We start from the raw sequence: 57671 nt of genomic DNA, 5'->3' as shown, positions 1-57671 counted from the left end.
AATCGGTGAGAACATCAACGTACGCCGTGCAGCAGTAGTTGAAGGCGCTGTAATTGGTTCTTACGTGCACTCTGGCCGTATCGGTGTATTAGCCGTGCTGGACGGCGGTAACGAAGACATCGCTAAAGATGTTGCTATGCACATTGCTGCTAACAATCCAGGCTTCTTAACACCAGACGACGTACCGGCTGATGTTGTTGAGCGTGAGCGTGTTATTCAAATCGATATCGCGGTTAACTCTGGTAAGCCACAGGAAATCGCTGAGAAAATGGTTGCAGGCCGTATGAGCAAGTTCACTGGTGAAGTGAGCTTAACCGGTCAGCCATTCGTGAAAGACCCATCAGTTTCTGTTGGCGATTTCCTGAAGCAAAACAGTGCCAAGGCAGTTTCTTTCATTCGCTTAGAAGTAGGCGAAGGTATCGAGAAGAAAGAAGAAGACTTCGCAGCTGAAGTTGCAGCCCAAATCGCGGCGGCCAAGAAGTAATTTATTCTTCTGCAAACTGGCAAAACCCGCTAGAATAACCGCGACTTTGAGTCTGACAAGGCTTGAATCGCGGTTTTTTTTACCCGCAATAATCCTAATTAACCACGCATTATGGGGATCTCATGAGCACGAATCCAAAACCAACTTACCGCAGGATTTTATTAAAACTCAGTGGCGAAGCCCTGATGGGTGACGAGGGCTTTGGTATTGATCCCAAAGTGCTGGACCGGATGGCGCAGGAAATCAAAGAACTGGTTGAATTGGGTGTACAGGTAGGTATTGTGATCGGCGGTGGTAATATCTTCCGTGGTGAAGGCCTGGCCAAAGCCGGCATGAACCGGGTGGTGGGTGACCATATGGGTATGCTGGCTACGGTGATGAATGGCCTGGCCATGCGCGATGCGCTGCATCGTGCCTATGTCAATGCCCGCATGATGAGTGCTATTCCGCTGAACGGCGTGTGTGACAATTACAGCTGGGCTGAGGCCATCAGCTTGCTAAAATCAGGCCGGGTAGTGATTTTCTCTGCCGGTACCGGTAACCCGTTTTTCACCACTGATTCTGCTGCCTGTTTACGCGGCATTGAAATTGAAGCTGATGCGGTATTAAAAGCCACCAAAGTTGATGGAGTATTTTCTGCCGATCCGGTAAAAGATCCTACCGCTACGCTATATAGCCAGCTGACTTATAATGAAGTGCTGGATAAAGAACTTAAAGTGATGGATTTAGCTGCCTTTACGCTGGCGCGGGATCATAATCTGCAAATTCGTGTGTTTAATATGAACACTGCAGGCGCGTTAAAGCGGGTAATTATGGGCGAGCCGGAAGGCACAGTCATCGACCACGCCGAAAATTTACAGTAAACTAGCGCCTTTAGAGCCGCTGTGTTGAAGACAGGCAATGAATAAAAAGGATACCGATCGTGATTAACGACATTATTACAGACAGCAAAGTACGGATGGAAAAAAGCGTTGATGCGCTTAAAGTGCAATTAACCAAAGTGCGCACCGGTCGTGCGCACCCAAGCTTATTAGATGGTATTTCCGTATCTTACTATGGCACCGATACACCACTGCGCCAGGTTGCCAACGTCTCTATCGATGACGCTCGTACACTGGCGATTACTGTGTTTGATAAAAGTATGACGGCTGCCGTAGAAAAAGCCATTATGGCATCTGATCTGGGTTTAAACCCAATGTCTGCCGGTACTATTATTCGTGTGCCGCTGCCAGCTTTAACTGAAGAGCGCCGCAAAAGCCTGGTTAAGCTGGTGCGTGGTGAGGCCGAAAACGGCCGTATTGCGGTACGTAATATTCGCCGTGATGCCAACGCTGATTTAAAAACGCTGCAAAAAGATAAAGAAATCAGTGAAGATGATGAGCGCCGTGCAGCTGAAGAAATTCAGAAAATTACCGATCTTTTCGTCAAGAAAATTGACGAAGTATTAGCTGATAAAGAAAAGGAATTAATGGAAGTCTGATTCAGCCTTCTGTTAACATTACAGCGTCGTGACGCTTGGGCATTACGGCGCTTTTTTCTATTTGGCCGATTTTTTCGTCACAATATAATTCAGTAAATCAGCAGCAGACTGGTTATCACAACGTTTAAGGACAGGTCGCACTGTATGACTGCAGAGTCGCAGCTCAAACCGCACAGCTTACCTCAGCATGTGGCAATTATTATGGATGGCAATGGCCGTTGGGCCGAGCGCCAGGGTAAGCCGCGGGTGTGGGGCCATAAAAGAGGTGTAGAAGCAGTACGGCGTAGTGTAAGTTTTTGCCGTGAGCTGGGTATTAAATCGTTAACGTTGTTCGCTTTTAGCAGTGAAAACTGGCGCCGGCCGGAGGATGAAGTCTCCACCTTGATGCAGCTGTTTCTGATGGTGCTGCAAAGCGAGGTGAAAACCTTGCACAAGCATAATGTCCGGCTGAAGATAGTTGGAGATTTATCTGCCTTTAGTGACAAGCTAAGAGCCAGCATTGATAAAGCTGAGCAATTGACAGCAGCGAACACTGCTTTAACACTGAATATCGCCGCCAATTATGGCGGGCGCTGGGATATAGTAAATGCTACCCGGGCGCTGGCAACACAAGTACAGCAAGGTACACTTGCTGTAGATCAGATTAACGAGCAGGTATTTGCTCAGCAGGTGCAGATGCACGAACAGCCAGAGCTGGATTTACTCATCCGCACTGGCGGCGATTTACGCATCAGCAATTTTTTATTATGGCAGGCCGCTTACGCTGAATTCTGGTTTACTGAAACACTCTGGCCAGATTTTGATCAGCAGGTTTTTTCAGAAGCGATAGCTGCCTTTGTCAACCGAGAGCGTCGCTTTGGCTGTACCGGAGAACAAGTCCGGCAGTTGGCGATGCTGGGTAAAGGATAACGATATTGTTTAAACAACGGGTTATTACTGCGCTGATATTGGCGCCATTAGCGTTGATGGCAGTATTTTTTCTGCCTCTGTCTGGCTTTGCAGCATTTATTTCTGCGGCATTTTTACTGGGTGCCTGGGAGTGGAGTGGTTTTTGTGGTTTGCCATCGAAGGCAATGCGTTGGGTGTATGTGGGTTTAACAGCAACGATTCTGGCGCTATTGTATTGGCAATTGCCGGTACAAATTAACTGGCCGGTAGAAGCCAATACCTTGTTAGTCAGCTTACTGCTTGCCGGTAATGTCTGGTGGTTGCTGGCGATTGTATTAGTGCTTAGCTATCCGCGTAGCCAGAAATTATGGGCTCAGAGTGACTGGGGTAAAGCATTAATGGGGTGGCTAACATTAATACCAGCCTGGGCTGCTGTAATGTTTATCCGTTCTACCGATTATGCTGCTTCAACGTTTACCGGTGCCTGGCTGATTTGTTGTTTACTATTATTGGTTTGGGCGGCAGATATTGGTGGCTATATTGTAGGCAAACCTTTTGGTAAACATAAGTTGTTGCCTAAAGTAAGCCCTGGTAAAACTATCGAAGGTATGCTGGGCGGGTTAGCATTAGTAGCCATTGTCGTTACCGTTGTGGCGCACTTACAGGACTGGCCGCCTCAGGTAGGTATTTGGTATATCGCTGCGTTTTTACTAACAATTCTCTCGGTATTTGGTGATTTAACTGAAAGCATGTTTAAACGCGTCGCCGGTAAAAAAGACAGTGGCGCGTTTTTGCCAGGCCACGGCGGTATTTTAGATCGTATTGACAGCTTAACTGCCACAGCACCCCTGTTTGCCATTATTGTGGCCATTTACGGCGGTTTTTATTAATGCGTAATGTGGTGATCCTTGGTTCGACCGGCTCTATTGGTATCAGCACCTTGTCTGTGCTGGCGGCTCATCCAGAGGATTATCAGGTACTGGCTCTTACGGCAGCCAGTCAAACCGACAAGCTGTTAGAGCAATGTCTGGCAGTAAAGCCTCGTTATGCCGCTATGCTCGACAATAATGCTGCCAGTGCGCTGGCAACAGAATTAAAACTGGCTGGCAGCCATACAGAAGTACTAAGTGGCATTGATGCATTATGCCAGTTGGCGGCGCACCCAGACGCCGATATCGTTATGGCAGCTATCGTGGGCTCAGCCGGGTTGCTGCCAACTCTGGCTGCAGTGGAGCAGGGGAAAACAGTACTGCTTGCCAATAAAGAAGCTCTGGTAATGAGCGGTGAGCTGTTTATCAGTAAAGTGAAACACCATGGCGCTACGTTGTTACCGATAGACAGCGAACACAATGCAATATTTCAATGTTTACCTGCGCCGTTACAACAGCATACTCATGATCAGCAAATTGCTGATTTTGGTATCAACAAGCTATTACTAACCGGTAGTGGCGGGCCTTTTCTGACGACACCTTTGGCTGAGTTTGACAGTATTACCCCAGCACAGGCCGTAGCGCACCCAAACTGGAGCATGGGGCACAAGATTTCTGTTGACAGTGCTACCATGATGAATAAAGGCCTGGAGTTTATTGAAGCGCGCTGGCTATTTAATTGCCAGGCAGCAGATATCGATGTTGTTATTCATCCGCAAAGTATTATTCATTCTATGGTGCAATACACAGATGGCTCAGTGCTGGCACAATTAGGCCAACCCGATATGCGCACGCCGATAGCCCATGCACTGGCGTTTCCAAAACGTATTGCCAGCCCGGTGACGCCGCTTAGTTTTAAGCAGATGCGTGATTTTACCTTTACCGAACCTGATAAAGCACGCTACCCGAATTTGTATCTGGCTATAACTGCCTGCAGTTGTGGGCAAGGCGCAACAACAGCGCTTAACGCCACAAATGAGCTGGCAGTAGCAGCTTTTTTAGCGCAAAAAATTCGTTTTACCGATATAGCGCGTGTTAACGCGCAAGGGCTGGAACATTTTGCTGACTTTCGTGTCAGTACGCTGGATGATATATTGGCACTGGACAATGAAGCTCGCCATTATGCGCAGGCACTATTGAGGAAGCTAACGTGATGTCGGGTGCGATTTGGAATTTGCTGTCGTTTATCGTCGCGCTGGGCGTATTAATTACCGTACATGAGTTTGGCCACTTCTGGGTGGCGCGTAAAAATGGCGTACTGGTTAAACGTTTTTCCATCGGCTTTGGCAAAGCCTTGTTAAGCTGGCGTGATAAGCAGGGCACAGAATTTGTTATCGCGGCTATTCCACTAGGTGGTTATGTACGCATGCTGGACGAGCGGGTCGATCCGGTGTTGCCGCAGTTTAAAGATTTGGCGTTTAATCATAAAACCGTGTGGCAGCGTATGGCTATTATTGCCGCCGGTCCTGCTGCTAATTTTATCTTCGCTATATTTGCGCTGTGGCTGATGTATTTGCTTGGTGTGCAAACGATGCGCCCGTTGATAGCCAGTGTGGCGCCGCAATCTATCGCAGCCCAGGCAGGTATTACACCGCAGCAACAAATTATTTCAGTTAACCAGCATACTGCAACTGATGCCAGTAGCGTGAATTTGCTGTTAGTAGAGCAAATTGGCAGCCGCAGCATTACACTGGGATTGCAGGATGTTGTCAGTAAACAGCAGCGCTCGGTAACACTTAATACGACCGACTGGCAGTTCGATCCGGAAAAGCAAAGCGTTTTTGACAGCCTTGGGCTGAATTTAGCCCGGCCGCAGGTTTTGACAGAAATTGCCCTGATAGCCCCAGGCTCGGCAGCAGAGCAGGCAGGCTTGCAGGTAAACGATAAGATTATCCGGATTGATAGCACTGAGATTACACAATGGACGCAGCTACAAACGTTAATTAGCAACGCGGCTGAACAATCATTGGCTGTTGAAGTAGAGCGCGGTGGCACAGTACTTAGCATAGAAGTTACACCGACACTTGTTATTACTGCTGATGGTTTTTCTCAGGGGGTGCTGGGCATTACACCCAAAGTAAGCGATTGGCCGGAAGGTGTGCTTTATACCCGGCAGTATGGTGTTATTGACGCCTTTAGCGCCGGTGCGGCCCATACCTGGCAATTTATCCGCCTGAGCGTATCGATGATTGGCAAGCTGCTGACAGGCGATGTTTCTGTTAAACACTTAAGCGGCCCTATCTCTATTGCACAAGGCGCAGGTACAACGGCAAGCCTCGGTTTGGTAGCATTTTTATCGTTTTTAGCCCTGATAAGTGTTAACTTAGGCGTTATCAATTTGCTGCCATTGCCGGTGCTGGATGGTGGCCACTTAATGTATATGCTGGTGGAACTAATACGAGGCAAACCTGTCTCTGAAAAGACGCAGGAAACAGGTTTCCGGTTCGGAGCGCTGATCCTGCTAATGTTGATGGGAATTGCGCTGCTCAACGATATTTCTCGTTTGTAAATAACTAATCATAAGTAGTTCAAATAATGACAATTAAACGATTAGTAGCTGCGATGTTTCTTGCTTCGGCAAGCAACTCGGTGCTCGCTGAAGAATCATTTACGGTTCAGGATATTCAAGTTGAAGGTTTGCAACGTGTAGCGCTTGGCGCTGCGTTGAATAATCTGCCTTTTAACGTTGGCGATACTGTGACAGAGTATAATTTGTCACGCAGTATCCGCACACTGTACAGCGCCGGGCATTTCGATGATATTCAGGTGCTGCGCGATGGTAATACGGTCATTTATCGTTTGCGCGAGCGGCCAACCATTAATGCGATAGAGTTTGATGGCAATAAAGACATTAAAGAAGACCAACTGAACGAGAGCCTGGCCGGTAACCGTATTGAAGTCGGTGAGCCACTTGATAAAACAATTCTGAAGAACATTGAGAATGGTCTTACTGAGTTTTATCACGGTGTAGGTAAATACCAGGCTACTGTTGAAATTGAAGTCACTTACTTACCGCGTAACCGGGTTAATCTGAAGATTAAGTTTGATGAGGGTGACGCCGCCTCTATCCGTCAAATTAATGTGGTGGGTAATAAACTGTTCTCTGATGAAGAATTGCTCAGCAATATTGAATCAAAGCAGGATCTCCCCTGGTGGCGTTTTTTATCGTCAGATCGTTACCAAAAGCAAACCCTGCAGGGCGATATAGAAAAGATTAACAGCTATTACCTTGATCGCGGTTATCTGCGCTTTAATATTGATTCTTCACAGGTATCGGTTAGCCCGGATAAAGAATCCGTGTATGTAACGCTGAATGTCACCGAAGGTGAAAAATACACCATTAGTGGTGTGAGGTTTGTCGGCGACTTAATTGGCCAGGATGAATTTATCCGTCAGATCATGCCGTTAAAACAAGGCCAGCTGTATAACGGTGCTCTGGTAACATACACCGAAGAAAGCATTGCTAAGCTGCTGGCGCGTTTTGGCTATGCAAATTCTAAAGTCCGTACTATTCCGGATATCAACGAAGACACCAAAGAAGTTGAATTAACTATCAGTGTTGATCCTGGCAAGCGTGTGTATGTACGCCGTATCAATATGTCAGGCAACAGCAGCACTAAAGATGAAGTACTGCGCCGTGAGCTGCGGCAAATGGAGGGTGCCTGGTTATCCAATGATGCGCTTGAACTGTCCAAGCAACGTATTCAGCGTTTGCCGTATATTGAATCTGTTGATTTTGCTACAGCACCGGTAGCGGGTATTGATGATCAGGTTGATATTGGCTTTACCATTAAAGAGCAGCCATCAGGTAGTTTTAATGCCGGTATCTCTTATGGCAACTATATGGGTATGTCATTTCAGATTGGCGTGCAGCAGGAAAACTTCTTCGGTAGTGGTAATAGTGCCGGTATCAGCTTAAGTACCAATAAGTACCAGAAATCAATCAGCACAACCTACACTAACCCGTACTTTACGCTGGATGGTGTGAGCCTGGGCGGGCAGGTGTTTTATTCTGATACCGACTACAGCAGTGCGTCATCTAACCTTGAGGCCTACAACCAACAGCGCTACGGTTTTGGCGCTAATATTGGTTACCCGATTAACGAATATAACCGGTTAAATTTTGGCGCCAACTATGTGGTGAATAAGATTAACTCTATTAATGAGTATGATCAGTTACGCCATTTCCGCGGTGTATTATTAGATGCGCAAAACCCGGATGGTGGTTATAAGTTTACTAACTATGAGTTGTCGGCAGGTTGGGTAAGAAGCACGCTTAACCGCGGTTTATTCCCGACTGCCGGGCTATATTTGGGCGCCACAATACGGGCAACTACGCCTAACTCCGATCTGACCTACTATAAAGTGATGTTTGAAGCGCGTAACTATATTCCACTGAGTAATGATCACGCCTGGTCGTTCCTAAGCAAGCTGGAAACCGGTTATGGTAATGGTTATGGCTCGAAAAACGGTTATGACTATACCTTGCCGTTTACAGAAAACTTCTATGCTGGCGGCGATAATATGCGTGGCTTTGAAAGCCGTATTATAGGCCCGCACGCTATCTTCCGTTATGCCCAAACCGTACCGGGGTTGCCGGATCCTAACTATGGCTCTGGTGGCTTCCCAAGTGGCCCGGAGAATGACAGTTATCAGGTGTCTCAGCGCTCTATTGGCGGTAACGCCAAAGCGGTGGCAACACTGGAACTGATTACTCCAACACCGTTTTTAAGTGATGACTATCGTAATTCAGTGCGTACCAGTATATTTGTCGATGCCGGTAACGTCTGGGATACCGAGTTTGATATTAACCGCTATGCCGGTTTAACAAAGGTGGTGACCAGCCAAAATCAACCTGAACTGATCGATTACTCAGATGCCAGTTTGATTCGGGCAACAGCTGGTGTATCTTTACAGTGGATTTCGCCGATGGGACCATTAACGTTCAGTCTGGCAAAAATCATCAAAAAATATGATGGTGACCTACAAGAAAACTTTAGTTTTAATATTGGTACAACTTTCTAGATTAGAATAATAGGGAATATAAGATGTTTAACCGTAAAATTGTAAAATCTGCTGTGTTACTGCTTGCTGGTTTAGTACTGGTGGGTAATGTGGCTGCAAAAGAAATGAAAATTGCTTTTGTTGACGTACAAGCTGTTGCTGCACAAATTCCTCAGTCAGCTGCAATGCAGGAAACCATCAAAAACGAGTTTGCCAAACGTATTGAAGCGGTTGGAAAGTTGGAAAAAGATATTAATTTCAACATTGAAAAGCTGCGCCGTGATGGCCCTACCATGAGCGAGAAGCAGCAAGAAGAGTTGAAAACAGCATTAACCAATCAGCGTCAGCAATATGAGCAACTGGCCCGGCCGCTGGATGAAGAGATCCGTAACCGTCAGGCTGAAGAGCGCAATAAAGTGTTGGCATTGATCAAAGCCGCTATTGATGTAGTAGCAGAGCGTGAAAAGTTTGATATGGTGCTGAATTCAGGTGCAGCGGTGTATGCCAAACCAGAATATGACATCTCTGAAGCTGTTGTTGCTCAGGCAAGTAAAGCAAAATAATGGCAGGTTATACCTTAACGGAACTGGCTGAGCAGCTAGGTGCTCAGCTGATTGGCGATGCTGCTTGCAGCATCGTTTCAATTGCAACGCTGGAAAATGCTGGCAGCGGCCAGATAAGCTTCCTGTCTAACAGCAAATACCGCAAATTCTTAACCGAAACATCCGCCTCTGCGGTACTTATCACGGCAGATGATGCACCGTTTCTTGCGCCGGGTGTTAATGCTTTACTGGTTAAAGACCCCTACGTTGCTTTTGCCCGGGTGGCCCAACTGCTGGATTCAACGCCGGTTGCTGCAGATGGGATTCATCCTACAGCAGTGGTAGATACCAGTGCGGTATTAGGCGCAGGTGTATCGGTTGGCGCCAATGCCATTATTGCTGCTGGTGCGGTTATTGGTAATGCTGTGCAGATTGGTGCCGGCTGTTTTATCGGTGAACAGGCAATTATTGCCGATGATAGCCGGTTATGGGCTAATGTTACCGTGTATCACCGGGTTAATATTGGTAAACGTTGTATAGTGCACAGCGGTGCAGTATTAGGGGCAGACGGTTTTGGTTTTGCTAATGAACGTGGTAATTGGGTTAAAATACCACAAACCGGTACGGTGATTATCGGCGACGATTGTGAGATAGGCGCCAATGCCACTATAGATCGTGGTGCGATAGAAGATACTGTTATCGGCAATAACGTTATTATCGATAATCAGTGCCAGATTGCACACAATGTCCGAATTGGCGATCATACGGCAATAGCCGGTTGTACTGTAGTTGCCGGTAGCACTAAGATTGGCCGTTACTGCATTATCGGCGGTGCAGCGGTGCTTAATGGCCATATTGAGATTTGTGACGGTGCCCATATTTCTGGTATGGCAATGGTAATGAAGCCGATCACAGAGAAAGGCGTATATACTTCAGGTATTCCGGCAACAACCAATGCTGAATGGCGGAAAAACACCGTTAAACTGCGGCAAATAGACCAACTTTATCAGCGGGTAAAGCAACTGGAAAACCAGCTTGCTACTGTGCAAAAAGCACAGGATGCTGACCACTAGACAGAGGAATAGCTTTGGCTAACCAACTTAATAGCCTGCAAATTCAGGAAATTATGGCATTATTGCCACATCGTTACCCGTTTCTGCTAATTGATCGTGTACTGGATTTTACGCCGGGTGAAAGCCTGACGGCGCTTAAAAATGTCACTATTAATGAGCCTATTTTTACCGGTCATTTTCCGGGAATGCCTATTTTTCCTGGTGTGCTGATCCTTGAAGCGCTGGCTCAGGCTACAGGTATCCTGGGTTTTAAAACTGTTACTGAGCGTGCAGAAAATGAACTTTACCTGTTTGCCGCTATAGATGAAGCACGTTTTAAAAAGCCGGTATTACCAGGTGACACCATGATACTGGAAGTAAAATTTTTAAAAGAACGCCGCAACATGTGGAAGTTTTACGGCGAAGCTAAAGTTGAAGGCCAGATTGTCTGCTCGGCTGAGCTGATGTGTGCCAGAAGAGAGTTATAACGTGATCCATCCAACTGCTGTAATTGAAGCCAGTGCTAAGCTTGGTAATAACGTTAAAGTTGGCCCATTTTGCTATATCGGCCACAACGTTGTGCTTGGGGATGACTGCATACTCGAATCGCATGTGGCGATTAAAGGCCCAAGTACGATAGGTAAAGGTAATCACTTTTTCCAGTTTGCCAGTATTGGCGAAGCGTGTCAGGACAAAAAGTATAAAGGCGAAGCCACAGAACTGATTGTTGGTGACTACAATGTATTTCGTGAAGGCTGCTCCGTACACCGTGGCACGGTGCAGGATCAGGGTAAAACCATTATTGGTAACCATAATCTGTTTATGAACACCACACATATTGCCCACGACTGCGTGATAGGTAATCACACCATTTTTGCCAGCGGCGCTCAGGCGGCTGGCCACGTGCATGTTGGCGACTGGGCTATTTTAGGCGGAATGACCGGTGTGCACCAGTTTGTACACATTGGCGCGCACAGTTTTTGCGGTGGCGGTTCTATTGTATTAAAAGATGTACCACCATACCTGATGGTACACGGTGCACCTTGTGTGCCTGGTGGTATTAATACTGAAGGTTTAAAACGCCGTGGCTACAGCAGCGAAGCATTGCTGGAAATACGCCGTGCCTACAAAGAAGTGTACCGCAAAGGCCAGACAGTAGCGGAGGCCCTGGCAGCACTGCAGGATAAAGCCGCACAAGTGCCGGAGTTAAAACTATTTACCGACTTTATCGCTAACGCCAGCCGGGGCATAGTACGCTGATGCTGGTTGCTGATAATCCGTTAAAAATCGCCATTATCGCCGGGGAACACTCCGGCGATATTTTAGGTGCCGATCTGATCAGTGCGCTTAAAGCTACACACCCTGATGCAGTGTTTTACGGTATTGGCGGGCCGCGCATGCAGGCTCTGGGTTTTAACGCCCTGTTTGATATGGAAGAGCTGGCAGTAATGGGCATTGTTGAGGTGCTCGGCCGTTTACCGCGCTTACTAAAGGTTAAACGCGACATTCTTGCAGCTTTGCTGGCTGACAAACCCGATGTATTTGTTGGTATCGACGCGCCCGACTTTAATTTGCCGGTTGAGCTTAAGCTGAAACAGGCCGGTATTAAAACAGTGCATTATGTTAGCCCATCAGTGTGGGCGTGGCGGCATAAACGTATTTTTAAAATTGCGGCTGCTACCAATATGGTGCTATCTCTGCTGCCATTTGAAAAAACGTTTTACGATAAATATCAGGTACCCTGTACTTTTGTTGGCCATACTATGGCCGACACGATGCCGTTGGAAGTTGATAAAGCCGCCGCAAAAGCTGAACTGGGGCTACAGCCCGATAAGCTGGTACTGGCGATTATGCCAGGCAGCCGTACCAACGAAATTAAACTGCTGGCGGGTGATTTTCTGCAAGCCGCGCTGCTGCTGCAGCAACAGTTCCCGGATATACAGTTCGTTACCAATATGGTTACGCCGGCAAAGGCTGCTCAATTCAACGCTATCAAACAGCAGATAGCGCCAGAGCTTAAAATCACTGAATTTAACGGCAAGGCCCGCCAGGTATTGCTGGCGTCTGATGCAACTTTTATTACTTCGGGTACCGCCACGCTTGAAGCTATGTTAGCTAAGTGCCTGATGGTGGTGTCGTACCGTGCTAACTGGCTTACTTATCAGCTTGGTAAGCGGCTGGTGAAACTGTCTCATTTCAGTTTGCCAAATTTGCTGGCTGGCCGTGGTATGGTCACGGAACTATTGCAGCATCAGGTTACGCCGCAGGCTTTGGTTAATGCCATGGTACCTTTGCTAAGCTCAGAGCGCTCAGCCTTGCTACAACAATACCGGGTTATTCATCAAAGCATCAAATGTAATGCCAGCGTCAAAGCGGCAGAAGCCATTTTACAGGTAGCAGATAATGTTGTACCAACGACCTGACGTACAACTTATTTGCGGTGTGGATGAAGTTGGCCGCGGCCCGTTAATTGGTGCTGTGGTAACTGCTGCAGTGATGTTAGATCCCAACAAACCCATAGCCGGGCTTACCGATTCAAAAAAATTATCTGAAAAGCGCCGTATAGAACTGGCTGCACTCATTAAGCAAAATGCTTTGTGCTGGGCGCTTGGCCGGGCTGAGCCTGCTGAAATTGATCAGCTGAATATATTGCACGCTACTATGCTGGCAATGCGCCGTGCCGTGGCTGCGCTAAGTATCAAACCTGAATGGGTGCTGGTAGATGGCAACCGCACCACAGATTTTGGCGTACCCGCCAGTGCAGTAGTTAAAGGTGACTTACTGGTGCCGGAGATCAGCGCTGCTTCTATTTTAGCCAAAGTGGCGCGTGATACTGAAATGCACACTTTACACCAGGCTTACCCACATTACGGTTTTGACGCCCACAAAGGTTACCCCACTGCGGCTCATCTGGCCGCCATTAGTGCGCATGGAGTATTAAGCGAGCATCGGCGTAGTTTTAAACCGGTGCAGCTGGTTCTGGAGCAACAGGGGTTATGAGTTCTCCGGCATTTGTCCATCTGCGTGTACACAGCGATTTTTCGATGATCGACGGTGTTGCCAAAGTTAAACCCATCGTTAAAGCGGCACAAAAGCTGGCAATGCCGGCGCTGGCGCTGACAGATCAAATGAACTTTTGTGGTCAGGTGCGGTTTTACAGTACAGCACATGAAGCGGGCATTAAACCTATTATTGGTGTTGATTGCTGGGTTCAGCATCCGTTATTTGGCAGTGAAAGCAGCCGTATGTTACTGCTGGCAGCAGACAACGCTGGTTATCAGAACCTCAGCCAATTAATTTCCAAAGCCTACCTGCGCGGCCATATTGATGGTAAACCACAAATTGAACATGACTGGCTGACTGAATTTGCCCAGGGTGTCATTATTTTATCCGGTGCTAAAGATGGCCTGGTAGGCAAAGCCCTGTTAAAGGAAAATGGCCAAAGCCTGACCCAGCTACTGCAGTTTTATCAGCAGTATTTTCCGCAGCGGTTTTATCTGGAAATTACCCGCACCGGCCGGGCGGATGAAGAGTTATATATTCAAAAAGCCGTGACCTTAGCAGAGCAACACGATTTACCACTGGTTGCCACCAATGAAGTAGTGTTTTTGCAACCGGAGGATTTTGCCGCTCACGAGATCCGGGTTGCTATTCACGATGGCTTTACGCTGGACGACAAACGCCGGCCTAAACTGTATTCAGAGCAGCAATACCTGAAGTCTGAGCAGGAAATGCAGCAACTGTTTGCTGATTTACCGGAAGCGCTGCAAAACTCTGTTGAGATTGCCAAACGTTGTAATGTCACCATCCGGCTGGGGGAATATTTCCTGCCGGCGTTTCCTACCGGTGGTATGACAGACGCTGATTTTCTGGTAATGAAATCGCGCGAAGGTCTGGAAGAGCGTTTGCTGCAGTTATTCCCCGACGCCGGTGAGCGGTCGCAAAAGCGTGCCGAATACGATGAGCGTTTGCAAATAGAGCTGGACGTTATTAACCAGATGGGCTTTCCGGGATACTTCCTGGTGGTAATGGAGTTTATCCAGTGGAGTAAAGACAACGATATTCCGGTAGGGCCCGGGCGGGGTTCAGGTGCCGGTTCATTAGTAGCTTATGCACTTAAAATTACAGATTTAGACCCGCTGGAATTCGATCTGCTATTTGAGCGTTTTTTAAACCCCGAGCGGGTGTCAATGCCTGACTTCGACGTCGACTTTTGCATGGACAGGCGTGACGAAGTTATTGAGCACGTAGCCGATATGTATGGCCGCGAAGCGGTATCGCAAATTATTACCTTTGGTACTATGGCAGCCAAAGCAGTAATACGTGATGTTGGCCGGGTGCTGGGCCACCCTTATGGTTTTGTTGATCGCATTTCTAAGCTTATTCCGCCTACGCCCGGTATGACACTGGAACAGGCGTTTAAAGAAGAACCGCGCTTACCGGAGCTGTACGAGCAGGATCAGGAGGTTAAAGACCTGATTGATATGGCGCGACAGCTTGAAGGTGTAACCCGTAATGCTGGTAAACACGCCGGTGGTGTGGTTATAGCACCAACTAAAATTACCGATTTTTCCCCGCTGTACTGTGACGATGAAGGTAATAACCCGGTTACCCAGTTTGATAAAAACGATGTTGAATATGCCGGCCTGGTAAAATTCGACTTCTTAGGTCTGCGTACGCTTACCATTTTGCAGTGGGCCGTGAATATGGCTAACGCGCGGTTAAAGCAGGAAGGCCGTGATGCAATAGACATCAATACTATTCCGCTGGTAGATAAACGAAGTTTTGATCTACTGCAAAAAGCCGACACTACGGCGGTATTCCAGCTTGAATCGCGCGGCATGAAAGACTTAATCCGCCGCCTGCAGCCCGACTGCTTTGAAGATATGATTGCTCTGGTAGCATTGTTCCGGCCGGGGCCGTTGCAATCAGGCATGGTAGATAACTTTATCGACCGTAAGCGGGGCCGCGAAGCAATATCTTACCCTGATGCAACCTGGCAGCATGAATCATTAAAACCTATTCTGGAGCCAACCTATGGCATTATCCTGTATCAGGAACAGGTAATGCAGATAGCTCAGGTATTGTCGGGTTACTCGCTCGGTGGCGCCGACTTATTACGCCGGGCTATGGGTAAGAAAAAGCCCGAAGAGATGGCCAAACAGCGCGATACCTTTCAGGAAGGTGCAGCAAAAAATGGTATTGATCCGGATCTGGCAATTAAGATTTTCGATCTGGTAGAGAAATTCGCCGGTTACGGTTTTAACAAATCACACTCAGCTGCTTATGCGCTGGTATCATACCAAACGCTGTGGATGAAAGCGCACTATCCGGCCGAGTTTATGGCGGCGGTAATGTCGGCCGATATGGACAACACCGACAAAATAGTGACGCTGGTAGATGAATGCGAGCGCATGAAATTAAAGCTTATTCCACCCGATGTTAACACCGGGGTATATAAGTTTACCGTTAATGAGCAAGGCCATATTGTTTATGGTATAGGTGCTATTAAAGGCGTGGGTGAGGGCCCGATAGAAGCGATTCTGGAAGCGCGTAACAAGCATGGCAGCTTTAGCGACTTGTTTGATTTTTGCGCCAAGGTCGATCTGAAAAAGCTAAACCGCCGCGTTATAGAAAAGCTGATTTTATCCGGTGCTATGGACCGTTTAGGCCCGCACCGTGCTGCGTTGTCTGCCACGCTGGAAGAAGCGATGAAAGCTGCCGAGCAGCACGCCAAAGCGCAAGCGGTAGGGCAGGACGATTTATTTGGTTTGTTAAGCCCTGAACCGGAACACGCTGCCGCGGCGTTTAAACAGGTTGAGCCCTGGGCAGATGAAGTTTGGCTGGAAGGTGAGCGTGAAACCTTAGGCTTATATTTAACCGGCCATCCGATAAACCGTTATCTGGACGAAATTCCGCGCTATATTAATTGCCGGTTGGTGGAACTGCAGCCCACCAGGAAAGATCAAAGTGCTACTGTTGCCGGCTTAGTCGTATCAGTGCGGGTGATGATTAACAAAAAAGGCCGGCGCTGGGCCATTGTCACACTGGATGATAAATCAGCCAGGCTTGATGTACGGTTTTTCCCTGATTTATTGGAAAACTTCGAACAACAGCTACAAAAAGACCGGATCCTGATAATAACGGGACAGGTCAGCTTTGATGATTTTAACGGTGGCCTTACAATGGCCGGCCGCGATGTCAGCGAGATCACTCAGGTAAGGGAAAAATCTCTGAGATCGTTGAATATCACTGTACAATCGGCACAAATAGACCACAATTACCTGCAAAGATTGCAGCAGGTACTGGGTGAATTTAAAGCAGGTACAGTGCCGGTTAAACTCCGCTATCAACGCCAGGAAGGCGAGGTGATGTTACAGCTTGGAACACAATGGTGGATAACGCCAGCCGACGCTTTGTTGCACCAGTTAAAGCAATTGGCGACAATAGAACTGGAATTTAATTAATTAGGTAGTGACAGTCGATGATGCTGAATTATTTAGAGTTTGAGCAACCTATTGCTGAACTTGAAGCAAAAATAGACGAATTACGTAACGTCAGCCGCAATGGTGACTACGATTTGGGTTTAGAAGAAGAGATCAACAAACTAAAAGAAAAAAGCCAGGGGCTGACGAAAAAGATCTTTTCCGAGCTGGGTGCATGGCAGGTTGCGCAATTAGCGCGTCATCCGATGCGGCCTTATACACTGGATTATATTCAGCATATTTTTACCGATTTTGATGATTTAGCCGGCGACCGTACTTTTGCCAATGATCAGGCTATTGTTGGCGGTACTGCGCGCCTTGTCGATATTCCGGTGATGGTTATTGGCCATCAGAAGGGCCGTGATACCCGCGAGAAGATCAAACGCAATTTTGGTATGCCGCGCCCTGAAGGTTACCGTAAAGCACTGCGCTTAATGGAAATGGCAGAGCGGTTCAAAATGCCGATTGTTACTTTTATTGATACGCCGGGCGCGTATCCCGGGATTGGTGCTGAAGAGCGCGGTCAGTCTGAAGCCATCGCCCGTAATTTAAAGGTAATGGCAGGGCTTAAAGTACCGGTAATTTGCACCGTGATCGGCGAGGGCGGCTCTGGTGGTGCCTTAGCAATTGGTGTGGGTGATAAAGTGAATATGTTGCAGTACAGCACTTATTCGGTTATTTCGCCGGAAGGCTGTGCCTCAATATTGTGGAAAAGTGCTGAAAAAGCACCACTGGCTGCTGATGCTATGGGTATTACCGCCGAGCGGATTAAAGAGCTGAAGCTGATTGACGAAGTGCTACCTGAACCTTTAGGTGGTGCACACCGTGCGCCGGATCAGATGGCACAAACTTTAAAACAGGCGTTGCTGCGCGATTTACAGAAACTGCAGCAAATGAGCAGCAAAGAATTGTTAGACGTGCGCTATAAACGCCTGATGTCTTATGGTTACTGCTAGACAGTAATTTGTAGCTGATAAGCCAGTGCCTCTGCACTGGCTTTTTGTTTTGTGTTAGCCTTAGCCTCTTTTATGTAACCGGTTATTGTTGCCGATGTCAGCTCTTAGCCCCGATAGTTTACTTCAGACCTTGCAACTGCAGCCGGACAGCCATCTGGTACTGGCACTCAGTGGCGGGCTTGATTCTATGGTGTTGCTGGATTTATTAGCCAAAGCCCGGCAACTACAGCCATTTGCACTGCAGGCAGTTTATATTAATCATGGCATAAGTGCTTTTGCCTCTCAGTGGGGAGATTTTTGTACCAGGCAGTGCGCTGAGCGGGGTGTAGCATTTACGCAGCGCAGTGTTGTATTAACCGGCCTCGACAATCTTGAATTAAAAGCCCGTACAGCACGTTATCAGGCACTGGCCGGGTTTATCTGTTCAGATAAACACCTGTTGTTAACGGCGCATCATGGTGATGATCAACTGGAAAGCCTGATATTAGCCTTAAAGCGCGGCTCAGGAGCTGCTGGCTTAAGCGGCATAGCCGCACGGTCTGATTTTGCTGGCGGAACATTGTGCCGGCCTTTATTGCCGTTTAGCCGTACCGAACTTACGGCTTATGCCACACAACAGCAACTGAGCTGGGTTAATGATGACAGCAATAACGATACCCGCTTTGAGCGTAACTTTATCCGCCGGCATATAACACCGGTACTGTTGCAGCGCTGGCCGCAATTTAATGCTACTGCACGGCGTAGCATGCAGCATCTGGCAGATTTGCAGCAACTGGCTGATTACTACACCTTACAGGCAGCAGAGCGTTGTGTGAGCAGCAATACCTTGCTTCTTGCAGAACTGGCAAAACTGATACCATTGCAGCAGGATTTAGTGATCCGCCATTGGCTAAAAAGTTATGCGCTAAACCCGGAAACCCAGTGGCTTAGCACACTAAAACAGCAGGTTATTGCTGCGCGTAGCGATGCGACCCCCGTGTTGGTATGTGGTAACTATCAATTACGCCGCTTTAGCGGCAAGCTTTATTTGCTGACGGATGCACAGGTCGCGGTGCCGGAGCAAAGTGTAAACTGGCAGGGCGAGCCAAAACTGCAGTTATCCTGTGGTAGTAAGTTGTATTTTACCGCGCAGCCACAGGCTGACGCATTGCCGCTGGCAGCAATGTCAGCAGAGATTGTATTTGGCAAGTTAAGCTTGCGTTTCAAACCTGCCGGCAGTGCTGTCAGCAAGCCGTTAAAACAGTGGTTTAAGTTATGGCAGGTGCCGCCCTGGCAGCGGCTGCAGGTGCCGCTGCTGTTGGTTAACGGGGAACTGGTTGTCGTAGCAGGTTTTTCTGCCAGCGCTGAGCCGCAGCAGGCAAAGTGCTGGGCAAGCTGGCAAAAGCAGGATTAAGCCACCCGTACCGTGCTTTTACCAGCCTCTTTGGCTGAATACAGGGCGCTGTCAGCAGCAGCAAACAATTCTTTGCTGCTTTGCTCTGGTGCGCTAAGTAGAGCCAGCCCGGCGCTGGCACTGACCTCATAGTGTTTGCATAAATGATGCTGATTTATTGCACGTAGTAGCCTGCGGGCAACCAGCTCGGCGCAGTTGGCATCCGGTGCGGATAAAATTACTGCAAATTCATCTCCGCCAAAACGGAACAGGCTGTCTGTTGCGCGCAAAGTATCACGCAGACAATCTGCCACAGCCAACAATACGTCGTCACCTGCGCTATGGCCGGCAAGGTCATTAACCTGTTTAAAGTTATCTAAATCCAGTAACAATAAAGCGCAAGGCTCATCATGGCGCTTAGCCAGTTGTACGGCTTTATCAAAACTGTCATCAAAAAAGCGCCGGTTGCCAAGACCGGTTAAGGTGTCTTTTAACGCCATTTGCTGCAACCGGCACACAACCAGCGCATTTCGCAGTGCAAACAGCCATTCGCTTTCAAGCAGTAGCAGCTCGCGTTGGATCATAGGGGTAAACGCATGCTCACTCTGGTAAATCAGTTCGGCCAGGCATTGCTGGTTTAATACCAGTACACTGCGATGCTCAATATCAGCAGGCCGTGAACCTATGGCTTCAAAATCACCAACAGCGGTTTTCAGTTTTAATGCTGATAGCGGCAAAACTTTGCCTACTGCCATAGCAATAATATTCAGCTGCTGCTGAATATCCAGTGTGGTTTGCAGTTGGCTGATCAGGCTTTGTTCAGCGCATTCTGCCAGTTCAGGCCAGTGCTGCAATTTGGTCATAGCTGCGTAGCTGGGGGCGTTACTTAGCGCAACCTCGTGTACTAACAGGTATTCCATTTTGGGATCCGTTGATGCTTTTTTTCTAATAAAGCAAATAACAGGCCAGAATTATTATAGTAATAATTATCAGTATGATAGCAAAGTTGCTAAACAAGGTTGTGGTACAAATGCCAAAGCTTTGACAGTTAATTAGCCGTTGTCATCAGCAAGAAACTGCAAAATAGTGTCCATTTGTGCTGTGGCATCTTCATAGCCCAGAGTAATGAGCCGGCGGGTATAATGCTGTTCAAACAGTAAATAGCTGGCCAGACTGGAGTCTGAATGCTGGCGAATGCCGGTCATACGTAAAATGGTTCGTACCGCCATCGGCAACGATAAAAAATGCTCGCTGGCAATCTGGCTAAAGTTCTGGCTGGGGTTGATAAACAGGCTTTGTACCGGCTTAAGATCGGTTTTTATACCGTGCTGTTGCATGGTCTGAATAGTGCTATTAACCCGCTGCATACGTTCAAGATCGGAGTTTAAACTGTCGGTAAACACAGTATCAAGCAAATGCCCGGCAATGGTTGCCAACCCTGGATGATGCATCATCCGCTGGTTATGATCATTTTTACGCGGATCGGCCACGCCGATAATCAGTATTTTATCTGCGCCAAGGTGGATAGGGGCGCTAAGCGGTGCCAGCTGATTTACCGAACCATCACCAAAATACTGCTGATGAATACGTACTGACGGAAATACCAGCGGAATTGCCGCCGATGCCATTAAATGATGTATACCAAGCAGAGTACGCTGGCCACAGCGCTTAGCACGGCGCCATTCCTGCGCCTGATCTGACTGAAAAAACGTGATGGAGTCGCCGTTGTTATAACATGACGCGGTAACGGAAACACTGGACAGATAACCGCCCATAATGTTGCGGTCAATCCGTTTTAAATCCAGCACTTTGGTCAGCATTTGCCGTAGTGGTTTGCTGTCAAACAGACTCACTGCAGTTTTATTGGCATAGTCGGCCTGAAATGCGCTGAAAATACCGCGTAGTATTTGCCGGAATACTCTGGGGTAGTCAGAGTAATACACCTGATCAGTATGAAAGTTACGCCAAATCCATTCCAGTTTTTTCACACCAAGATGAAAGCACGAGGCGTAACAAGCCATGGCGGCACCATTCATAGCCCCGGCCGACGTGCCACTGATAATTTGAAACGGCAATTTACTGCTACGCGGGTACTGCTGTGATATCGCTTTTAGCACCCCGACCTGATAAGCCGCCCGGGCACCGCCGCCGGTTAATAATAATGCCGTCTTTTTTGCGGCTTTTACATTATGTTCAGACATAACAGAAGTTGAACTTTTTCCAGACAACAGGCTCATTGCTTAGTATATTGCTGGAATCGTTAAAGAATGCAACGCTTAATCGCGTTACACCGTCAGATCGCTACCGAGGTTGTTATGGCAGAACAAAAACCGAACAATAATCAGCAGTTATATTACGCAGGCATAGCCGCTATTATCATAGTGGTATTGATTGCCCTATGGATGTTGCTGGCCAAAGATGATAAGCCGGAACCGGCAATTAATTTATTGCCGCCTGCAATTATCGAACCGGTACCGCCGGTGTCTGAAGCAGAGCCAGAGCAGGGTACATCAGAACCCGACGTGGCTGAACCCACATCCGAGCCGTTAACTGAGCCTGAAATTACAGAACCTGTAGCAGAGCCTGAGCCTATGCTGCCAACGCTGGATGAGTCGGATACTGAGGTTAAACAACGTTTACTGGCATTAAACTGGCGCTCTGGCCTGGCGGGCCTTTTTGTTACCGAAGAGATGTTACGTAATTTTGTTGTGCAAACCGATAATGTCGCGCAAGGGCAGCTTGCTGCCGGACATCCGCTATTACGGCCGCTGGAGCAAAAGTTTGCCCTCGGCGAAGAGAGCGCCATGCAACTGGATGAAAGCAGTTTTGCCCGTTACCAGCCATATATTCAATTAATTGAAAGCGTACCTGCTGAGCAGGTGCAGGCCCTGTTTAATCGCTACGAGCCGCTATTACAGCAAGCTTATGCTGAGCTGGGATACCCCGACGAGTTATTTAAAAACAAGCTGATAGCGGCTATTGATGTACTGCTGGCAACCCCAGAGGTAAGTTACCCGCTAACACTGGAGCGGCCGTCAGTTGTCTATGTGTTTGCTGATCCGGCAATAGAGCAATTGCCAGCTGCGCAAAAACAAATGCTGCGGTTGGGGCCAGATAACCAGCAACGCTTTAAAGCGGTATTACAGCGCTACAAACAATTGCTGCAGTAGCCAATTTTGCCAAAAGCAGGCTTGCAACAACGCCTGCTTTTGCGCATAATGCGCGCCTGTTGAGGATTCAGCAGTTCAATGGTAACCCCATTGGTCCTCTCGCAATACTAGTAAGCGAACCTGGTCAGGTCCGGAAGGAAGCAGCCACAGTTTATGACGTATGTGCCGGGATGTGGCTGGTGGGGTTGCCACCCAAATCCCGCTTTTGCTCAAAATCTTTTTTCACTATTTCTAAGGCTAAAAGCGCGGTACTGGCGTCTATCTGATGTTGCTCCAGCAACATAATTAAATCCACCGCCAGTTGCACATGTGCCGGTGCCTGATCCAGCATAGTACTCACGCATTATTGTCCAAAAACTGTCGTGCTCTGGCAACGGCTTCTTTTACCTTCATCCGCATTTCAAAACGCTCGCTTTGTGGCAGGTAAAACGCCATATCTACTTCGTAACGGATATAACGCGGCGGCAGCAGGTTTAACGAAATACAACATAAATCGGCCAGATACTCAGTATCTTTCTGCTGATCCAGCCCCAACTCAACAATATGATCCAGTGTTAGTTTTTCATAATAGTTGTGAATATCGTCGTCCAGTTTCATACTTGCCTCAGTCTTGTTTACAATCAGCTCAAGCATAATCAGCTTTGTGGTAAAAGACCACTGAAAGATTGAGTTAGCGCGCTTGGCTGCTACAATGCGCGACAGGACCATGACAGAAGAACTGCAATGCAAAAAAATACCATACCCTGCTACTACGGCGATTACCTGCAACTGGACAAAATACTGACAGCCCAGGCACCTGAGAGCGCTAAGTACGCCGCTGAGGCTCACGATGAGACGTTATTTATTATTGTGCATCAGGTTTACGAACTGTGGTTTAAGCAAATTTTGCATGAACTAAAGGCCGTGATGGATGTATTTGCCGGCGAAGAAGTTAAAGATGAACAGCTTACCGGCATAGTGCACAAGTTAAAACGGGTGATCACCATTCAGCAACTGCTAAACCAGCAGATTGGTGTGATTGAAACAATGACACCGCAGGATTTTATGTCATTTCGTGATTATCTTGTGCCGGCCTCCGGGTTTCAAAGCATTCAGTTTAAAATGTTGGAAATTGGCCTGGGCCTGAAAAGCGATTTTCGTATCGACTTTGACAAAAACTCGTTTTACAGCCGGTTAAATGAGAAAGACCGTACCTTTTTACAGCAACTTGAACATGAGCCCAGCTTGTTTGAGCGCATAGAAAAATGGCTGGAGCGGATGCCGTTTCTTGAACTGGAAAACTTCAGCTTCTGGCAGATGTATCAGCAAGCCACCGACGCTATGCTGGCAGAAGATAAAAGCACCGTGCAGGCAATTGAACAGATTGCCGAACATGAACGCGAATTGCAGCTGGCCGAAATTGCCCGTACGGCTGAAAAATTTGCAGCTCTGCTGAATAAAGATAAGTATGAACAATTACAGCAATCCGGCGCTTTCCGGTTAAGCCAGCGGGCGATGTTGTCGGCACTGTTTATCAGCCTGTATCAGGAAGAGCCGGTTTTTAATCTGCCGTTTCAGTTGCTAACCTGCTTAACGGAAATAGACGAGCTGTTGACAATATGGCGCTACAAACACGCCATGATGGTACAGCGAATGCTGGGTACCAAAATTGGCACCGGTGGCTCGTCGGGGCATGATTATTTAAAACGGACCACAGAGAAAAACCGTATTTTTACCGATCTGTTTAATATGGCCACCTTTCTGTTGCCCAAATCAGATTTACCGGTGTTGCCTGCTCAGGTAAAACGGCGTTTAGGTTTTTATTTTGCCGGCGAAATCTGAGCCACACAGCGTAAAAGCTGCTTTGAACAGTTGCAGATGTAACTGCACCAGCGCATCAATATTGCGCTGGTAGCCGCCACCAATTACGGCGGCAACCGGTATATTCTGTTCAACACAGCTTTGCAGTACCAGCAAATCGCGTTGATATAAAGCGCCGGTGGAAAGATTCAGCAAGCCCAGTTCATCCTGCTGGTGAATATCCACGCCAGCATCGTAGACAACCAAATCTGGCCGGTGCCAGTTAAGCAAGGTTTGCAGGCTTTGCTGTACTGCCTGCAAATAGTCAGTGTCGGAGCAATCTTTTGCCAGCCCTATATCCCAGTCTGAATGTTGTTTACGGGATGGGAAGTTTTTTTCACAGTGCACAGAACAACTGATAATACGCGGCTCGTCGGCAAGCAGCAGCGCACTGCCATCGCCCTGATGCACATCTAAATCTACAATCAGTATTTTATCCAGCCCCTGATGTAACAGCGTTTTAGCCGCAAATACCAGATCGTTAAACAAACAAAACCCCGAGCCTTCTGCATAAAAGGCATGGTGATAGCCGCCACTTAAATGTAGCGCTATACCACTGTTAAGCGCCGCCTGAGCTGTTTGCAGCGTGCCGCCTAATGAATACAACGAGCGCTGAAAAAGCTGTTCTGACCATGGAAAGCCTATGCGGCGCATAGCTTTGGCAGCAATAGTGCCATCAGCCAGGCTTTGAATATAAGCCGGGCAATGCACCTCTGCCAATTGCTCTGCAGTTACAGGCACTGACCGGGTAAAGGCGTTCTCGGGCAGCCCTATATTCAACAGGTATTGGTACAAAGTGCGGTATTTTGTAATGGGATAGCGGTGCTTGTCAGGCAGGTTAAGCTCACTGTAACACGGGTGATATAGCATGGCTGGGAGTGCACTTAGCATGGGTTTGGCAACTAACATCAGATCAGCTCCGCCGTTCCAAATCCTGAATTTGCCGCTCTATATCTGATAATGCTTTGCGGCAGCGGCCTAAGCGGGCATGTAAAGCCAAAGTGCGCTGTATGGCTTCTGCTGAGTTTTCCCGGCTGGCCAGGCTTATCATATCCTGTAAGCGGCGCTCAAACTCCTGGGTATCACTCAGTTGCTGGTACAACTGCTGGCTGCTGGCGTTTATTTGTTGCACCACTGCTTTTAATTTGTTTTTAGTGGTGGGCTTGCGCCGGGTATCTACATTACGAAAAGCTCTGGTCAATGCTGAGGTTTGTTCGCTCAATCGTTGAACCAGGCGTTGCTTAGCCATATTGCTAAGATTGCTTTCCTGTAAGTGGCGTAAATTGCGCAGGGCTTCAGCAACATAGTCTGTTAGCTGTGGTGAGTGGCAACTGAACAGTGCACTATCAAACCAGTTTTGCGGCCGGCCAGCTACCTGTTGCTGATCAATCGCTTCAGCTTGTTGTCGTAGTTGTTGCAACTGATGATTCAAAGTGGCCAGTAAATCCATTTAGCTACTCCAGGCCTGCCAGGCCAGGCGTAAAGCAATCGCGATCACAACACAGATAAATACCGGCCGGATAAAGCGGCTGCCAAATTTTATGGCAGAATGCGCACCCAGCCAGGCACCAAGCATTAGACACAAGCCCATAGCAATGCCAAGGGTAAAATTAACATGGCCCAGTGCAATAAAAGCCACCAGCGAAAAACCATTGCTGATAAAGTTCATGGTACGGGCGACACCGCAGGTTAGCAGCAGGTTGATTTTGTACAGCGCCATAGTAGACACCATCCAGAATGCCCCTGCACCCGGGCCGGCAATACCGTCATAAAAACCCAGAGTCAGGCCCTGAGCCCGCTGTTGCCAGAATAATTTTGCGTTTTGTGGCGGCAGCTTTAAAGCATCGTCCGGTTGCATACGGTTAAACAGGGTATAAATGGCCGCCAGCAAAATAAGCAGCGGCAGTATTTTTTCCAGTGCCTCTTTGCTAATCATGTCTACAACCAGTGTACCCAACACTGCACCTATAGCGGTATAAAGCAAACTGCGGTGCCAATACCGCGGGCTAAACAGTTTTTTACGATAATAGGTAACGGATGCAGTAAAAGAGCCAAAGGTTGCCGCCAACTTATTGGTGCCCAGTACCACATGCGGCGGCAAGCCTGCAGTAAGCAAGGCCGGTACTGTCAGCAAACCACCACCGCCGGCAATAGCGTCAATAAAGCCAGCACTAAATGCCACGGCACAGAGGATCAGTAACACAGAAGAGTCTATAGCTAATTCAGCGAACAAGGCAGGTTCCTGTTAATACTCAATTTGACGACGAAACGGCGGCAGGGCGTTTAACATGGCACTGCCGTAAGCTTTAGTTACCAGGCGCCGGTCCAGGATCACTATCTGGCCTTCGTCTTGCTCCTGGCGTAGCAGTCTACCACAGGCTTGCACCAGTTTCTTTGAGGTAGCAGGAATAGTCAGCTGTAAAAATGCATTACCGCCTTTTTTGGTTATCGCCTCAGCTAAGGCTTCTTCCAGAGGCGAGGTAGGTACAGCAAAAGGCAGTTTGGTAATAACCAGATTGATTAGCAATTTGCCGGGCAAATCCAGCCCTTCAGAAAAGCTTTGTGTGCCGAATAAAATACTGGTGCGGTTATGTTTGCAGTTTTCGCCATGTAACTGCAGTAATGCCTGGCGTGAAGCTTCGCCTTGCACCAGCAGTGAAAATTTCTGTTTACGCAGCGCCTCGGCAACTTGCTGCATTTGCCAGTAAGAAGCAAACAGCACCAGGCTGGCCTGACCGTCGGGCAAGTAAGCCGGCAGTAGTGTTGCCAACTCGTCGGTATAAGTTTGCTCTGTTGGTTCTGTCTGCATTTTCGGAATAATAATCCGGCCCTTTTCTGCGTAGGCAAAAGGCGATGCAACCTGCAATGTTTGTACACCTTCAAATTGTGTTAAGCCCAGATCGTACTTAATGTATTGAAATGAATTTAACGCAGTGAGGGTGGCAGAGCAGAGGATAACCGCGAAGGCATCAGTAAATAGCAACTGCTCCAGCTTATTTGCAACGCCAAGTGGGCAGGCGTGGCCAATAACGTACTGGCTTTGATTTTGCTGTTCAACCCAGCGTGCCTGATAAACATTTTTTTCCTGCTCTGAAGCATATAATTGCCACAGTGCTTGCTGCTGCTCAATTTTTTGGCGCAGGTAAGCTAACTCCTGCAACAGGCTCAGGCTTTGCTTCAGCGGTAATTGCTGCTCAGTGATATTTTCCTGCAAGTGTTGCTGGATTTTTTCCAGTTGTGTCAGGGCTTTCTGGCTAACCTGTGCCAGTTGCTCTGCCTGCTGCTGAAACAGCTTAGGCAGAGCAGCGTCTGTAAAGCGAAACTCTGTTTTCTCAGCAAACCAACGTGGCTTAAAATCTGTCACGCTGCGTTCTATCGGTTTTAGTAAGCTATTGAGTTCACTGCAGCTGTCATCGAAGCGCAGTAACTCTTTCATGACGGTGGCGGGTAAAAGGGTAATTAACTGTTGAATGGTTTTAGCAGCTTTTTCCAGCCAAAGGCTGTTGTGGGTAAGCTGGGCCTGGGCAGCAAAAAACTCCCGTGCACTATCGGGCAAATGGTGGGCTTCGTCTATTACATAAAGTGTTTCTTCGGGAGGTGGTAATATACTGTTACCACTGGATAAATCTGCCAGCAACAACGCATGGTTTACCACCAGCACATCGGCGTTACTTACCTCAGCACGGGCAAGATGGAACGGGCAATTCATATGACGACGGTCTGTTTTACTACAATGCAGCGGATCAGCCACAATACGCTGCCACAAATCTTCAGCTAAAGGGGTAGTCAGCGTATCCCTGTCGCCCAGCCATTTACGCTGCTGCCAGTTATCCAGTAACTGCTGCCAGTCAAAAGCTGCATCGTTAGCCGTGGCAAATAACTCAGGATGTTTTTGCTGCTGGCGTACGCGTTCAATGCAAGCATAGCGCTGTCGCCCTTTTACCAGGCTGAACTCAAATAACAGCTTACTGTGTTGCTGAAAAAACGGCAGGTCTTTGTTTACCAATTGCTCCTGCAGTGCCACCGTCGCCGTGGCGATCACTACTTTTTTCTTCTGCGCTAATGCATAAGGGATCACTGCCAGCATATAAGCCAGCGATTTACCGGTACCGGTGCCAGCTTCAATTAAACCAATACGTTCACGCCGGTGATAAGTGCCTGAGACGATTTTAGCCATTTCAGCAACTAATTGGTTCTGCCCCTGCCTGGGTTGGTAATTAGGCAGGGTAGTTTTAATGCGCGTATGTATAGCGCGGATCTGGCTTTTTAGCTGGTCACTTAACATGTTTGATGTGTATTTATATACAGTTGTTTGATTGTATACGTAATAGGGCAGGCAAGCAAAACATTCGTGGCTCAATAAATCTAGAAAAATTAGCTCAGGTATTTACGAGTACAGCTTGGTGAATACCATTAATTTTTGTAATTAAAAGTTTACATTGTCGACTTTGCAAGGCCGATATTTAATACTTCAGTGTAAATAATAGCCAAAGCCTGATTTTGTATAAATCATTGATCGTACTATTTTAAATGTGGTGAATTAAAGGTGGTGGAGTAACTGATTGCGAAGAATAACACCGTTTTGGTGTATTCGCCGCTGACCGTGACAATGTAAATTACAAATTGTTCCTTAAAAGCTGTTGACCCTGCTGAAAAATTACGTTTATTATCACATGGCGATAAATCGGAGGTTATCCGAGATAAGCGGAGTGCCAAGCGCCTTAAAAGAGATTGGTACAGTAAAAATAGAATCACTAAAATAGTGATCCAGGGAGAAATACATGTATATAAATAATAAAATAAGCAAGGCTGTACGTATTGCACTTGCTTTTGGTGCCGCTTCAACTACAGCGTTTACTTTTTCTGCAAGCGCTGCCGAAGAAGATGCTACAGCAAAAGTAGAGAGAATTGAAGTTACTGGTTCACGTATCAAACGCACAGATATGGAAGGCGCTAGCCCGGTATCAGTGTTTAGTTTTAGTGATATCCAGAACACTGGCGCAGTAACTATCGCTGAGTTTTTGCGTACTAACGCTGCAGTTAGTGGCTTCAACGAATCTCAGGGGCTTAGCCAAGCTGGTGGTGCCTCTTCAGTTGGTACCAAGAATCTTAGTCCAGAATATACTTTGATTTTGTTAAATGGCCGCCGGGTGCCAAAAAACTCTGCCGGGGGCATCTTTACTGACGTAAACCAGTTGCCTATGGCGGCTGTTGATCGCATTGAAATTTTAGGTGATGGTGCATCTGCAATTTACGGTTCTGACGCCGTTGCCGGTGTTATTAACGTTATCACCAAAAAGAACTACGAAGGTGTTCAGGTAAGTTTTCAGACTGGCATGGGTGTAGAGCACCACGACGGTAAGGAAAATAAGCTGTCTATTGTTGCTGGTGTACAGTCTGGTAAAACAAATATTTTGTTTGCAGCTGAACATTTTACCCGTGATGCAACATCATTTACAAATCGTAATCTTGGCAAAACTGCAGTGCTTAGAGATTCGGAAGGTAACGTTATTCCTGGTGGCGAAGGCCGCAGTCCTTCAGGTACGCCTGGTTATACAGCCTTAGGCTTTGTAGGTGCAACAAATAATAGCGGCCTGCCTACATCAGCTCTGGGTAATAGAGCATGGGCCGATTGCCCTGAGGAGCAAATTAACTCTGCTGGCCAATGTTTGTATGATACTGGTCCACTTTATTTTTCCCAGCCTAAAGGTGACCGTCAGTCGTTATTTACACAAATTACACATGACTGGAGTGATGCGTTGCAACTGGATGCACAGTTCCGTTATAACCGCGTTTATACGCTAAACTCTAATGGTGCTGCACCAGGTGGCGTAGTTGTTGCAGGTGGCAGTGGAAGAGTTGCTCCTTCTGAATTTGTAAAAGATCATTTATTAAATGATCGGTTCGGTGGTGATGAGGCGTTATATCAGCAGGCTTTGGATGCATTCGCGGCTGGTACTGCATCATTACAGGTAGTACGCCGTTATTTAGAGTTTGGTAACCGTGAAAAAGATGTCACCAACCAGACTTATGAAGCAATTGGTGGTTTTGATTGGCAGATTAACGATGATTTTAGCTTAACTGGTGATATTGGTTTTTCGCGTTTAACTAACCAGCAAGTTGGTGTTAGCGGCAATCTGTTGTCAACACCTACTGCTAACGCGTTTATCTCTGGTGCTTTAAATCCATTTGTAATAAATGATTGTGCTTCTGAAGAGCTAAAAGCTGTTTGCAACTCGTTAAATGCAGCTATTCACAGAACTAGTAACTATGAAGTCGGTTTCGGCTCGTTAGTGTTTGGTGGTATGTTACCAGTAGAGTTACCTGGCGGACAGATTGGCATGGCACTGGGTGTTGACGTTCGGAATGAGACTTATCGCGACGTTTCAGATCCAGCGACTGTACAAGGACAGGTTCTTGGTGGTGCAGGTTCAAATGGTGGCGGTTCTTTCAGTAACGAAGCAGCCTTTATTGAGCTTGCTCTTCCGGTATTTGATCAGTTAGAAATTACCTTAGCGGCCCGCCATGATAAAGCGGACTGGGATTTAGCCGATGATTCGCAAACTACTTACTCTGGTAAGTTCGCTTATCGCCCAACAGATACACTGTTACTTCGTGGTTCTTTAGGCACAGGCTTTAAGGCACCAAACTTAAGCAATCTGTTCTTGGCGACGTCTCAAGGTGTGACACGAGCTATTGATACGAAATTATGTAATGCGGCTGTAGCGGCTGGTGGTGATCCTGCAACTCATGCAGATTGTTTAACAAAAGAGTTGAACTCCAGAGGTGGTGGTAACCCAGAGCTGACTTCTGAGAAATCTAAGTCTGCATCATTAGGCGTGGTTTTTGAGCCTATCGAGAATCTTTCATTCTCTTTGGATTACTGGAAACTGGATATCGATAACATTGTTGGTTCTTTAGCTATTCAGGAGATCTTGAATGAAGAAGCGGAAGGCCGTTTAACTGAATTGGTAATACGTGCTCCAAACGGTACAGTGAACGATGCTCTTCGTGAAGGTTATGTAAGAACTAACTTACAGAACCTTAATGAGCGTAAGCTTGAAGGTTTGTTACTGGATGTATCAGACAGATCTGATTTAGGTTTTGGTGTGCTGCGTTCAACTCTGAAGGCAGAATATCGGCTTAAAGATATGAATCAAACATCCAGAACTCAACCGTTATGTGACAGTTCAAAAAATGGCGCCAGAAATTGGAATGCTAACGCTACATTTACTTTAGATGTTCAGGATTTCTCTACGTCATTGTCAATTCGTTACCTGCCTGGTTATGATGTATGGCAATCTCGTAATACAGCACAGAATAGTTGTGAGCTGATTGGCTATTTTGATGTTGTAAGAGATGGCAGTACTATTGTTGATTTTGGTAAGCCATTGTCAGTTAGTTCTTACACAGAGATGAATCTGGCAACGACTTACAATGTTACACAGGATACCTCTGTAACATTAGGTATGCGTAACTTGTTTGATCGTGATCCGCCATTCTCAACACCTAATGCATGGCCATTCTATAATCAGGAAATGTATTCTAATATGGGACGGTTTGTGTACGTTGGCTTTGATACTAAGTTCTAATAGTTAAAGAGCTAAAGCTGTAGTTTATAATTAAGCCCCTCCATTAATGGAGGGGCTTTTTGTTACAATTTTATAATTATTTTTAATATATATTCTGGCCTAATAGCGAAGGTGGAAGATTTTCTACCTTGAATAGCTATCATATTTTATTGGCTTTAATAAAATTAAAAATTAATAGGGGGACAGATGCTAAAGTATACATTAATGCTGTGCTTGCTTTTTGCTGTAAAGACCGGAGCTGCAGTTACTGAGTGGATTGATTTTAAAATGGAAAATGGAGCAATCTTATTTCCTATAAAAATTAACGGTCAAAATACCCATGCTGTCTTAGACACCAAAGCAAAAGTTAACTTTATTGCTGAGAGTTTTATCGATCAGCATAGAGATAATTTGCGCAGAACTGGCGTAATTTTATTTAAAGATAATGACGGTGAAAGGAATGCTGAAGTTTATCAGGATATTAAAGTTAATATATTCGATGTTGAGCTAACTTTCTCTGATTTAATTGCTGTGCAGAATGTTGCTGGAGAACTCGTACTTGGTATTCCTTTTCTACGCCAGCATATTATTCAACTTGACTTTCCGAACAAACGAATGCGTTTAATTGGCCATAATCAGCTTGACATGACAAAGTTAGCTAATGTGCTTATGCAACCACAAGTTGATTTAGCTGTGGCAAGTACTCCGGGTAGTCAATCTATTAAGAAAAATGATCAGTCAGCCCGTGCTCTGCGAGTTTCTGTGCATGGTAAAGATATGTGGCTTACTTTTGATACTGCGATTGCTGAGGGCGTGGCGTTGAATCGTGATGCTGCTCAAAAAGAGGGGCTGTTAACTCGTGCTTTTGCTGCTGATGCAGCTGAATTAAACTTAGCGACGTCAGTAAACAGAGAAGTCTTCATACTGAACAGCGTGAAGATTGGGCCATACGAATTAGAAAATGTATCTTTAGGGGTTGAAGTCGAAGGCGGTAAGCGACTCATTCCATTTGTTCCACGTAAAGTAAGAACCGGTACCAATATTAGCAGAGATGTGCAGGCCACGGGCAGTTTAGGGCTAGATGCAATGCAGCATTTTGTGGTGACGTTTGATTACTTAAATAGTTTGGTTCGGTTTGATGTCCAATAGCTGGATAAATTCCTCAAATGATGTAGTGGTCAAATAACATTGACCACTCTCATTGCTGACAGGCAACAGCTTTATCAATTTTTCCCGATGGCACGCGTCATTGAGAGCTAGTACAGCTAAGGCCTTAAATCGCTGCTCAGCATACATTTTTTTAATTAAGTGTTTCCCGCTTCTGACTCTTTTAGCCGAATATCTTTGGCGCGTTTACATCGCGAAATTTATCTCGCCATTTATATAGAGTGACTGAAATCATACTCTGATCCTGACAAACTTTAGGCTACCGCTAAATCTTGATGCTCTCCGGAAGAATTTCCTGTATGTGTATTGCGAAAAATTCTACTCTTTACATCCGCTATTTGACCTTTACCCAGAAATTTCCTCCTGACAACGGTAAGTGTAAATTGTTCCGCAAAACTGTTGACCCTGCGGAAAGTATGATCTTATTATCTGTTGTGACACACTGGTGTTTTTCAGGTGTGAATGGTATGCCATTGGTTGTGGGTGGTTGGTGGCTGATAAAAAAATAGAATCACTAGATAGTGGTCCAGGGAGAAATACATGTATACAAATAGTAAATTAAGCAAAGCCGTGCGGTTAGCCATAGCATTTGGCGCAGCTTCTACCACTGCATTTACTGCTTCAGTAAATGCACAGGAAGAAGGCGTAGCGAAAGTTGAGCGAATTGAGGTTACCGGTTCACGTATCAAACGTACGGATATGGAAACATCTAGCCCTATTCAGGTAACGACTGCAGATGAAATAAAAGCGGGTGGTTTTACCCGTATTGAAGATATGCTGAACAGTCTTCCACAGGTGGAAGCTGCCGACACTGCTTTTAGTGTGAACGGTGCAACTGGTACGGCGTCATTAGATTTGCGGGGCATTGGCGCTAACCGTACTTTAGTACTACTTAACGGCCGCCGTTTACAGCCTGGTGGTTTATATTCATCTGCATCAGACGTAAACCAGATACCTGCTGCACTTGTGGATAGGGTTGAAATCTTAACAGGTGGCGGCTCAGCAACTTATGGCGCAGATGCCGTAGCGGGTGTTGTTAACTTCGTAATGAAGAAAGATTTTGAAGGCGTTGAAATTAACGCAGGTTACTCTGGTTATCAACATGATAACGATAACAAATTTATCCAAGAGAAAATGGACCAGCGTGGTTATGATTACAAAACCGGTAACTCGGGTTTAAATGGTAAAACCATTACACTGGACCTGACTCTGGGTGGCGCTTTTGCCGACGGTAAAGGCCATGCAACCGCTTTTGCTTCTTATCGTAACGTAGATGAAATGCTACAGGGTGAGCGTGACTATGCTTCCTGTGCCATCAACCCCGGAACTTTAGCTTGCGGTGGCTCAGACACGGCAGATATTCCAAACTTTGATATTTACCCCTATGTTGATGGCGAAGTAGATTTTGATCAAAATGCTTATTGGTCAATTATAGACAATGGTGGTACCACTGAATTTACAGACGTGACGAATGTTTATAACTTTGCACCGGTGAACCATTTTATGCGTCCGGATAAACGTTTTACGTTAGGTTCGTTCGTAAATTATGAAGTTAATCAACATGCGAATGTATATACCGAAATAAATTATATGCAAAACCGCACAACGGGGCAGATTGCAGAGTCAGGTATTTTCTTCCAGAATTTTACATTCGATGTTAACAGCCCGATTTTCAGCGCTGCGCAACAGGCGCAATTCGCCGAAGCCTTTCCGGGAGCAGAACAATTAGAAATTTACATCGGTAAACGAAATGTCGAAGGGGGCGGTCGTCAGGCTAATCTGGAGCACAACTCTTTCCGAATCGTTACCGGTGTTGAAGGTATGATTAACGATAGCTGGAGCTATGATGTTTCATATCAGTATGGTTCAGTCAGTTCATCAGATGCATATAAAAACGACTTTTACGTTAACTATATGGCTCAACGCTTAGGCGCTGTGGGAGCGCCCGCTTGTACCGGTGATTGTATTCCATATGAAGTGTTCACTTTTGGTGGTGTAACGACTGAAGCTGCCCGGCAGTTACAAGGAGCTGCTATCGCAACGGGTTTCAGTACGCAAAAAATACTAAATGCTTTCGTGACGGGAGAAACCGGATTCACAGTGCCAGGGCATTCTATGCCGGTTGCTGCGGTTCTGGGAGTGGAAAAGCGTGACATTTTCTTTAGTCGTACAGTTGACACTATATATGCGGAAGGTGCATTAGCAGGTCAGGGTGGTCCGACTAGTGATCTGGACGGTGGCTACAAAGTTGATGAAGTATTTGCCGAGCTGAGTATTCCGTTACTTGATAATACGGCAATTGCCGATAATCTGGTGTTGGAGTTAGGTGCTCGTTATTCTGATTATTCAACGTCTGGTGGCGAGAATACCTATAAAGTTGCTGTTGACTGGTCAATAAATGCCGATTGGAAAGCTCGTGCCAGCTACAATAAAGCTGTACGTGCGCCGAATGTTGGAGAATTATTTAGTACACAAAGCATTGGCTTATGGGCGGGCAGTGATCCTTGTGCTGGTGCTAATCCGGTACTTACAGCTGCTCAGTGTGCTAATACTGGTGTAACAGCCGCACAATACGGCAATATCAACCCGAACAATGCTAACCAATACAATGGTTTCTTTGGCGGTAACCCTGATTTGCAACCTGAGAAAGGTGAAACTATTACTGTTGGTATCGTGGGTAATCCATTTGAGAATTTTAACTTCAGTATTGACTATTGGAATATTGAGTTAACAAATGTTATTTCTGCATTGGATCCTGAAGAAACAATTACCCAGTGTGGTTTAACAGGTTTAGCTTCATACTGTGATCTGATTAATCGTGCTGCAAACGGCAGTTTATGGTTAGGTCAGGCAGGTTATGTAACCTCCACAAACTTAAACTTGGGTGAAGAACAGTACCGCGGTATTGACGTTAGTGCGAATTACTCGATCGCGTTGGGGGATGGTACACTGAAGGCGTCTATCATTGGTAGTCGCAATTTGAAAAAATACTATAATCCATTGCCAGGCGTTGCGGATACAGATTACGACTGTTCAGGCTTAATTTCTGGTAAGTGTTTCGCGCAGCCAGAGTGGCGTCATACCATGTCAGTTGATTACAGCTCAGGTAGTTTCTGGGATTTGGGAGCCAAATGGCGGTACTTTGGCGAGGTTGAGTATGATGGTGCAGAGAATAACCTAATCGGTAATAAAATATCTGGCCAGAGCTATATCGACCTTGTTGGGCGTTTCTATGTCAATGATGCCGTTACCGTACAGTTAGGTGTTAACAACATTTTTGATAAAGAGCCACCTTTGGTTGGTAGCGTGTTGGCGAATACCAACACTATTGGGGGGTTCTGGGATCTGCTAGGCCGTTATGTTCACTTAAATGTAACGACCAGGTTCTAAACGCTCGACATTAAAAGCCGGTCAATATTGACCGGCTTTTTTTATTTAAATTTTTGGCTGATAGAAATGGTGGTAGTGGCGATGCAGAATCTTAAAGTCATATTTTCTGAGGCAATAAGGTTATTTGAAAAAAGTGATTTGACCAGCTGCGCACGGATATGTAGTGAAATTTTAAACCAAGGGTTTGTGCATGCAGAAGTGCTCCATCTTTATGCTTTGTGCTTAAAAGATGCTGATGCGTTGCAAGCTAATGATTACTTCGAAAGAGCTTTAGCGTTGTCGCCGGATAATTTTACACTAGTACTTAATTACGCTAATTGTTTGCTTTCAACCAATAATTTAAGTCAGGCAAAAGATTTATTTGAACGCTGCACCGCTGCAATGCCGGATAACTTTGATGTCTTATATGGTCTTGCATATATATATAACAAGCAGAAGCAGTTTGAAAAATCATCCTTCTACATTGAAAAAGCCATATCTAAACATGCGCGACAGGCCAGATTTTTTGTTTTGCAGGCTAGAATGTTGTTAGAGCAACATCAACTGGATGATGCATTACAGACAATTTTAGCAGCGGAAAAAATTACCCATAATTACAACATCGTCGTTACAAAGGGGCTGATTTTAAGGCGGTTACGGCAGACTTCAGCTGCGATGATGTGTTTGGACAGTTTGCCGGACACAGCCGAAGTTTGTTTTATGAAAGGTTGTGTCTACTATGATGCTGCTGACTACGAAAAGGCAGAGTTTTTTTTGCTAAAAGCTATAGAGTCTGATGAAAATTATATTGACGCTCATGAGTCTCTTAACAAAATGTATTGGGAGAGCGATTTAAATGCTAAATTTTTAAAATCCTATTCCAATATTTTTGAAAAGAAAAAATTTCCATCTATCGGCATGTATTTAAGTTACGCAAAGAATTTATTTATGTCAGGTGATGTAGTTTCTGCTGAAAATGTTATTCAAAGAGGTTTGGACAATTTCGGTCGGCAGCATAGCCTGTTGCATGCACAGGGTGGCATAGCATTGAGTGAAAAAAATTATGAAAAAGCCTTTCTGCTGTACAAGGAATCACTAAGCCAAAACAGTAATGTCAGATATATCTTAGACTTTGCAAGTACCTCTATTAGAGTTGGCAAGCTATTGTTAGCTCAACAATGGCTCGATAAAGCGCTGGCCTTAGAGCCAAATAATCAAGAAGTTATTGCGTATCGAGGCTTATGTTTTCGTTTAACAGGGGATATTCAGCATTATAATTGGTTAAATAACTATGATGACTATGTCAGCGTTGAAAAACTGCAAACTCCTGCGGGTTATGCCAGCTTTTCTGAGTTTTGGTCTGAGTTGAAATTAGCCATAACTCGTCTACATAAAACCACACGGCAGCCGCTTGATCAAAGTGTAAGGAATGGAACGCAAACCGTTGGTTATCTTTTTTCCAGTCCAGACCCAATTATTCAGACTTATAAAGCACTAATTGAACCTCATGTTCAGAATTATCTTAATAAGTTGCCGTTGGATAACCATCACCCTTTGCTGCAGCGAAATACAGGACGTTTTCGTTTTTCCGGGGCTTGGTCTGTAAAGTTAGGTAACGCTGGATTTCATACTAACCATGTTCATCCTGAGGGATGGTTATCTTTATGTACTTATTTAGATGTTCCACCGAGCATAAACAAAGATGATCCGACCCAGGCTGGATGGCTAAAGTTGGGTCAAACCACTCTGTCTGTTGATAACGCTGAAAAACCTGACAGAACGATCTGTCCCGAAGAGGGGCTTTGTGTCATTTTCCCAAGCTTTATCTGGCACGGAACGATACCATTTTCTGCAGAAGGTGGACATCGAATGACCTTGCCTTGCGACATAGTTCCGGTGTAAATAATTTAGCAGATCCAATATAGTGGTTGGGGCCTGAAATAAATCTTTAGTTCAGCAGGTCTTATACTAAGCAACTAACAACAACAGGTGAAAACAATGAAACAATCAAATGTCGCTATGACGGTAGGTGCTTTAGTCTTTAGCTCACTGGCTACGGTAACTACTACGGCAAATGCTAACCCTTTTACTGCGATAGAGCTGGCCTCGGGCTATGAGATGGTGGCTGGTGAAGGTAAATGCGGTGAAGATAAAGCAAAAAAAGCCAAGGATAAGGTGAAAGAAGCCAAGTGCGGTGAGGGTAAATGCGGCGAAGATAAAATGAAGGCCAAAGCCAGTAAAGCTAAAGAGGGCAAATGTGGCGAAGGCAAGTGTGGTGAAGCAAAATGCGGTGCTGATAAAGCCAAAGAAGCAAAAGACAAGGCCAAAGAAGGCAAGTGTGGCGAGGGGAAATGCGGCGAAGGCAAATGCGGCGGTAGTGTTTAATTAAGCCCGTTAAGGCCTGCATAGTTGTACAGCTTCGTTGTATAGTGCAGGCTTTTATTTTACTGGAGCCTGATATATGCACACAATGACACAGCCCCCTGTATCAGGAGCAGGGCTTGGCTTACGCCGTGAAATGCTGGATGAACTGATAACGGCTAAACCACCTGAGATTGATTTTTTTGAGGTGGCGCCGGAAAACTGGCTCCCGTTTGGTGGCAAGCTGCAAAAGAAGTTTAAGCAGCTCACGGAGCAGTATCGCTTTATTTGTCATGGTTTATCCTTGTCGATTGGTAGCCCTGCACTGCTGGACGTGGTTTTTGTTAAGCAGGTAAAGCAGTTTTTACGTCAATACAATATCAGCCTGTACAGTGAGCACCTGAGCTATTGCTCCGGCGATGGTCACCTGTATGATTTAATGCCTATACCCTTTACTGATGAAGCTGTGCGCTATGTGGCCAGGCGTGTACGGCAGGTACAGGATATTCTGGAGCAGCCGTTAATTCTGGAAAACGTATCTTACTATGCGGCACCCGGCCAGCAGATGCCTGAAGCAGACTTTATCAGGGCAGTATTGCAGGAAGCTGACTGTCAGTTATTGCTGGATGTAAATAATATTTATGTTAATTCAGTTAATCATAATTATAACGCCAGCGAGTTTTTGCAGGCTATGCCATCTGAGCGTATAGCTTACTATCATATAGCCGGCCATTTTAAAGAGGCGGAGGATTTACTGGTCGATACTCATGGCTCGGCAGTTGTAGACCCCGTTTGGCAATTATTGCAGCAGGCCTATCAGTATCATGGTGTTAAACCGACATTGCTGGAGCGTGATTTTAATATTCCGCAGCTAAGTGTGTTAAGTGAAGAGCTTCAGCAAATTAAAGCGTTACAGCAACTCGCTTTGGCCCAAAGCCAGATATTGAGGGCGTAACAGATGCAGTTTCAGCAAATTCAGCAGGCCTTTATTGCTCATATTAAAGATCCTGAGCATCAGAGTGCCCCGGAGGGTATTGAAGATCGGCGTATGGCGATATACCGTGAGCTGTTTTTTAATAATGTGGAAGGTTTTATCGCCAATGCATTCCCTGTGCTGAAATCACTATATAAAGACACGGCCTGGCACGCCCTGGTGAGGCAATTTTTTATACAGTATCAGTGCTCCAGCCCTTATTTTTTGCATATTGCAGAGCATTTTCTACATTATTTGCAGCAAAATTATGTTGCTACTGAGCACGATCCGGTGTTTATGCTGGAGCTGGCGCATTATGAGTGGGCTGAACTTTATCTGGCAACAAAGCAGTTGCCGCAAGCTGAAACGTTGTTGAACGCAGAGCAAATCGTAGATGCGCCGCTGTATTTATCATCGCTTGCCATGGTATTGGCTTACCCTTATGAGGTGCACCAAATCAGTTCTGCTTATCAGCCTGAGGCACCAGGCGAAGTAAAGTATTATCTGTTGTACCGGAATACTGCGGACGATATAAAGTTTGTGCTTATTAATCAGCTTACTGCAGCGTTGCTGCAAACGTTACAGCAATCAGGCGGCAGTACTTTGTCAGCTTTAGTACAACAGTTGCTGCCGCTACTGCCGCAGTTTAGCGAGCAGCAGCTAATGCAGGGAGCCACAGCTTTATTGCAGGACTTTGCCGCAAAAGGTGTGTTGGTGTCTTTTCAAGCAGAACAAAATTCATTACCATAACTGCCCTTAAATTCGCTGATTACAGAAGAGTAGTGCAATGGCAGACGAAAAGTTTAAAGAGTCGTTTAACCTGTGGCAGTTTCTTGCCCTGGTTGCAGTGTTTGTGTCTTTACTGTGTTTGGCGCCTATAGTGCGTTGGTTCCAGATTCTGGCATAATGCATCAGCATAATAGAAGGCCGCCTGAGGGCGGCTTTTTTGTCCCGGCAGGGGCGCTTAATAAAAGGTTTTCTAACATGGACAAACAGGCATTAGAGCTTGAATTAAAACAGGTTATTAAAACGGTTGTTGATTATCCAAAGCCGGGCATAGTATTTCGTGATGTAACCAGCCTGATGCAGGATGGCCCGAGTTTTAAAAAAGTGATCGACGCTTTTTGTTATTTTTATGCTGATAAAGGCATTACCAAAATTGTCGGTACTGAGTCACGCGGCTTTATTTTTGGTGCGCCACTGGCTTATGCCATGGGTATTTCTTTTGTGCCGGTACGTAAACCGGGCAAGCTGCCACGTCAGCGTATTTCACAAAGTTATCAGCTGGAATATGGTGAAGATGCGTTAGAGCTGCATGCTGACGCTATAGCTGCGGGTGATAAAGTATTGCTGGTTGACGATTTACTGGCTACCGGCGGTACTATTGATGCGACAGCTAAGTTGGTACGCCAGCTTGGTGGTATTGTCGATGACGCGGCTTTTGTTATTGCATTGCCCGAACTGGGCGGTGTTAAACGTTTGCAGCAAGCCGGATTAAATATCCTCAGTCTGGTTGAGTATAGTGGCGAATAAGTTTAGTCTGTCAAAGATCCCAATTATTACAAGATATCAGCAGCCGTTATGAGTTATCAGGTATTAGCACGCAAGTGGCGCCCGCAACATTTTGCCCAGTTAGTCGGGCAGGAGCATGTTAAAAGCGCACTGGGCAATGCCCTGAATACCAACCGGTTGCATCATGCTTATTTATTTACCGGCACCCGTGGTGTCGGTAAAACCACCATAGCGCGTATTTTTGCTAAAAGTTTAAACTGTGAACAGGGTATTACTGCTACACCCTGTGGCCAGTGTTCTGCTTGCCAGGAAATTGATGCCGGTAACTTTGTTGATTTGCTGGAAATAGATGCTGCATCACGTACCAAAGTAGAAGATACCCGCGATTTACTCGACAACGTACAGTATGCACCCAGCCGTGGCCGTTTTAAGGTTTATCTGATAGATGAAGTGCATATGCTGTCAAAGCACAGCTTTAATGCACTGCTAAAAACGCTGGAAGAGCCGCCACCGCATGTTAAATTTTTACTGGCAACCACTGATCCGCAAAAACTGCCGGTTACTGTTTTATCGCGTTGTCTGCAATTTAATTTGCTGGCATTAAGCCCGCTGCAAATTGAGCAGCATCTGGCGTTTGTGCTGGGTGAAGAGCAGATCCCCTTTGAACAAAGCGCATTAACACTGCTGGCCCGTGCTGCAAAAGGCAGTTTGCGTGATTCGTTAAGCCTTACTGATCAGGCTATTGCGCAAAGTAACGCTAATATAACACTTGATATCGTGCGCACTATGCTGGGTTTTCTGGATCAAAGCTGGGCGCAACAGCTGCTACAGGCAATTCTGGCGCAGGATGTCGCGCAGTTGCAAATACAATTGGCCGCGTTGGTGCAACAGCAAAGCAACTTCAGCCAGGTATTGGACGATATGTTGTCTATACTGCACCTTACTGCGCTTAGCCAATTCAGTCAGAACGCAGCTGGCTTTTCGGCGCAGCAAGCTTTTGTACAACAACTAGCCGATACCTTAGCGCCTGCCCAGGTACAGCTTTATTACCAGTTACTTATTAGCGGTAAAAAAGAGCTGCCATATGCCCCTGATGCATTAACCGGGCTGGAAATGGCACTGTTACGTGCGATGGCTTTTGTGCCTGAGACACAAAGCAAAAGTATCGCACCGGTTAAAACTGCTGCTGTAATGCCGGTTGTGGCTGCAGAGCCAACAGCACAGAAGCCTGAGCCGCAGCCTGCAGCAGAAGCCGTAAAAGACACGGCCGACTATTCTGCTACAGCATCAGAAACACTAACACCAGCGCAAGCGGTGGCCCCGTCAGGGCAAAATGCAGTTGCTGATGTAACAGGCGGCATTGACCCTGTTACTGCCCGTATTATGGCGCGCCGTGGGGTAGCAGTAACTGCAGCGCCAGAAGCAAAAAAGTCTGAGCGCCAGCAGGCGCCCTTGCAAAAAGCGCCTGAAGCAGTAAAAGCGGCAGTAGCCCAGTCGCCTGAACCGGTAAACGTCAGCCCCCCGATAATAACTTCGGCGCCTGAACAACCTGCTGCGGTTATCACCCGGGAAGCTTATCCGCCTGTTGATAATAGCCACTATGATGAACGTGACGATGCAGATATGCCACAGTATGATGCGGCCGCCACAGATGCGCTATGGCAACAGTATGAACAGGATGTACAACAAAACGGCCAACAGCCTGACACAACACCCGCGTCACCAATACTGGAGAATTTTGATGGTAGTATCAACGAGCAAAATTTTTCTGTTCGCTTTGCTGCTCAGGTAGATGCATGGGCGGCACGGGTTGAAACACTGGATACCGGCGGCTTAAGCAGGCTGTTTTTACTCAATGCTGCTATGCAGTTAGATGGCGATAAGCTTATTTTAACGGTGGCACAAAGCCAGCAACATCTGGACAGCCCGGGCTTTCGCACTAAGCTGCAGCAGGTACTACAACAAAGTTTTAACCAGCCGCTGGAAATTGACATCAGCTATCAGGCTGAAGTGGCAGCGAGCCCTTTAGCCATCCAGCAGAAGATTGTGCAGGAGCGGTTTGGTTACGTTAGCCGCCTGTTGCATGAGGATGACAAGGTGCAACAACTACAACAGCTGTTTGATGCACAATTGCTACCCGATACTATAGTGGTCAACTAGCGGTTTAACCAGGGCGCCAAGCGCTTACAACTTGTAATTCGGTGGCGAAGTTATTATCTTGTCGCCGGTAAAGGTCAGTGCCTGATGCACTGCTAACTCAATTTAATTTTACAGCAGGTACAACATTATGTTTAAAGGCGGTATGGGCAACATCATGAAGCAGGCGCAAGCCATGCAGGAAAAAATGCAGAAAATGCAGGCTGAAGTTGCGGCAATGGAAGTAACCGGTGAAGCCGGTGCTGGCCTGGTTAAAGTAACCATGCTGGGCAACCATAATGTGCGCCGTGTCAGTATTGATGACAGCCTGATGCAGGATGACAAAGACATGCTGGAAGATTTAATTGCTGCAGCAATTAACGATGCTGTGCGCCGCGTTGAGGAAACCAGTAAAGAAAAAATGGCTGCTGTTACCGGTGGCCTGCAGTTACCGCCTGGCATGAAAATGCCATTCTGATGAGCCGCTATACCCCGCTGGTACAGCAGCTGATTGATGCACTGCGCATTTTGCCCGGAGTAGGGCCTAAATCTGCGCAGCGCATGGCATTTTCGTTGCTGGAGCGCAACCGTGAAGCGGGTTTACAGTTAGGTACTGCATTAAGTGCCGCCATGACAAAGGTAGGGCATTGCCAGCAATGCCGTACGTTTTGTGAAACAGCGCTATGCCACATATGCACTGATCCGGCCCGTGCGCTGGATGGTATTATCTGTGTTGTCGGTTCTGCGGCTGACCAACTGGCAATAGAGCAAACCGGCCAGTTTAAAGGCCGCTATTTTGTGTTGCAGGGTTATTTATCACCTTTGGATGGCATAGGGCCACAGGATCTGGGATTGGATAAACTTAGCACATTGTTAGCTGCCGGAGGTATTACCGAGCTTATTCTGGCGACAAACCCCACCGTAGAAGGCGATGCCACAGCGTTTTATATCGCTGAGCTGTGTCACAAACATCAGGTAAGCGTGTCACGCATTGCCCAGGGTATTCCGGTGGGCGGTGAGCTGGAGTTTGTCGACGGTACTACGCTGTCACACGCTTTTAGCGGCCGTAAAGTATTTTAATCTGCTATAACCCTGCTTGAAATCCGGTTAATTCTCCCCATATTAGTTGTCAGTGTCTGGCTGCCGGTGCAGCCTGCGTTATAACTGTCAAAATGTGATGTTCGAGGATAACCACAATGAGTGATACTACAGCCACTTCAACCGGCCAAAAGCAAACCCACGGCTTTCAGGCAGAAGTGAAACAGCTATTACAGCTGATGATCCATTCACTGTATTCCAATAAGGAAATTTTTCTGCGTGAGCTGGTGTCAAACGCCTCTGACGCAGCCGATAAACTGCGTTTTCTGGCATTGTCAGATGGCAGCCTGTACGGTGATGATGGCGAGCTACGTGTTCGCATCAGCTTAGACGAAAAAGCCCGTACCTTAACTGTTAGTGATAATGGTATAGGTATGACCCAGGATGAAGTAATAAGCCACCTGGGTACTATTGCCAAATCCGGTACCAAAGAATTTTTCTCACAATTATCCGGCGATCAGGGTAAAGACTCCAAGCTAATCGGCCAATTTGGTGTGGGCTTTTATTCTGCGTTTATAGTAGCGGATAAAGTTACTGTGCGTACCCGTAAAGCCGGTGCTGCCGCCACTGAAGCCATTGAATGGGAATCAGCTGGCGAGGGTGATTACAGTATTACGCCGATCAGTAAAGAAACGCGCGGTACTGATATTGTGCTGCACCTGCGTGAAGGCGAAGATGAGTTTTTAAGTCGCTGGAAAGTTGAGAGTATCGTTACCAAATATTCTGACCATATTAGCATTCCGGTTGAATTATGGCAGGAAGAACAACCAGAACGTGATGGTGCTGAAGGCGAGAAAATTGCTGCAGTGCCAGGCCACTGGCAGGCTGTCAACAAAGCTACTGCTTTGTGGACGCGTGATAAATCCGATATTAAAGACGAAGAGTACCAGGAGTTTTACAAGCATATTTCGCACGACTGGAACGAGCCGTTAAGCTGGAGCCACAATAAGGTTGAAGGTAATAATAATTACACCAGCCTGTTATATGTGCCGAAAAAAGCGCCGTTTGATATGTGGAACCGCGATGCACAACACGGCCTGAAACTGTATGTACAGCGCGTGTTTATTATGGATGACGCTGAGCAGTTTATGCCAAGTTATCTGCGCTTTATCAAAGGTGTACTGGATTCAAGTGACTTACCACTGAACGTATCACGTGAAATTCTGCAAGACACCAAAGTAACCCAGGCACTACGTAAAGGCTGCAGCAGCAGGGCATTGAAGATGCTGGAAAAACTAAGCAAAGATGCTGAGCAATATCAGGCATTCTGGGCTGAGTTTGGTCAGGTGTTAAAAGAAGGCCCGGCCGAAGATATGGCTAACAAAGAGCAAATTGCTGCTCTGCTGCGTTTTGCCTCTACCCATAATGAAGGCAGTGAGCAAAATGTGGCGCTGGCGGATTATGTCAGCCGTATGAAAGAAGGTCAGGATGAGATTTATTATATCGTCGCCGACAGCTTTGCTGCTGCTAAGCACAGCCCGCACTTAGAAGTATTACGCCAAAAAGGCCTGGAAGTATTACTGCTATCCGATCGTATCGACGAGTGGCTGGTACAGCACCTGACAGAGTTTGATGGTAAGAAACTACGCTCAGTTGCCAAAGGTGGCCTGGATTTATCCAAGCTGGATGATGAGCAAACCAAACAGGCACAGCAAGAAACCGAAAAAGCTTTTGCTGATGTGCTGAGCCGCTTTAAGACGGCACTGGGTGAGCAGGTTAAAGATGTAAAAGTCAGCCATCGTTTAACACAAAGCCCAGCCTGCGTGGTAACTGACGAGTTTGACATGAGCACGCAGATGATCAAGTTAATGGAGTCAGTTGGTCAGAAAGTGCCGGATGTGAAGCCGATTTTTGAGCTTAACCCGGAGCACCAGCTGGTTAAGCGTATTGCTGATGAGCAAGATGAAGACCGTTTTAAACAATGGGCTGAAGTGTTACTGGATCAGGCGTTGCTGGCTGAGCGCGGTAATTTAAAAGATCCTGCATCCTTTGTTGCCAGGCTTAACAGCCTGTTATTGTCTTTAGCGAAGTAACCGTATCACCTTTGCTGCAGCCGCATAGCTGCGGCAAAGGTCTTATCAGCAAACATAGTTTCTTCAGCCTTTATCCTATCTATATTTTAATCTGCTTCTATACTTTCAACAGCTTACCGGTAAGTTAGCAAGGAGCAGTATATGTTTGATTTCTGGCGTAATATGGGTTTTGGCAGTCGGCTTACTGTTATTATGGTCAGCTTGCTGCTTGTGTCTATTCTGGTACTAACCAGCCTGGTATTTGTTGAATACCGTAATTCGCAAACCCGTGCCGTGGTCAATAGCTTACAAACTACCAGCGAACTTAACGCTGAGGCATTTACCGATTGGCTGCTGGTACGTCAGGACGAAATGCGTTACCTGGCTAAACTGCCACAAAGCCAGCAATTGCAATTAAGCGATGTCAGCACGCTGATGCTACAGTTGGTCCAGGCACAAGGCTATTATGATACGATCTTTCTGGTATCGGCTGCAGGCAGAGGCATGGCTGGCGTAAGCTTTGCCAATGGCCAGGCCCGGCTACTTAGCAGTACTGAGGCAAATGATTTTAATGTGGCAGACCGTGACTGGTTTAAGCAGGCTATAAGCGGGCAAGATACATTTTCGCAACCGATAGTATCGCGGGCTACCGGTAACCGTATCAGCACTATTGCTATCCCTGTGCGGCATAATAATGAGATTGTTGCGGTAATGCGCGGGGCGGTGCAGCTAAGCACTGTGTTTAGCAAAGTGAATGAACTGAGCCGTAACGATTATACCGAGGTTTATCTGCTGGACGGTGAGGGCAAAGCCATTACACCTGCTGCTTCAATCCGTGATACTGAGCAGGCACTGCAAACGGCAGCGGCAGATGCGATACGGCAAAAACAAAGTAATGTTGGCCAATACAACAATGCGGCCGGAATCGCTGTGATCGGCAGTTACAGCTACATCCCGATGTTAGGCTGGGGCCTGGTTTTAGAAAGCCGCGAGCAGGAAGCGCTCAGCGAGGTTCAGGAAATGCTCTGGACGCTGGTGCTTATTTCGTCAGTGGTACTGATTATCGCTGTGGTGGTGTGTATCAGCCTGGTGCGCAGTATTACCCGTACTTTGGGCGGCGAGCCAGGCTACACCGCTAATATTGTACATAAGGTTGCCAATGGCGATCTTACCGCAGATGTTGAGCTTAAAGCAGGCGACAGCTCAAGCTTACTGGCATCTATCCACCTTATGCAGCAGAATTTGCGTACTATGTTGCTGCAAATTCGTGATTACTCTGATCAGGTTGCGGCTGCCGCCACCGAGCTATCGCAAATTAATGAACAAACCCAGCAAGGCATTGAACTACAGAACAGCGAAATTAGCAGCTCAGCAGTGGCAATGAACCAGATGACAGCCTCATTGGAGGAGGTGTCGCGCAATACCCAGCAGGCTGCGGGAGCTGCTGATGCAGCAGAAAAAGAAACGCAGCAGGGGCAACAGGTTGTTAGCCAAACAGTGCAGGATTTGTCGTTGTTATCGCAAGAAGTAAGCCGGGCGGCTGATATTATTAACCACCTGAAACAAGACAGCGACCGCATCGGTAGTATCTTGCAGGTAATTGAAAGCATAGCTGAGCAAACAAATCTGCTGGCATTAAATGCTGCTATTGAAGCGGCACGGGCAGGTGACACCGGCCGGGGCTTTGCTGTGGTAGCAGATGAAGTGCGTACGCTGGCCTGCCGCACCAAAGACTCCACCACTGAAATACAGCAAATGATTGAGAAACTGCAACGCGGCACTGATAACGCCGTGCAGGCAACTAACAAAAGCGAGCTGGCAACCCGTAAAACAGCCGAGCAGGCAGGTAAGGCTGGTGAAGCGTTAACCTGTATCAGTAGCGCGGTATCACTGATTAATGACACCGCCCAGCAAATTGCCAGTGCAACCGAACAGCAAACTACCGTATCTCGCGATCTGAATAAGAATTTACACCGCATAAGCGATGTTGCTTACCAAACGGCTGATAATGTTACTCAGTCTACACAAGCCAGTGAGTCACTGGCCGGTTTGGCTGAGCAACTGAAAGGCCTGGTGGCGCAGTTCAGGGTTTAATCTATTACAACTTTAGTCGATATAAGCGGGGTTTATCTGGCAGAAAAACTGCTATTTTCTGAAGTTTGAGCAAAAAAAACGTAGAGAGAGCCGTCTTTACACAGCTGTACGACTAAAAGCCAATGAAATAGCCAGACCAGTTGGCATGGCAAGACAAACTTCTTGTTTCAGGCAGCACATTATGTAAAGATCCAGCCTTTATTATTAATGGATCAATCCCAGAACATGAGGGTGTTGCTATGCGCATAATTTTGTTGGGTGCCCCTGGTGCCGGAAAAGGAACTCAGGCTCAGTTTTTAATGAGTAAATATGGCATTCCACAAATTTCTACCGGTGATATGCTGCGCTCTGCTATTAAAGCCGGTACTGAACTTGGTTTAGCGGCGAAGCAGGTAATGGACGCGGGCCAACTGGTATCAGACGATATCATTATCGGTTTAGTAAAAGAGCGCATCGCCGAGCCGGATTGCAGCAAAGGCTTTTTGCTGGATGGCTTCCCACGTACTATTCCGCAAGCCGATGCTATGAAAGAAAAAGGCATTGTGATTGATCATGTTATTGAGTTTGATGTACCGGATGAAGTCATTGTTGAGCGTATGAGTGGCCGGCGTGTACACCCTGCATCAGGCCGTGTTTACCATATTCGCTACAATCCGCCAAAAACGGCAGGCAAAGACGATGTTACCGGCGAAGAGCTGGTGATCCGGGCTGATGACGTAGAAGAAACAGTGCGTAAGCGTTTGGCTATTTATCACGAACAGACAGAGCCATTGGTTGGTTATTACCGCGCTGAGGCTGAAGCGGGTAACACCCGTTATCATCATATTGATGGTACTAAAGCCGTTGAGGCTGTTACCAGTGAGCTGGCCAGCTTACTAAGCTAATACAGCAAACGCCGCCATACAGCAAAAAGCCCTGATTATTCAGGGCTTTTTTGTGGCCTAAATAAGGTTGCAGTTAAGCAACTTTTTCAGCATTTAATAATTGCGTAGGCGTTTGTGCAGTACTACTGCCAATGCTGATTTTACGTGGCTTTAAAGCTTCAGGTACTTCACGCACCAGCTCTATATGCAACAGACCATTAGCCATATGGGCACCGGTAACTTTGATATAGTCTGATAACTGGAATTTGCGTTCAAAGTTACGCTCTGCTATACCCTGATGCACAAAACGGCGACCATCGTCTTTACCGGCTTTCTGGCCTTTAACCAGCAAGGTGTTATGTTCGGTTTCAATGCTCAGCTCCTGCTCGTCAAAGCCGGCAACTGCCATGGTAATACGGTACTGATCCTCGCCGGTTACTTCGATATTGTATGGTGGGTAAGCGGGCTGCTTTTCATTGCGTGCAGCGGCATCCATTAAATTAGCCAGGTGATCAAAACCAATAAATGAGCGGTAAAACGGAGTTAAATCAATATTTGTCATAACCAATTCCTCATTAGCAAACAGGTGTTGTGTTGCCCTTCGGTTGAACGGGCATTTAACTTAACCAGCACAGCGGCTGGTCACTTTCAGGTGCCGTATCCGGCCACCTGCACTGTTAATAAGGTCGGTCAGTAAAATTTCAAGTTTTGGGCCGGATATTTTTTAATACCGGCCCGGGTACCTTGTCAGCTTTTGCTGATTATCTGCTGCAGCGCATTTAGCGCAGCGTCATAGTCAGGTTCTTTTGCCAGCTCATCTACCATTTGCTGGTATACCAGCTTGCCTTCGTTGTCGATAATAAGTACGGTACGTGTCAACAAGCCCATATCTTTAATCAACAAACCATAGTTACTGCCAAAATCACGCCATACGGCATCAGACAGTACTACCAGTTTGTCAATTTGCTCTTGCTGGCAATAGCGTTTTTGCGCGAAGGGCAGGTCGGTGCTAATAGTCAGCAGCACTACATCTTCAGGTAGTTTAGCTACCTCTGTATTAAAGCGTTTAGTTTGCAGTGAACAAATGCCGGTATCTACACTGGGTACTACACTTATCAGCACAGTTTTGCCTTTAAAATCTTTCAGCTCTGTTTGCTTAAAACCAGCGTCAACGACTTTAAAGGCCGGGGCTTTTTTTCCTACTTCAGCTTTTTTACCCAGCAAGACAATTTGTTGCTCTCCCGCTTTAACTTTACTCAGGCGTTCGGGCAGCCTTTCCTGCAGATCTACCGCACCAGCCAGAGTGCTTAAACTGAGTAAGCAGCCTGCTATGACTAATTTACGGCTGGTAAAAGATAATGCAGACATGATATAGCTCCTGTTAATATAGTTGGCGTAATAGTAATCAGCTGGCACACAACATATTTCCGTGCCTGATGCACGAACCGAGTATTTCAGTCTAGACTGAAATGAAGCCTGTACGAAGTGAGAAGCCGATGACCACTGCGGTATTAATTTGTGACGATTCTAATCTGGCCCGTAAACAATTAGCCAGAATACTACCACAAGAGTGGCAAGCGAACTTATTTTTTGCCGGCCATGGCGCTGAAGCGCTGGACGCCTTGCTGCAGCACAATATTGACTGGTTTTTCCTTGATTTAAACATGCCGGTGATGGATGGCTACGAAGTGTTGGCTGAACTGAAAAAACGCCAGCTGAATGTCAGGGTTGTTGTGGTGTCCGGCGATGTGCAGCCTGAAGCCTTTGAGCGGGTAAAAAGCCTGGGCGCTCTCGATTTTATCCGCAAGCCGGTAGACGCCGGGAAGATCCGGCAGCTTATGCAGCAACATGCTATTGCTCATACAGTACCTGCAGAAACCGGCAGCAATAAAAAAGCGGGCCCGGTTACTGCAGAGCTTGGTGCGGAAATGCGTGATGTATTGCAAGAGCTGACCAACGTGGCAATGGGGCAAGCCGGTAATTTGCTGGCACGGTTGTTAAATGTATTTGTAAAACTACCTATCCCGAATGTGAATCTAATCGAAGTCAGTGAACTGCATATGGCGCTGGCATCAGTAGAGCAGGAGTCTTCTACGTCAGCTGTGTGCCAGGGCTTTATCGGTGGTGGTGTATCGGGTGAGGCACTGCTGATACTGAATGACTCCAGCTTTAAAGATATTGCCCGGCTAATGAATTACCAAGGTGCGCTGACAGTAAAAGTTGAGCTGGAATTGCTGATGGATATTGCCAACATACTGATCGGCGCCGTACTTAAAGGATTAGCAGAACAAATTGATATGAGTTTCAGCCAGGGGCATCCGGTAGTGCTGGGGCAGCATGCACCGGTTAGCGAGTTGATCAGAGCCAATGCCAAGCGCTGGCGTAAAACGTTGGCAATAGAAGTAAGTTATGGTATTGAAAACTATAATATCAATTGCGATTTATTATTACTTTTTACGGAGGACAGCCTGAAAACCCTGAATTATAAAGTTGCTTTCTTGCTGGAGGAGTAGTGATGTCAGAAACAGCGATTGAGGTATCTGAGATCCATTGGCTGATGGATATGTTCCAGACCGTTGATGTCGGGCTTGTCGTGTTAAATTGCGACTATCGTATTCAGGTGTGGAATGGTTTTATGGAAAATCATAGTGGCTTAACGCCACGCCAGGTGCGTGACAGTTACCTGTTTGACTTATTCTCTGAAATTGATGAGGACTGGTTACGGCGTAAATGTGATCCGGTTATCCTGTTGAAAAACCGGGCTTTTACAATTTGGGAGCAACGGCCTTATATTTTTAAATTCCGTAATTACCGGCCTATTACCGGTAGTGCTGAATATATGTATCAGAACTGTACTATTTTTCCGCTATCAGACGCGCGCGGCCAGGTAACCCACCTGTGTTTTATCATTTATGATGTCACTGATGTGGCTGTAAGCCGTATAGAGTTAGAGTCGATGAACGGCCGTTTACAGCAACTGTCAAAAACCGATTTCCTTACCCAGCTATTTAACCGCGGTCATTGGGAAGAAAGCCTGGACCAGGAATATAAGCGTTTGCAGCGTTACCCGCACCAAAGCACTCTGCTGATGTGCGACATTGATCACTTTAAACGTGTTAACGATACTTACGGTCATTCTGCCGGCGATGCAGTGATCCAGCAAATTGCAGATGCAGTGCGCAAAACCCTCAGAGCTACTGATATTGCCGGCCGTTACGGCGGTGAAGAATATGCCATTTTATTAGTGGAAACCAATCTGGAGCAGGCAGCTCACCTGGCTGAAAGGCTGCGTAAATCAGTTGAGCAACTGTCGATTAAATACAACAGCCAGATATTAAAGGTAACGCTTAGCATCGGCCTGGCTGAACACAATAAAAACATGGCAAACTACCGCCAATGGCTGGAGGCGGCAGATAAAGCTTTGTACCGCTCTAAAGCCGGCGGGCGCAACAGAGTTACCTGCTACAGCCCGTTAGACGAATACTCAACCGCCAAGTAGTGCAGGTTCAGGGCAGCTGTGCAGTAACTCTGTACTGCCATCAGCGTTTTGTTGTTCCAGATAAACGGTAAAACCCCATAAGCGGTGTAGGTGCTTAAGTACATGCTCCATACTACCTGCCAAAGGAATACGGTTTTGTGGTACATAATGTAGTGTTAGTGAGCGGTCGCCGTTTAAGTCGACATTATGCACCTGGATATTCGGTTCTATCTGGCTCAGGTTATATTGCTGCGATAACATTTGCCGTATGCGCTGATAACCCTCGGCATTGTGAATGGCAGCCACTTCTAAACTGCCTTCTTCGTCATCATCGACAATGGCAAATAAGTGAAAATCACGGATCACTTTAGGCGACAGATACTGGCTGATAAAGCTCTCATCTTTAAAGTTCTGCATAGCAAAGTGCAGGGTTTCCAGCCAGTTACTGCCTGCAAGATCCGGAAACCACTCTTTATCTTCGGCTGTGGGCGCTTCACAAATGCGGCGGATATCAGTAAACATGGCAAAACCCAGCGCATAGGGGTTAATGCCGGAGTAATATTTGCTGTTGTATTCCGGCTGTGCTACCACATTGGTATGGCTGTGCAAAACCTCCAACATAAAACGGTCACTGACTTTACCTTCATCATACAGGTGCTGCAAAATAGTGTAATGCCAAAATGTGGCCCAGCCCTCGTTCATTACTTGCGTTTGTTTTTGCGGATAAAAATACTGCGAAATTTTACGTACTATCCGCACAATTTCACGCTGCCAGGGTTTTAGCAGCGGGGCATTTTTTTCAATAAAGTAGAGGATATTCTCCTGCGGCTCTGACGGAAAACGGCTTTTATGCTGTGTTGTACTGGCAGTTTTTACCGGTATGGTGCGCCATAAATCGTTTACCTGAGACTGCAGATAGGTTTCGCGCTCGTGCTGGCGTTTTTGCTCTTCATCCAGAGAGATCTTTTGCGGCCTTTTATAGCGGTCTACGCCGTAGTTCATTAGCGCATGGCAGGAGTCGAGCATATCTTCTACGTCGCTGATACCATACTTTTCTTCACACTGGCTGATATAGTTTTTGGCAAACACCAGGTAGTCGATAATAGAGCCGGCGTCGGTCCAGGTTTTAAACAGGTAATTATTTTTAAAAAAAGAGTTGTGGCCGTAGCTGGCATGGGCCATCACCAGCGCCTGCATGGTAATAGTGTTTTCTTCCATCAGGTAGGCAATACACGGGTTGGAGTTAATAACTATTTCATAGGCCAGGCCCATATAGCCGCGCTTATAATTTTGCTCGGTCTGGATAAATTTCTTGCCATAAGACCAGTGATGGTAACCCAGCGGCATACCGACACTGGAATAAGCATCCATCATTTGCTCTGCGGTAATAACTTCAATCTGGTTAGGATAAGTATCAAGCTTATAGTGTGCTGCAACACGGGCAATTTCCTGATGATAGGCATCAAGCAGCTCGAAGGTCCAGTCCGGGCCATCTGGTAAACAAGAGTTTATTTTCGTTTTTGCTTTGGCCATAAAAACCTCACTGCAAAGTCAATTGCGTTTAAGCGGCTTGCCTTTTAAACAGCTCGCGAAACACCGGGTAAATATCACTGACTTCTTTAATATGCTGAATGGCAAAATTGTCATGCACCGGCAGCAGCTTTTCATATTCCTGCCACAGGCTTTGGTGGGCTCTGGGCGTAATTTCAATGTATGCATAGTAACGTAGTAGCGGCAGCAACTTGTTAGCCAGCAACTCGGCACAGGGAGCGCTGTCGTCAGTCCAGTTATCGCCATCAGATGCCTGGGCGGCATATATATTCCACTCTACCGGGTTGTAGCGCTCCTGCACTATGTCATACATCAGTTTTACTGCGCTGGACACTATGGTGCCGCCGGTTTCCTGTGAATAAAAGAACTCCTGCTCGTCCACTTCTTTAGCCTGGGTATGATGGCGGATATACACCACTTCGACATTTTTGTAGCTGCGGCTTAAAAACAGATATAGCAGGATATAAAAACGCTTGGCCATATCTTTGGTGGCCTGGTCCATAGAGCCGGATACATCCATCAGACAAAACATTACGGCTTTGCTGGTTGGCTCCGGCCGTTTTTGAAAGTTACGAAAGCGTAAATCAAAGCTGTCGATAAAAGGCACGGCAGCAATGCGTTGTTTTAGTGCGTCAATCTCGTTAATAATACTGCGCAACATTTGCTGATCCGGCACCGGTTCACGCTCCAGCGCACTCAGCTGCTGCTCCAGTTCACGCAGCCGGGCTTTTTTATCGGCAGTCATGGCAACACGCCGCGCCAGAGAGCCGCGTAACGAGCGCACTATATCAATGTTGCTTGGCACACCTTCAGAGCGGTAACCAGCCCGTACATTTTTGTATTGCACCAGTTTATCTAACTGGTTTTTTCGCAGGTTGGGCAGCTCTAAATCTTCAAATAACAGATCCAGATATTCATCTTTGGAGATAGAAAAGACAAAATCGTCGCTGCCTTCGCCGTCATTGGCTGGATCGCCTGTACCTCCGCCCTGGCCTGCACCGCCTTGTGGCCGCTTAATGCGATCGCCCGGGCTGAACTGATCATTGCCCGGATGCACTATTTGTCTGCGGCCGCCTTTACCCTGATGAAAAAACGGCTCAGTAATATCTTTGCTGGGTATAGTGACATTTTCACCGCTGCTAATGTCGGTAACGCTGCGCTTGCTAATGGCATCCGATACTGCTTTTTTAATTTGTTGCTTGTAGCGGCGAATAAAGCGCTGGCGGTTTACCGCGCTTTTATTCTTGCCATTGAGCCGTCTGTCTATAAAGTGCGCCATACTACCTCCGGCTTACGTTACTGCGATTTACGTACGCGCAGATACCACTCTGACAACAATCTCACCTGCTTACGGGTATAGCCTTTTTCCATCATCCGGTTGACAAAATCATCATGTTTTTTCTGATCATCGGTTGAGGTTTTGGCGTTAAACGAAATAACCGGCAACAACTCTTCTGTGCTGGAGAACATTTTTTTCTCTATCACAGTGCGCAGCTTCTCGTAGCTGGTCCAGGTTGGGTTTTTGCCGTTGTTTTTCGCTTTGGCTCTAAGCACAAAGTTAACTATTTCATTGCGGAAATCTTTCGGGTTACTGATGCCTGCAGGTTTTTCAATTTTTTCCAGCTCGGCGTTCAGGGCTGAGCGGTCAAATAGCTGGCCGGTTTCCGGATCACGATACTCCTGATCCTGGATCCAGAAATCAGCATAAATCACGTAACGATCAAAAATATTCTGCCCATACTCGGAATAGGATTCCAAATACGCGGTTTGAATTTCTTTGCCGATAAACTCAATGTATTTGGGGATCAAATAACCTTTTAAATGCTCCAGGTAGCGCTCTGCTACATCGGCAGGGAATTGCTCACGCTCTATCTGCTGTTCCAGTACATAAAACAAGTGCACCGGGTTGGCGGCCACTTCAGTGCTATCAAAGTTAAATACCCGCGATAAAATTTTAAATGCAAAACGGGTAGATAAGCCTGTCATGCCTTCATCAACCCCGGCGTAGTCACGATATTCCTGATACGATTTTGCCTTAGGATCGGTATCTTTTAAGCTTTCACCGTCATAAACCCGCATTTTGGAGTAAATGCTGGAGTTATCGGGGGTTTTTAACCGGGATAACACAGCAAACTGGGCCAGAGAACTTAAGGTGCCCGGCGCACAAGGGGCAGTATTCAGCTCGCTGTGTTCCAGTAGCTTCTGGTAAATACGTTTTTCTTCGCTAACCCGCAGGCAGTAAGGTACTTTTACAATGTAAACCCGGTCAAGAAAGGCTTCATTGTTTTTGTTATTGCGAAAGGTTTGCCACTCAGATTCGTTGCTGTGTGCCAGTATAATGCCGTCAAACGGCAACGCCGCTAAGCCTTCGGTACCATTGTAGTTACCCTCCTGCGTTGCGGTCAGTAACGGGTGCAGTACCTTTATCGGCGCTTTGAACATTTCAACAAATTCCATCAAGCCCTGATTAGCGCGGCAAAGTGCACCGGAGTAACTGTAGGCATCGGGGTCATTCTGGGCGAAATGTTCCAACTGGCGGATATCCACTTTACCTACCAGTGAGGCAATATCCTGATTGTTTTCATCACCGGGTTCGGTTTTGGCAATAGCCAGTTGATCCAATATAGAAGGATACTTTTTTACTACCTTAAACTGGCTGATATCGCCGTTATACTCGTGCAGCCGCTTGCTGGCCCAGGGCGACATAATGTTACGCAGGTGGCGCTTAGGAATGCCGTATTCCTGCTGCAGAATATTACCATCTTCGTTAACGTCGAACAGGCACAGCGGATGGTCGTACACCGGCGAGCCTTTTAAATAATAAATCGGAATTTGCTGCATTAAATGTTTCAGCTTTTCAGCCAGTGACGACTTACCACCACCCACCGGGCCAAGCAAATATAAAATTTGTTTACGCTCTTCCAACCCTTGCGCCGAGTGCTTCAGGTAAGACACAATTTGTTCGATGGCATCTTCCATACCATAAAATTCAGAAAATGCCGGATAGCGTGCTATGACCCGGTTTGAGAACAGTCTGCTTAACTGGGGGTCTTGCGCGGTATCGGTCAGTTCAGGTTTACCTATAGCCAGCAATAAACGCTCTGCTGCACTGGCATAGCAGCTTTTATCGTTTTTGCATAACGCCAGGAATTCCTGGATGCTATATTCTTCTTCTTTCGCAGCTTCGTAGCGTGATTTATAGTGCTCGAAAATACTCATATGCACCTCCAGCTTTTAAACATCGGGAAAGGGTGGCAGCCAAGCTGTTATCTTAAGGTTAGACAG

General features: G+C 46.6%; 47 protein-coding genes, 1 other RNA gene and 1 pseudogene (1 of these 49 only partly in view). 36 read left to right on the top strand and 13 right to left on the bottom strand.

Features of this window, described 5'->3' with window-relative positions:
* The 17 genes from tsf to tilS form a co-directional block, all read left to right on the top strand.
* Positions 1 to 484, top strand: the 3' portion of a protein-coding gene (gene tsf / locus M2404_RS00540) for a translation elongation factor Ts (protein ID WP_259237521.1). Its footprint begins 389 nt before the window's first position; the window shows 484 of its 873 coding nt (coding positions 390–873); the start codon falls outside the window, past its left edge; the stop codon is at positions 482 to 484.
* Between the two features lie 122 nt (positions 485 to 606).
* A complete protein-coding gene (gene pyrH, locus M2404_RS00535; protein ID WP_068232385.1) occupies positions 607 to 1347 on the top strand; it encodes a UMP kinase in 741 nt (246 codons plus the stop codon).
* Positions 1348 to 1406: 59 nt separating this feature from the next.
* The gene (gene frr / locus M2404_RS00530; RefSeq protein WP_259237519.1) at positions 1407 to 1964 is read left to right on the top strand and encodes a ribosome recycling factor; all 558 of its coding nucleotides are present in this window, start codon (positions 1407 to 1409) and stop codon (positions 1962 to 1964) included.
* 144 nt (positions 1965 to 2108) lie between these two features.
* The gene (gene uppS / locus M2404_RS00525; protein ID WP_259237517.1) at positions 2109 to 2873 is read left to right on the top strand and encodes a polyprenyl diphosphate synthase; all 765 of its coding nucleotides are present in this window, start codon (positions 2109 to 2111) and stop codon (positions 2871 to 2873) included.
* Positions 2874 to 2878: 5 nt separating this feature from the next.
* Positions 2879 to 3742 (top strand): phosphatidate cytidylyltransferase, encoded by an 864-nt coding sequence (locus M2404_RS00520; protein ID WP_259237515.1) that lies wholly within the window; start codon positions 2879 to 2881, stop codon positions 3740 to 3742.
* Positions 3742 to 4935: a 1-deoxy-D-xylulose-5-phosphate reductoisomerase gene (gene ispC, locus M2404_RS00515; protein ID WP_259237514.1), complete on the top strand. Its 1194-nt coding sequence runs from the start codon at positions 3742 to 3744 to the stop codon at positions 4933 to 4935. The genes M2404_RS00520 and ispC overlap by 1 nt, the downstream gene beginning before the upstream one ends.
* Positions 4935 to 6290 carry a sigma E protease regulator RseP gene (gene rseP / locus M2404_RS00510; protein ID WP_259237513.1) on the top strand — a complete coding sequence of 452 codons (1356 nt, stop codon included), beginning with the start codon at positions 4935 to 4937 and terminating at the stop codon, positions 6288 to 6290. The genes ispC and rseP overlap by 1 nt, the downstream gene beginning before the upstream one ends.
* Before the next feature lie 26 nt (positions 6291 to 6316).
* The gene (gene bamA / locus M2404_RS00505; RefSeq protein ID WP_259237511.1) at positions 6317 to 8806 is read left to right on the top strand and encodes an outer membrane protein assembly factor BamA; all 2490 of its coding nucleotides are present in this window, start codon (positions 6317 to 6319) and stop codon (positions 8804 to 8806) included.
* Between the two features lie 23 nt (positions 8807 to 8829).
* Positions 8830 to 9348: an OmpH/Skp family outer membrane protein gene (locus tag M2404_RS00500; RefSeq protein ID WP_259237509.1), complete on the top strand. Its 519-nt coding sequence runs from the start codon at positions 8830 to 8832 to the stop codon at positions 9346 to 9348.
* Positions 9348 to 10400 carry a UDP-3-O-(3-hydroxymyristoyl)glucosamine N-acyltransferase gene (gene lpxD / locus M2404_RS00495; RefSeq protein ID WP_259237508.1) on the top strand — a complete coding sequence of 351 codons (1053 nt, stop codon included), beginning with the start codon at positions 9348 to 9350 and terminating at the stop codon, positions 10398 to 10400. Before M2404_RS00500 ends, lpxD begins: the two co-directional genes overlap by 1 nt.
* Before the next feature lie 14 nt (positions 10401 to 10414).
* Complete coding sequence (gene fabZ, locus M2404_RS00490; RefSeq protein ID WP_215396444.1) at positions 10415 to 10867, top strand: 3-hydroxyacyl-ACP dehydratase FabZ; 453 nt, start codon at positions 10415 to 10417, stop codon at positions 10865 to 10867.
* A complete protein-coding gene (gene lpxA, locus M2404_RS00485) occupies positions 10848 to 11639 on the top strand; it encodes an acyl-ACP--UDP-N-acetylglucosamine O-acyltransferase (protein ID WP_259237507.1) in 792 nt (263 codons plus the stop codon). Before fabZ ends, lpxA begins: the two co-directional genes overlap by 20 nt.
* Positions 11639 to 12802 (top strand): lipid-A-disaccharide synthase, encoded by a 1164-nt coding sequence (gene lpxB, locus M2404_RS00480; protein WP_259237504.1) that lies wholly within the window; start codon positions 11639 to 11641, stop codon positions 12800 to 12802. The genes lpxA and lpxB overlap by 1 nt, the downstream gene beginning before the upstream one ends.
* The gene (gene rnhB, locus M2404_RS00475; RefSeq protein ID WP_259237503.1) at positions 12783 to 13379 is read left to right on the top strand and encodes a ribonuclease HII; all 597 of its coding nucleotides are present in this window, start codon (positions 12783 to 12785) and stop codon (positions 13377 to 13379) included. The genes lpxB and rnhB overlap by 20 nt, the downstream gene beginning before the upstream one ends.
* Positions 13376 to 16846, top strand: a complete 3471-nt coding sequence (dnaE, locus tag M2404_RS00470; RefSeq protein WP_259237502.1) for a DNA polymerase III subunit alpha — start codon at positions 13376 to 13378, stop codon at positions 16844 to 16846. The genes rnhB and dnaE overlap by 4 nt, the downstream gene beginning before the upstream one ends.
* A 17-nt stretch (positions 16847 to 16863) precedes the next feature.
* Complete coding sequence (accA, locus tag M2404_RS00465) at positions 16864 to 17820, top strand: acetyl-CoA carboxylase carboxyl transferase subunit alpha (RefSeq protein WP_259237500.1); 957 nt, start codon at positions 16864 to 16866, stop codon at positions 17818 to 17820.
* Between the two features lie 94 nt (positions 17821 to 17914).
* Complete coding sequence (tilS, locus tag M2404_RS00460) at positions 17915 to 19213, top strand: tRNA lysidine(34) synthetase TilS (RefSeq protein WP_259237498.1); 1299 nt, start codon at positions 17915 to 17917, stop codon at positions 19211 to 19213.
* Here the strand turns inward: tilS and M2404_RS00455 are convergent.
* Both M2404_RS00455 and M2404_RS00450 read right to left on the bottom strand, forming a co-directional pair.
* Positions 19210 to 20112: a GGDEF domain-containing protein gene (locus M2404_RS00455; RefSeq protein ID WP_259237496.1), complete on the bottom strand. Its 903-nt coding sequence runs from the start codon at positions 20110 to 20112 to the stop codon at positions 19210 to 19212. The genes tilS and M2404_RS00455 overlap by 4 nt on opposite strands.
* A 132-nt stretch (positions 20113 to 20244) precedes the next feature.
* Complete coding sequence (locus M2404_RS00450; RefSeq protein ID WP_259237493.1) at positions 20245 to 21393, bottom strand: patatin-like phospholipase family protein; 1149 nt, start codon at positions 21391 to 21393, stop codon at positions 20245 to 20247.
* 66 nt (positions 21394 to 21459) lie between these two features.
* Between M2404_RS00450 and M2404_RS00445 the strand changes: the two genes are divergently transcribed.
* Together M2404_RS00445 and ffs are read left to right on the top strand one after the other, a co-directional pair.
* Positions 21460 to 22362: a DUF3014 domain-containing protein gene (locus tag M2404_RS00445; protein WP_259237491.1), complete on the top strand. Its 903-nt coding sequence runs from the start codon at positions 21460 to 21462 to the stop codon at positions 22360 to 22362.
* A gap of 88 nt (positions 22363 to 22450) precedes the next feature.
* Positions 22451 to 22547, top strand: an RNA gene (ffs, locus tag M2404_RS00440) — signal recognition particle sRNA small type.
* Between the two features lie 29 nt (positions 22548 to 22576).
* On the opposite strand, the pseudogene M2404_RS20310 reads toward ffs, so the two are convergent.
* Positions 22577 to 22693 (bottom strand): annotated as a pseudogene (locus tag M2404_RS20310) (DUF2496 domain-containing protein); the annotation flags it as partial.
* A gap of 5 nt (positions 22694 to 22698) precedes the next feature.
* Positions 22699 to 22959, bottom strand: a complete 261-nt coding sequence (locus M2404_RS00430; RefSeq protein WP_215396434.1) for a late competence development ComFB family protein — start codon at positions 22957 to 22959, stop codon at positions 22699 to 22701.
* Positions 22960 to 23085: 126 nt separating this feature from the next.
* Between M2404_RS00430 and M2404_RS00425 the strand changes: the two genes are divergently transcribed.
* Complete coding sequence (locus M2404_RS00425) at positions 23086 to 24183, top strand: tryptophan 2,3-dioxygenase (RefSeq protein WP_259237488.1); 1098 nt, start codon at positions 23086 to 23088, stop codon at positions 24181 to 24183.
* Here M2404_RS00425 and M2404_RS00420 read toward each other — a convergent pair.
* The 4 genes from M2404_RS00420 to dinG are packed head-to-tail and all read right to left on the bottom strand — an operon-like array spanning position 24154 to position 28486.
* Positions 24154 to 25110: a histone deacetylase family protein gene (locus tag M2404_RS00420; protein ID WP_259237486.1), complete on the bottom strand. Its 957-nt coding sequence runs from the start codon at positions 25108 to 25110 to the stop codon at positions 24154 to 24156. The genes M2404_RS00425 and M2404_RS00420 overlap by 30 nt on opposite strands.
* 4 nt (positions 25111 to 25114) lie before the next feature.
* Complete coding sequence (gene priC / locus M2404_RS00415) at positions 25115 to 25651, bottom strand: primosomal replication protein (RefSeq protein ID WP_259237484.1); 537 nt, start codon at positions 25649 to 25651, stop codon at positions 25115 to 25117.
* Positions 25652 to 26434: a sulfite exporter TauE/SafE family protein gene (locus M2404_RS00410; protein ID WP_259237483.1), complete on the bottom strand. Its 783-nt coding sequence runs from the start codon at positions 26432 to 26434 to the stop codon at positions 25652 to 25654.
* A 12-nt stretch (positions 26435 to 26446) separates the two neighbouring features.
* Positions 26447 to 28486, bottom strand: coding sequence for an ATP-dependent DNA helicase DinG (dinG, locus tag M2404_RS00405; RefSeq protein ID WP_259237482.1), 2040 nt, complete (start codon positions 28484 to 28486; stop codon positions 26447 to 26449).
* Positions 28487 to 28982: 496 nt separating this feature from the next.
* Between dinG and M2404_RS00400 the strand changes: the two genes are divergently transcribed.
* From M2404_RS00400 to adk, 14 genes are all read left to right on the top strand, one after another.
* Complete coding sequence (locus M2404_RS00400; protein ID WP_259237480.1) at positions 28983 to 31793, top strand: TonB-dependent receptor domain-containing protein; 2811 nt, start codon at positions 28983 to 28985, stop codon at positions 31791 to 31793.
* A gap of 186 nt (positions 31794 to 31979) precedes the next feature.
* Positions 31980 to 32921, top strand: a complete 942-nt coding sequence (locus tag M2404_RS00395) for a retropepsin-like aspartic protease (protein WP_259237479.1) — start codon at positions 31980 to 31982, stop codon at positions 32919 to 32921.
* Between the two features lie 558 nt (positions 32922 to 33479).
* Entirely contained in the window at positions 33480 to 36329 is a 2850-nt protein-coding gene (locus tag M2404_RS00390) for a TonB-dependent receptor plug domain-containing protein (protein ID WP_259237477.1), read from the top strand.
* A 27-nt stretch (positions 36330 to 36356) separates the two neighbouring features.
* The gene (locus M2404_RS00385; RefSeq protein WP_259237476.1) at positions 36357 to 38210 is read left to right on the top strand and encodes a tetratricopeptide repeat protein; all 1854 of its coding nucleotides are present in this window, start codon (positions 36357 to 36359) and stop codon (positions 38208 to 38210) included.
* 96 nt (positions 38211 to 38306) lie between these two features.
* Positions 38307 to 38693, top strand: a complete 387-nt coding sequence (locus M2404_RS00380) for an HvfA family oxazolone/thioamide-modified RiPP metallophore (RefSeq protein ID WP_259237475.1) — start codon at positions 38307 to 38309, stop codon at positions 38691 to 38693.
* Positions 38694 to 38778: 85 nt separating this feature from the next.
* Entirely contained in the window at positions 38779 to 39624 is an 846-nt protein-coding gene (locus tag M2404_RS00375) for an HvfB family MNIO-type RiPP peptide maturase (RefSeq protein WP_259238215.1), read from the top strand.
* 3 nt (positions 39625 to 39627) lie between these two features.
* Complete coding sequence (locus tag M2404_RS00370) at positions 39628 to 40392, top strand: HvfC family RiPP maturation protein (RefSeq protein WP_259237474.1); 765 nt, start codon at positions 39628 to 39630, stop codon at positions 40390 to 40392.
* Positions 40393 to 40626: 234 nt separating this feature from the next.
* The gene (gene apt, locus M2404_RS00365; RefSeq protein WP_068232301.1) at positions 40627 to 41175 is read left to right on the top strand and encodes an adenine phosphoribosyltransferase; all 549 of its coding nucleotides are present in this window, start codon (positions 40627 to 40629) and stop codon (positions 41173 to 41175) included.
* 48 nt (positions 41176 to 41223) lie between these two features.
* The gene (dnaX, locus tag M2404_RS00360) at positions 41224 to 43314 is read left to right on the top strand and encodes a DNA polymerase III subunit gamma/tau (RefSeq protein ID WP_259237473.1); all 2091 of its coding nucleotides are present in this window, start codon (positions 41224 to 41226) and stop codon (positions 43312 to 43314) included.
* Positions 43315 to 43441: 127 nt separating this feature from the next.
* On the top strand, positions 43442 to 43768 hold the full coding sequence (locus tag M2404_RS00355; RefSeq protein WP_259237472.1) for a YbaB/EbfC family nucleoid-associated protein: 327 nt from the start codon (positions 43442 to 43444) through the stop codon (positions 43766 to 43768).
* On the top strand, positions 43768 to 44370 hold the full coding sequence (recR, locus tag M2404_RS00350; RefSeq protein ID WP_259237470.1) for a recombination mediator RecR: 603 nt from the start codon (positions 43768 to 43770) through the stop codon (positions 44368 to 44370). Before M2404_RS00355 ends, recR begins: the two co-directional genes overlap by 1 nt.
* A gap of 116 nt (positions 44371 to 44486) precedes the next feature.
* Entirely contained in the window at positions 44487 to 46421 is a 1935-nt protein-coding gene (gene htpG / locus M2404_RS00345; protein WP_259237468.1) for a molecular chaperone HtpG, read from the top strand.
* A 141-nt stretch (positions 46422 to 46562) separates the two neighbouring features.
* Entirely contained in the window at positions 46563 to 48494 is a 1932-nt protein-coding gene (locus M2404_RS00340) for a methyl-accepting chemotaxis protein (RefSeq protein WP_259237466.1), read from the top strand.
* A 239-nt stretch (positions 48495 to 48733) separates the two neighbouring features.
* Positions 48734 to 49378 carry an adenylate kinase gene (gene adk, locus M2404_RS00335; protein ID WP_215396415.1) on the top strand — a complete coding sequence of 215 codons (645 nt, stop codon included), beginning with the start codon at positions 48734 to 48736 and terminating at the stop codon, positions 49376 to 49378.
* A gap of 73 nt (positions 49379 to 49451) precedes the next feature.
* Here the strand turns inward: adk and M2404_RS00330 are convergent, their stop codons facing one another.
* Positions 49452 to 49919 (bottom strand): Hsp20 family protein, encoded by a 468-nt coding sequence (locus M2404_RS00330; protein ID WP_259237462.1) that lies wholly within the window; start codon positions 49917 to 49919, stop codon positions 49452 to 49454.
* Positions 49920 to 50104: 185 nt separating this feature from the next.
* Complete coding sequence (gene tpx, locus M2404_RS00325) at positions 50105 to 50725, bottom strand: thiol peroxidase (RefSeq protein ID WP_259237460.1); 621 nt, start codon at positions 50723 to 50725, stop codon at positions 50105 to 50107.
* A gap of 128 nt (positions 50726 to 50853) precedes the next feature.
* Between tpx and M2404_RS00320 the strand changes: the two genes are divergently transcribed.
* Entirely contained in the window at positions 50854 to 51870 is a 1017-nt protein-coding gene (locus M2404_RS00320; RefSeq protein ID WP_259237458.1) for a response regulator, read from the top strand.
* A gap of 2 nt (positions 51871 to 51872) precedes the next feature.
* Entirely contained in the window at positions 51873 to 52856 is a 984-nt protein-coding gene (locus tag M2404_RS00315; RefSeq protein WP_259237457.1) for a sensor domain-containing diguanylate cyclase, read from the top strand.
* Here M2404_RS00315 and M2404_RS00310 read toward each other — a convergent pair.
* The 3 genes from M2404_RS00310 to M2404_RS00300 are packed head-to-tail and all read right to left on the bottom strand — an operon-like array spanning position 52842 to position 57605.
* Complete coding sequence (locus M2404_RS00310) at positions 52842 to 54368, bottom strand: SpoVR family protein (protein ID WP_259237455.1); 1527 nt, start codon at positions 54366 to 54368, stop codon at positions 52842 to 52844. The genes M2404_RS00315 and M2404_RS00310 overlap by 15 nt on opposite strands.
* A gap of 28 nt (positions 54369 to 54396) precedes the next feature.
* Positions 54397 to 55665 (bottom strand): YeaH/YhbH family protein, encoded by a 1269-nt coding sequence (locus M2404_RS00305; protein ID WP_259237453.1) that lies wholly within the window; start codon positions 55663 to 55665, stop codon positions 54397 to 54399.
* 17 nt (positions 55666 to 55682) lie between these two features.
* Positions 55683 to 57605 (bottom strand): PrkA family serine protein kinase, encoded by a 1923-nt coding sequence (locus M2404_RS00300; RefSeq protein WP_259237451.1) that lies wholly within the window; start codon positions 57603 to 57605, stop codon positions 55683 to 55685.
* Positions 57606 to 57671 lie beyond the last annotated feature (66 nt).

Source organism: Rheinheimera pacifica (assembly GCF_024809855.1).
GTDB lineage: Bacteria > Pseudomonadota > Gammaproteobacteria > Enterobacterales > Alteromonadaceae > Alishewanella > Alishewanella pacifica_A.
Note: the sequence above shows the minus strand (reverse complement) of the source record. Positions and strands in the feature narration are given on the sequence as shown.

Coding starts and splice junctions, on each gene's coding strand:
- tilS (WP_259237498.1), top strand. CDS start 17,915: ATGTCAGCTCTTAGCCCCGATAGTTTACTTCAGACCTTGCAACTGCAG.
- M2404_RS00400 (WP_259237480.1), top strand. CDS start 28,983: ATGTATATAAATAATAAAATAAGCAAGGCTGTACGTATTGCACTTGCT.
- M2404_RS00300 (WP_259237451.1), bottom strand. CDS start 57,605: ATGAGTATTTTCGAGCACTATAAATCACGCTACGAAGCTGCGAAAGAA.
- M2404_RS00380 (WP_259237475.1), top strand. CDS start 38,307: ATGAAACAATCAAATGTCGCTATGACGGTAGGTGCTTTAGTCTTTAGC.
- M2404_RS00445 (WP_259237491.1), top strand. CDS start 21,460: ATGCAACGCTTAATCGCGTTACACCGTCAGATCGCTACCGAGGTTGTT.
- dnaE (WP_259237502.1), top strand. CDS start 13,376: ATGAGTTCTCCGGCATTTGTCCATCTGCGTGTACACAGCGATTTTTCG.
- M2404_RS00425 (WP_259237488.1), top strand. CDS start 23,086: ATGCAAAAAAATACCATACCCTGCTACTACGGCGATTACCTGCAACTG.
- lpxB (WP_259237504.1), top strand. CDS start 11,639: ATGCTGGTTGCTGATAATCCGTTAAAAATCGCCATTATCGCCGGGGAA.
- rnhB (WP_259237503.1), top strand. CDS start 12,783: ATGTTGTACCAACGACCTGACGTACAACTTATTTGCGGTGTGGATGAA.
- lpxD (WP_259237508.1), top strand. CDS start 9,348: ATGGCAGGTTATACCTTAACGGAACTGGCTGAGCAGCTAGGTGCTCAG.
- M2404_RS00340 (WP_259237466.1), top strand. CDS start 46,563: ATGTTTGATTTCTGGCGTAATATGGGTTTTGGCAGTCGGCTTACTGTT.
- bamA (WP_259237511.1), top strand. CDS start 6,317: ATGACAATTAAACGATTAGTAGCTGCGATGTTTCTTGCTTCGGCAAGC.
- M2404_RS00455 (WP_259237496.1), bottom strand. CDS start 20,112: ATGGAATACCTGTTAGTACACGAGGTTGCGCTAAGTAACGCCCCCAGC.
- M2404_RS00390 (WP_259237477.1), top strand. CDS start 33,480: ATGTATACAAATAGTAAATTAAGCAAAGCCGTGCGGTTAGCCATAGCA.
- M2404_RS00370 (WP_259237474.1), top strand. CDS start 39,628: ATGCAGTTTCAGCAAATTCAGCAGGCCTTTATTGCTCATATTAAAGAT.
- dnaX (WP_259237473.1), top strand. CDS start 41,224: ATGAGTTATCAGGTATTAGCACGCAAGTGGCGCCCGCAACATTTTGCC.
- htpG (WP_259237468.1), top strand. CDS start 44,487: ATGAGTGATACTACAGCCACTTCAACCGGCCAAAAGCAAACCCACGGC.
- accA (WP_259237500.1), top strand. CDS start 16,864: ATGATGCTGAATTATTTAGAGTTTGAGCAACCTATTGCTGAACTTGAA.
- M2404_RS00305 (WP_259237453.1), bottom strand. CDS start 55,665: ATGGCGCACTTTATAGACAGACGGCTCAATGGCAAGAATAAAAGCGCG.
- uppS (WP_259237517.1), top strand. CDS start 2,109: ATGACTGCAGAGTCGCAGCTCAAACCGCACAGCTTACCTCAGCATGTG.
- M2404_RS00310 (WP_259237455.1), bottom strand. CDS start 54,368: ATGGCCAAAGCAAAAACGAAAATAAACTCTTGTTTACCAGATGGCCCG.
- apt (WP_068232301.1), top strand. CDS start 40,627: ATGGACAAACAGGCATTAGAGCTTGAATTAAAACAGGTTATTAAAACG.
- M2404_RS00450 (WP_259237493.1), bottom strand. CDS start 21,393: ATGTCTGAACATAATGTAAAAGCCGCAAAAAAGACGGCATTATTATTA.
- pyrH (WP_068232385.1), top strand. CDS start 607: ATGAGCACGAATCCAAAACCAACTTACCGCAGGATTTTATTAAAACTC.
- M2404_RS00330 (WP_259237462.1), bottom strand. CDS start 49,919: ATGACAAATATTGATTTAACTCCGTTTTACCGCTCATTTATTGGTTTT.
- M2404_RS00375 (WP_259238215.1), top strand. CDS start 38,779: ATGACACAGCCCCCTGTATCAGGAGCAGGGCTTGGCTTACGCCGTGAA.
- recR (WP_259237470.1), top strand. CDS start 43,768: ATGAGCCGCTATACCCCGCTGGTACAGCAGCTGATTGATGCACTGCGC.
- rseP (WP_259237513.1), top strand. CDS start 4,935: ATGTCGGGTGCGATTTGGAATTTGCTGTCGTTTATCGTCGCGCTGGGC.
- ispC (WP_259237514.1), top strand. CDS start 3,742: ATGCGTAATGTGGTGATCCTTGGTTCGACCGGCTCTATTGGTATCAGC.
- M2404_RS00395 (WP_259237479.1), top strand. CDS start 31,980: ATGCTAAAGTATACATTAATGCTGTGCTTGCTTTTTGCTGTAAAGACC.
- M2404_RS00355 (WP_259237472.1), top strand. CDS start 43,442: ATGTTTAAAGGCGGTATGGGCAACATCATGAAGCAGGCGCAAGCCATG.
- adk (WP_215396415.1), top strand. CDS start 48,734: ATGCGCATAATTTTGTTGGGTGCCCCTGGTGCCGGAAAAGGAACTCAG.
- M2404_RS00500 (WP_259237509.1), top strand. CDS start 8,830: ATGTTTAACCGTAAAATTGTAAAATCTGCTGTGTTACTGCTTGCTGGT.
- tpx (WP_259237460.1), bottom strand. CDS start 50,725: ATGTCTGCATTATCTTTTACCAGCCGTAAATTAGTCATAGCAGGCTGC.
- M2404_RS00420 (WP_259237486.1), bottom strand. CDS start 25,110: ATGTTAGTTGCCAAACCCATGCTAAGTGCACTCCCAGCCATGCTATAT.
- M2404_RS00430 (WP_215396434.1), bottom strand. CDS start 22,959: ATGAAACTGGACGACGATATTCACAACTATTATGAAAAACTAACACTG.
- dinG (WP_259237482.1), bottom strand. CDS start 28,486: ATGTTAAGTGACCAGCTAAAAAGCCAGATCCGCGCTATACATACGCGC.
- priC (WP_259237484.1), bottom strand. CDS start 25,651: ATGGATTTACTGGCCACTTTGAATCATCAGTTGCAACAACTACGACAA.
- M2404_RS00320 (WP_259237458.1), top strand. CDS start 50,854: ATGACCACTGCGGTATTAATTTGTGACGATTCTAATCTGGCCCGTAAA.
- M2404_RS00315 (WP_259237457.1), top strand. CDS start 51,873: ATGTCAGAAACAGCGATTGAGGTATCTGAGATCCATTGGCTGATGGAT.